This is a genomic window from Cricetibacter osteomyelitidis (assembly GCF_004340985.1).
GTDB classification, from domain to species: domain Bacteria; phylum Pseudomonadota; class Gammaproteobacteria; order Enterobacterales; family Pasteurellaceae; genus Cricetibacter; species Cricetibacter osteomyelitidis.
Genome location: NZ_SLYB01000006.1, coordinates 57,672 through 112,473 on the forward strand (window position 1 = coordinate 57,672; position 54,802 = coordinate 112,473).

The 54,802-nt window shown below is 42.6% G+C and carries 53 protein-coding genes and 8 tRNA genes; 44 read left to right on the forward strand and 17 right to left on the reverse strand.

Features of this window, described 5'->3' with window-relative positions; translation table 11 throughout:
* Positions 1–466: 466 nt before the first annotated feature.
* From EDC44_RS04235 to EDC44_RS04245, 3 genes are all read left to right on the forward strand, one after another.
* Positions 467–1,387, forward strand: a complete 921-nt coding sequence (locus EDC44_RS04235; RefSeq protein WP_131975717.1) for a phospholipase D-like domain-containing protein — start codon at positions 467–469, stop codon at positions 1,385–1,387.
* Between the two features lie 2 nt (positions 1,388–1,389).
* A complete protein-coding gene (locus tag EDC44_RS04240) occupies positions 1,390–1,650 on the forward strand; it encodes a hypothetical protein (protein ID WP_131975719.1) in 261 nt (86 codons plus the stop codon).
* A 121-nt stretch (positions 1,651–1,771) separates the two neighbouring features.
* Positions 1,772–2,602, forward strand: a complete 831-nt coding sequence (locus tag EDC44_RS04245; protein WP_341538951.1) for an AlwI family type II restriction endonuclease — start codon at positions 1,772–1,774, stop codon at positions 2,600–2,602.
* Positions 2,603–2,688: 86 nt separating this feature from the next.
* On the opposite strand, the gene EDC44_RS13190 is transcribed toward EDC44_RS04245, so the two are convergent.
* Positions 2,689–3,180, reverse strand: a complete 492-nt coding sequence (locus EDC44_RS13190) for a helix-turn-helix domain-containing protein (RefSeq protein WP_341538952.1) — start codon at positions 3,178–3,180, stop codon at positions 2,689–2,691.
* Complete coding sequence (locus tag EDC44_RS13195; RefSeq protein ID WP_243647901.1) at positions 3,084–3,554, reverse strand: AraC family transcriptional regulator; 471 nt, start codon at positions 3,552–3,554, stop codon at positions 3,084–3,086. The genes EDC44_RS13190 and EDC44_RS13195 overlap by 97 nt, the downstream gene beginning before the upstream one ends.
* A gap of 197 nt (positions 3,555–3,751) precedes the next feature.
* Between EDC44_RS13195 and EDC44_RS04255 the strand changes: the two genes are divergently transcribed.
* The 10 genes from EDC44_RS04255 to EDC44_RS04300 all read left to right on the forward strand — a co-directional run bounded on the left by EDC44_RS04255 (position 3,752) and on the right by EDC44_RS04300 (position 10,199).
* A complete protein-coding gene (locus EDC44_RS04255) occupies positions 3,752–4,183 on the forward strand; it encodes an organic hydroperoxide resistance protein (protein ID WP_131975723.1) in 432 nt (143 codons plus the stop codon).
* A gap of 71 nt (positions 4,184–4,254) precedes the next feature.
* Complete coding sequence (locus EDC44_RS04260; RefSeq protein WP_131975725.1) at positions 4,255–4,929, forward strand: nitroreductase; 675 nt, start codon at positions 4,255–4,257, stop codon at positions 4,927–4,929.
* Positions 4,930–4,978: 49 nt separating this feature from the next.
* A complete protein-coding gene (locus tag EDC44_RS04265; RefSeq protein WP_131975727.1) occupies positions 4,979–5,437 on the forward strand; it encodes a ferritin-like domain-containing protein in 459 nt (152 codons plus the stop codon).
* 10 nt (positions 5,438–5,447) lie between these two features.
* Positions 5,448–6,236: an HpcH/HpaI aldolase family protein gene (locus tag EDC44_RS04270; protein WP_131975729.1), complete on the forward strand. Its 789-nt coding sequence runs from the start codon at positions 5,448–5,450 to the stop codon at positions 6,234–6,236.
* A gap of 75 nt (positions 6,237–6,311) precedes the next feature.
* A complete protein-coding gene (locus EDC44_RS04275; protein ID WP_131975731.1) occupies positions 6,312–7,427 on the forward strand; it encodes an NADH-dependent flavin oxidoreductase in 1,116 nt (371 codons plus the stop codon).
* A gap of 33 nt (positions 7,428–7,460) precedes the next feature.
* On the forward strand, positions 7,461–8,084 hold the full coding sequence (locus EDC44_RS04280) for a glutathione S-transferase family protein (protein ID WP_131975733.1): 624 nt from the start codon (positions 7,461–7,463) through the stop codon (positions 8,082–8,084).
* A gap of 202 nt (positions 8,085–8,286) precedes the next feature.
* Positions 8,287–9,444: a cupin domain-containing carboxymuconolactone decarboxylase family protein gene (locus tag EDC44_RS04285; RefSeq protein ID WP_131975735.1), complete on the forward strand. Its 1,158-nt coding sequence runs from the start codon at positions 8,287–8,289 to the stop codon at positions 9,442–9,444.
* A gap of 108 nt (positions 9,445–9,552) precedes the next feature.
* A complete protein-coding gene (locus EDC44_RS04290; protein ID WP_131975737.1) occupies positions 9,553–9,756 on the forward strand; it encodes a DUF3990 domain-containing protein in 204 nt (67 codons plus the stop codon).
* The gene (locus EDC44_RS04295; RefSeq protein WP_131975739.1) at positions 9,753–9,989 is read left to right on the forward strand and encodes a hypothetical protein; all 237 of its coding nucleotides are present in this window, start codon (positions 9,753–9,755) and stop codon (positions 9,987–9,989) included. The genes EDC44_RS04290 and EDC44_RS04295 overlap by 4 nt, the downstream gene beginning before the upstream one ends.
* A 6-nt stretch (positions 9,990–9,995) precedes the next feature.
* Complete coding sequence (locus EDC44_RS04300; protein ID WP_207896712.1) at positions 9,996–10,199, forward strand: DUF3791 domain-containing protein; 204 nt, start codon at positions 9,996–9,998, stop codon at positions 10,197–10,199.
* Between the two features lie 133 nt (positions 10,200–10,332).
* Here EDC44_RS04300 and EDC44_RS04305 read toward each other — a convergent pair whose 3' ends face one another.
* A complete protein-coding gene (locus EDC44_RS04305; RefSeq protein ID WP_131975741.1) occupies positions 10,333–11,181 on the reverse strand; it encodes an MBL fold metallo-hydrolase in 849 nt (282 codons plus the stop codon).
* Between the two features lie 116 nt (positions 11,182–11,297).
* Here EDC44_RS04305 and EDC44_RS04310 point away from each other — a divergent pair, with 116 nt between their 5' ends.
* The 4 genes from EDC44_RS04310 to EDC44_RS04320 all read left to right on the forward strand — a co-directional run bounded on the left by EDC44_RS04310 (position 11,298) and on the right by EDC44_RS04320 (position 14,380).
* Positions 11,298–12,236, forward strand: a complete 939-nt coding sequence (locus EDC44_RS04310; protein ID WP_131975743.1) for a GlxA family transcriptional regulator — start codon at positions 11,298–11,300, stop codon at positions 12,234–12,236.
* Between the two features lie 127 nt (positions 12,237–12,363).
* Complete coding sequence (locus EDC44_RS04315; RefSeq protein ID WP_243647902.1) at positions 12,364–13,206, forward strand: aldo/keto reductase; 843 nt, start codon at positions 12,364–12,366, stop codon at positions 13,204–13,206.
* Positions 13,207–13,234: 28 nt separating this feature from the next.
* Entirely contained in the window at positions 13,235–13,381 is a 147-nt protein-coding gene (locus EDC44_RS13200; protein WP_243647903.1) for a twin-arginine translocation signal domain-containing protein, read from the forward strand.
* A gap of 21 nt (positions 13,382–13,402) precedes the next feature.
* Positions 13,403–14,380, forward strand: coding sequence for an aldo/keto reductase (locus EDC44_RS04320; protein WP_279388365.1), 978 nt, complete (start codon positions 13,403–13,405; stop codon positions 14,378–14,380).
* A gap of 79 nt (positions 14,381–14,459) precedes the next feature.
* On the opposite strand, the gene EDC44_RS04325 is transcribed toward EDC44_RS04320, so the two are convergent.
* Positions 14,460–16,064, reverse strand: a complete 1,605-nt coding sequence (locus EDC44_RS04325; RefSeq protein WP_131975745.1) for a DUF262 domain-containing protein — start codon at positions 16,062–16,064, stop codon at positions 14,460–14,462.
* A 360-nt stretch (positions 16,065–16,424) separates the two neighbouring features.
* Here EDC44_RS04325 and EDC44_RS04330 point away from each other — a divergent pair, with 360 nt between their 5' ends.
* The 3 genes from EDC44_RS04330 (at position 16,425) to EDC44_RS04340 (ending at position 19,061) form a co-directional block, all read left to right on the forward strand.
* Positions 16,425–17,348 (forward strand): AEC family transporter, encoded by a 924-nt coding sequence (locus EDC44_RS04330; protein WP_131975747.1) that lies wholly within the window; start codon positions 16,425–16,427, stop codon positions 17,346–17,348.
* A 110-nt stretch (positions 17,349–17,458) separates the two neighbouring features.
* Positions 17,459–17,896 (forward strand): nuclear transport factor 2 family protein, encoded by a 438-nt coding sequence (locus tag EDC44_RS04335; protein ID WP_131975749.1) that lies wholly within the window; start codon positions 17,459–17,461, stop codon positions 17,894–17,896.
* A 70-nt stretch (positions 17,897–17,966) separates the two neighbouring features.
* Positions 17,967–19,061 (forward strand): alpha/beta hydrolase, encoded by a 1,095-nt coding sequence (locus tag EDC44_RS04340; RefSeq protein ID WP_131975751.1) that lies wholly within the window; start codon positions 17,967–17,969, stop codon positions 19,059–19,061.
* 371 nt (positions 19,062–19,432) lie between these two features.
* Here EDC44_RS04340 and EDC44_RS04345 read toward each other — a convergent pair.
* The 3 genes from EDC44_RS04345 to EDC44_RS04355 form a co-directional block, all read right to left on the reverse strand.
* A tRNA-Cys gene (locus EDC44_RS04345) sits at positions 19,433–19,506 on the reverse strand.
* Between the two features lie 26 nt (positions 19,507–19,532).
* Positions 19,533–19,619, reverse strand: a tRNA-Leu gene (locus tag EDC44_RS04350).
* 6 nt (positions 19,620–19,625) lie between these two features.
* Positions 19,626–19,701: transfer RNA gene (locus EDC44_RS04355), tRNA-Gly, on the reverse strand.
* Positions 19,702–19,908: 207 nt separating this feature from the next.
* Here EDC44_RS04355 and EDC44_RS04360 point away from each other — a divergent pair.
* From EDC44_RS04360 to coaD, 17 genes are all read left to right on the forward strand, one after another.
* Positions 19,909–21,018 (forward strand): methionine biosynthesis PLP-dependent protein, encoded by a 1,110-nt coding sequence (locus EDC44_RS04360; RefSeq protein WP_131975753.1) that lies wholly within the window; start codon positions 19,909–19,911, stop codon positions 21,016–21,018.
* 62 nt (positions 21,019–21,080) lie between these two features.
* Complete coding sequence (locus EDC44_RS04365) at positions 21,081–21,803, forward strand: phosphodiester glycosidase family protein (protein ID WP_131975755.1); 723 nt, start codon at positions 21,081–21,083, stop codon at positions 21,801–21,803.
* Between the two features lie 129 nt (positions 21,804–21,932).
* Positions 21,933–22,009 (forward strand) — tRNA-Met (locus EDC44_RS04370).
* Between the two features lie 4 nt (positions 22,010–22,013).
* Positions 22,014–22,098 (forward strand) — tRNA-Leu (locus EDC44_RS04375).
* A gap of 30 nt (positions 22,099–22,128) precedes the next feature.
* Positions 22,129–22,203: transfer RNA gene (locus EDC44_RS04380), tRNA-Gln, on the forward strand.
* Positions 22,204–22,248: 45 nt separating this feature from the next.
* Positions 22,249–22,323 (forward strand) — tRNA-Gln (locus EDC44_RS04385).
* Positions 22,324–22,332: 9 nt separating this feature from the next.
* A tRNA-Ser gene (locus EDC44_RS04390) sits at positions 22,333–22,422 on the forward strand.
* 174 nt (positions 22,423–22,596) lie between these two features.
* Positions 22,597–23,121, forward strand: coding sequence for a 23S rRNA accumulation protein YceD (gene yceD / locus EDC44_RS04395; protein ID WP_131975757.1), 525 nt, complete (start codon positions 22,597–22,599; stop codon positions 23,119–23,121).
* Positions 23,122–23,143: 22 nt separating this feature from the next.
* Complete coding sequence (gene rpmF / locus EDC44_RS04400; protein ID WP_005544470.1) at positions 23,144–23,314, forward strand: 50S ribosomal protein L32; 171 nt, start codon at positions 23,144–23,146, stop codon at positions 23,312–23,314.
* A 22-nt stretch (positions 23,315–23,336) separates the two neighbouring features.
* Positions 23,337–24,365, forward strand: a complete 1,029-nt coding sequence (plsX, locus tag EDC44_RS04405) for a phosphate acyltransferase PlsX (RefSeq protein WP_131975759.1) — start codon at positions 23,337–23,339, stop codon at positions 24,363–24,365.
* Between the two features lie 25 nt (positions 24,366–24,390).
* On the forward strand, positions 24,391–25,341 hold the full coding sequence (locus EDC44_RS04410) for a beta-ketoacyl-ACP synthase III (RefSeq protein WP_131975761.1): 951 nt from the start codon (positions 24,391–24,393) through the stop codon (positions 25,339–25,341).
* Between the two features lie 25 nt (positions 25,342–25,366).
* Positions 25,367–26,305: an ACP S-malonyltransferase gene (fabD, locus tag EDC44_RS04415; RefSeq protein ID WP_131975763.1), complete on the forward strand. Its 939-nt coding sequence runs from the start codon at positions 25,367–25,369 to the stop codon at positions 26,303–26,305.
* A gap of 27 nt (positions 26,306–26,332) precedes the next feature.
* A complete protein-coding gene (fabG, locus tag EDC44_RS04420; protein ID WP_131975765.1) occupies positions 26,333–27,061 on the forward strand; it encodes a 3-oxoacyl-ACP reductase FabG in 729 nt (242 codons plus the stop codon).
* Positions 27,062–27,262: 201 nt separating this feature from the next.
* Positions 27,263–27,493: an acyl carrier protein gene (gene acpP / locus EDC44_RS04425; RefSeq protein WP_131975767.1), complete on the forward strand. Its 231-nt coding sequence runs from the start codon at positions 27,263–27,265 to the stop codon at positions 27,491–27,493.
* 204 nt (positions 27,494–27,697) lie between these two features.
* The gene (locus EDC44_RS04430) at positions 27,698–29,047 is read left to right on the forward strand and encodes an anaerobic C4-dicarboxylate transporter (protein WP_131975769.1); all 1,350 of its coding nucleotides are present in this window, start codon (positions 27,698–27,700) and stop codon (positions 29,045–29,047) included.
* A 125-nt stretch (positions 29,048–29,172) separates the two neighbouring features.
* Positions 29,173–30,450 carry a lipid IV(A) 3-deoxy-D-manno-octulosonic acid transferase gene (gene waaA, locus EDC44_RS04435; protein ID WP_131975770.1) on the forward strand — a complete coding sequence of 426 codons (1,278 nt, stop codon included), beginning with the start codon at positions 29,173–29,175 and terminating at the stop codon, positions 30,448–30,450.
* Between the two features lie 8 nt (positions 30,451–30,458).
* The gene (gene coaD / locus EDC44_RS04440; RefSeq protein WP_131975772.1) at positions 30,459–30,932 is read left to right on the forward strand and encodes a pantetheine-phosphate adenylyltransferase; all 474 of its coding nucleotides are present in this window, start codon (positions 30,459–30,461) and stop codon (positions 30,930–30,932) included.
* A 48-nt stretch (positions 30,933–30,980) separates the two neighbouring features.
* Here the strand turns inward: coaD and lnt are convergent, their stop codons facing one another.
* The 5 genes from lnt to clpB all read right to left on the reverse strand — a co-directional run bounded on the left by lnt (position 30,981) and on the right by clpB (position 40,199).
* The gene (gene lnt, locus EDC44_RS04445) at positions 30,981–32,519 is read right to left on the reverse strand and encodes an apolipoprotein N-acyltransferase (RefSeq protein WP_131975774.1); all 1,539 of its coding nucleotides are present in this window, start codon (positions 32,517–32,519) and stop codon (positions 30,981–30,983) included.
* Positions 32,520–32,522: 3 nt separating this feature from the next.
* Positions 32,523–33,422 (reverse strand): CNNM family magnesium/cobalt transport protein CorC, encoded by a 900-nt coding sequence (gene corC / locus EDC44_RS04450; protein WP_131975776.1) that lies wholly within the window; start codon positions 33,420–33,422, stop codon positions 32,523–32,525.
* A gap of 119 nt (positions 33,423–33,541) precedes the next feature.
* Positions 33,542–34,348, reverse strand: coding sequence for an inositol-1-monophosphatase (suhB, locus tag EDC44_RS04455; protein WP_131975778.1), 807 nt, complete (start codon positions 34,346–34,348; stop codon positions 33,542–33,544).
* Positions 34,349–34,568: 220 nt separating this feature from the next.
* Positions 34,569–37,451: a valine--tRNA ligase gene (locus EDC44_RS04460; protein WP_131975780.1), complete on the reverse strand. Its 2,883-nt coding sequence runs from the start codon at positions 37,449–37,451 to the stop codon at positions 34,569–34,571.
* A 177-nt stretch (positions 37,452–37,628) separates the two neighbouring features.
* Positions 37,629–40,199 (reverse strand): ATP-dependent chaperone ClpB, encoded by a 2,571-nt coding sequence (gene clpB / locus EDC44_RS04465; protein WP_131975782.1) that lies wholly within the window; start codon positions 40,197–40,199, stop codon positions 37,629–37,631.
* A 174-nt stretch (positions 40,200–40,373) separates the two neighbouring features.
* Between clpB and EDC44_RS04470 the strand changes: the two genes are divergently transcribed.
* A complete protein-coding gene (locus EDC44_RS04470) occupies positions 40,374–41,465 on the forward strand; it encodes a metallophosphoesterase (protein ID WP_131975784.1) in 1,092 nt (363 codons plus the stop codon).
* 27 nt (positions 41,466–41,492) lie between these two features.
* Here the strand turns inward: EDC44_RS04470 and lpxH are convergent, their stop codons facing one another.
* Positions 41,493–42,197 (reverse strand): UDP-2,3-diacylglucosamine diphosphatase, encoded by a 705-nt coding sequence (lpxH, locus tag EDC44_RS04475; protein ID WP_131975786.1) that lies wholly within the window; start codon positions 42,195–42,197, stop codon positions 41,493–41,495.
* Positions 42,198–42,308: 111 nt separating this feature from the next.
* Here lpxH and EDC44_RS04480 point away from each other — a divergent pair, with 111 nt between their 5' ends.
* The 6 genes from EDC44_RS04480 to EDC44_RS04505 all read left to right on the forward strand — a co-directional run bounded on the left by EDC44_RS04480 (position 42,309) and on the right by EDC44_RS04505 (position 50,857).
* Positions 42,309–43,034 (forward strand): 1-acylglycerol-3-phosphate O-acyltransferase, encoded by a 726-nt coding sequence (locus EDC44_RS04480; RefSeq protein ID WP_131975788.1) that lies wholly within the window; start codon positions 42,309–42,311, stop codon positions 43,032–43,034.
* Between the two features lie 8 nt (positions 43,035–43,042).
* A complete protein-coding gene (locus EDC44_RS04485; protein WP_131975790.1) occupies positions 43,043–44,446 on the forward strand; it encodes a multicopper oxidase domain-containing protein in 1,404 nt (467 codons plus the stop codon).
* Positions 44,447–44,836: 390 nt separating this feature from the next.
* Positions 44,837–46,534: a D-lactate dehydrogenase gene (gene dld / locus EDC44_RS04490; RefSeq protein WP_424276098.1), complete on the forward strand. Its 1,698-nt coding sequence runs from the start codon at positions 44,837–44,839 to the stop codon at positions 46,532–46,534.
* Positions 46,535–46,715: 181 nt separating this feature from the next.
* A complete protein-coding gene (locus tag EDC44_RS04495) occupies positions 46,716–47,726 on the forward strand; it encodes a Fe(3+) ABC transporter substrate-binding protein (RefSeq protein WP_131975792.1) in 1,011 nt (336 codons plus the stop codon).
* 408 nt (positions 47,727–48,134) lie between these two features.
* Entirely contained in the window at positions 48,135–49,802 is a 1,668-nt protein-coding gene (locus EDC44_RS04500) for an ABC transporter permease (protein WP_131975794.1), read from the forward strand.
* Positions 49,802–50,857 (forward strand): ABC transporter ATP-binding protein, encoded by a 1,056-nt coding sequence (locus EDC44_RS04505; protein ID WP_131975796.1) that lies wholly within the window; start codon positions 49,802–49,804, stop codon positions 50,855–50,857. Before EDC44_RS04500 ends, EDC44_RS04505 begins: the two co-directional genes overlap by 1 nt.
* Positions 50,858–51,260: 403 nt before the next feature.
* On the opposite strand, the gene EDC44_RS12950 is transcribed toward EDC44_RS04505, so the two are convergent.
* The 4 genes from EDC44_RS12950 to EDC44_RS04520 form a co-directional block, all read right to left on the reverse strand.
* Positions 51,261–51,413 carry a hypothetical protein gene (locus EDC44_RS12950; protein WP_165870223.1) on the reverse strand — a complete coding sequence of 51 codons (153 nt, stop codon included), beginning with the start codon at positions 51,411–51,413 and terminating at the stop codon, positions 51,261–51,263.
* A gap of 87 nt (positions 51,414–51,500) precedes the next feature.
* Positions 51,501–52,661, reverse strand: coding sequence for a DUF6396 domain-containing protein (locus EDC44_RS04510; protein ID WP_131975798.1), 1,161 nt, complete (start codon positions 52,659–52,661; stop codon positions 51,501–51,503).
* Positions 52,661–54,046, reverse strand: coding sequence for a phospholipase D-like domain-containing protein (locus EDC44_RS04515; RefSeq protein ID WP_243647906.1), 1,386 nt, complete (start codon positions 54,044–54,046; stop codon positions 52,661–52,663). The genes EDC44_RS04510 and EDC44_RS04515 overlap by 1 nt, the downstream gene beginning before the upstream one ends.
* A gap of 72 nt (positions 54,047–54,118) precedes the next feature.
* Positions 54,119–54,802: DUF6396 domain-containing protein (locus EDC44_RS04520; protein ID WP_131975800.1), on the reverse strand; the 684-nt coding region annotated here is incomplete at its 5' end.

The window sequence follows — 54,802 nt, forward strand, 5'->3', positions numbered from 1 at the left end:
AATGTTGTTTGAAAAGGTTTTCAAACAACATTACTGATGCAATTAGCATCCTAAAATGTCAAAAAATATGATGAAATAAGCCGTTTTTCAGCGTAAAATGTCCACAAATTTTGCATTTTGTGAGAAATATAATGAGCAGTCTAAGCGTGCAGCAATTTGGGTATTTCAAAATCTTGCCTGTATAAAATGGTCAATGAGTATAATATTCCCCTGTCTAAAAGTAAGACGGGGCGTTTTTTTTATGGGATGAAAAGGCAGTTAGTCAGGTACAACTTGCGTTAAACTCGGTCGAGCCAGCCAACGAAACCGAATGGGGAAAAATCGTTAAAGAAAAAAGATTGAAATTAGCAGCAATCAATAACTGCCGTTATTTTGGAAACAAATATAAATTATCCGATTTTATTCGTGGCGTGATTGTAGCAAAATCAGGCTTATTCAAATTTGAAAATTACAAGTAGAGTAAATAATGCAATCTGTTCAAATATTATCAAATTTAAACTATCCTATCGGCAAAGTCATCAATCAAGAATTACAATCATCTAAGCATACTCAAATTGCTGTTGCTTTTTTAAAAAATTCAGGAATAAAAGTCATCGAACAATCATTAGAAAAATCACTATCTAATGGTGGAATATTTGAAATTATTGTTGGATTAGATTTTAAAACAACCGATCCTAAAGCAATGAAATTCTTTATTGATCTGCAACAGAAAAATAGGAATGTAAGTTTTTTTTGTTACGGGGATAGAAAAGAAAATAAAAATAATACAGTCTTTCATCCCAAAATTTATTTATTCAAAAATAAACAGCAAAATACATCAATCGTTGGTAGCACCAATTTAACTGCCGGTGGACTATTATCCAATTTTGAAGTAAATACTATTTTTAGTGAGAAAAATCCCATTTACTATTCACAATTGCAAGCCATTTACAATTCTATTAAATATACAGATAGTCTATTTATTCCTGATGATGAATATTTATATCAATATTCTGATGTATTTCGCTCTTTTGAAGAAAATGAAAAAAAAGCTAATAAGGATAAAGAGATTCAAAAAGTAATTAGAGAAATTGAAAACAGAGAAAAAATATTACCAAATGCTGTGCCATCTTTAAATAAGATGATAACTGAATTTATGCAGAAAAAACTTAAAGATGGAATTATAGATGTAAATATTTCGGAAATTTATCAACATTTAGAAACAAAAATTAAAGATCCAATATTTATCGGTAGATTTAAATTAGATACTTTTAGAAATACGGTACGTGGCGAAATCAATCATAATGAAGCAAGTGTTGAAAGTAAACGTAGCATGAAATTATTTGAACGAGTTGGACGTGGTATTTATCGTTTAACAGAGAACGGTAAAAATTATAAAGGCAGATAACAATGGCTCAACATTATCCGATTTTGTACTCAGAGCTTCAAGAAGATAAAGAGATAGTATTATTTATTAAGCAACAATTTAGTAAAGGTTTAGCTGGTTTGGATAGAAGTATATTTAAAGAACTTGGCAATGAGTATAGTTTTGTTATACCAAATGCTAGAGTTTTTAAATATATAAAATGGGAAGATAACATATTAAATCTATATGAAATCCATTTTGACTCGGAAAAAAGATCAATTATTGATATTTTTCTTGTATTATAGAAATCCATAATTTTTCCGATAAAAAGTTACCTTCGATCTTATTCCTCGTTACTTTTTTAAAAACAATCATCAAGAATTATTTAAATCCGCTTTCACTCCCTGTGATAACGTAGATAAAGATATTCAACTATCTGAAATTCACACCGCACTTACTTTTGATAATCAGGCTATTTATTCTCAAATTTATAAAGAGCACAACGTAGTAGTAGAAAATAGTGAACAAGCAGCTAAAGTGGTTGATGATTTACGCTTGCAGCGTTTTAATACATTAATTAATCAAAAATTCAATAAACCTACATTGCTTAATCTATTAAACCTTTTTGAAGCAAGAGATGATGAAATTGCTAAATTAGTTACAGATGAAGCGGATATTCCAACAATTTTTGAATATATCCTTGCAGTAATTTGGTATGAAATCAGCGAGCGACAAGGTAATATTTTAGATTATATGAAATTATCGCTTTCAGCCGATTTATTGCCCAAAACCCACGCTGGTGGCGGTTATGCGGATATTATCTACGAATACGATAAAACAGCATATTATCCACAACATTCGCTATTGATTGAAGCCACACTTGCCGAAAGTACCAATCAACGTAGAATGGAAATGGAACCCGTATCGCGGCATTTAGGAGAATATCGATTAAAATATCAAAATCAGTTTGATTATAGTTTATTTATCACAACATTCTTAAATCTCAATGTTATTTCAGATTTTCGTGGGCGTAAAAATAAGGATAATCCTTATTATGGGCGTAATGGCGAATATGTTGAGGGGTTAAAAATTATCCCGATAGATACGAAAGCCTTAGCCAATTTGTTGAAAAATAATGCGAAATATCGTGATTTATATTCTTTTTTTGAAGGGCAATATCAATCCGAATTAAAACCTAAAGAATGGTACGACAATATGCTTAGAGAGCAACCTGCGGTTTATCAGGTCAAACGTTAAATAAGGTTATGCAGTCTGAAAGATTTTTCAGACGGCATTTTGATTTTCTCTATTTTGCAAAAACCGGAAACCGATTTCCAAAAAACTCACCCCAAACCCACCGCACTTTTCGGAGCAACGCCGAAATAGCGTTTGTATTCGCGGCTGAATTGGCTCGGGCTTTCGTAGCCTACTTGGAAGGCGGCTTGGGTCACGCTGCATTGTTTGCTTTGAATCAGGCGTTTGGCTTCTGTGAGGCGGAAGGCTTTTTGGTATTGCAGCGGCGACATTGAGGTGATGTTTTTAAAATGGTGGTGGAAGCCCGACACCGACATTCCCGCCATATCCGCCAGCGTGTCGATGCTGAGGCTTTCGGCAAAATGCTGCTCGATCCATTGCGTGCTTTTGGCAATCCGTCGGGTGTGGCTGCCTTCGCTGACCAATTCCCGCAGCCGCCCGCCCTGTTCGTTTTTGAGCAGGTAGTAATAGATTTCCTGCACAATCAGCGGGGCGAGAAATTCGATGTCTTCAGGACTATTAAGCAAGTCAAGCAGGCGTTTGAAATGGCTGTCGAGTTGGGTTTCCAGCTCCCATTGCAGAAAAGCGCGGAATGTTCCCGCTTGTTTTCCGCTTTTATCAAGGCGGTTGGCGGCATTTTCGCCATCACTTCCGCCACCGTCAGCACATCAATTTTCAAGGTCATCATCAGATAAGGCTCATCAGGACTGGCTTTGGTGATGTTCACGCTCAGCGGTACATTCACGGGACAAAACATAAATTTGGAATGGTCGAAAGCGTAGCATTGGCTGCCCACGCTGATCTGCCGCTCACCCTGCAATACGATACAGATACGCGGCTCGAGCATTTGGTTGCCCATCTGCATCGGGTGGTCGGCGTGTTGCAAAGTCAGGTTGGCAATCGGGGTATGCCAAATTTGGTTTTTCGGTATAATCGTCAGTAATTTTTTCAGCATTTTAGAGAATCAGGCAAGTATTTTGCAGGAATGATATACCCTGTTGTGAAAATTTTCCACTACAATTATTCGCAATCACTGGAGTGATTGCTCACCCCTTCGGGGCCGTCGGCAAATCCGACGTTCAAAAACTAAAGTTTTTGTATCTCCAGTTTCAAACAAAACCCTTTACTAACTGATTATCAAGGAGCAATACAATGAAAATTTTTTACAGCACTTCAGCAACAGCAACAGGCGGCCGCGACGGTCATACTCAAGTTGACGACGGCTCTATCGGCTTTGATTTGGTCTCGTTCCAAAACGAAAGCGGCAAAGCCGGCACCAATCCCGAGCAACTGTTTGCAATGGGCTATGCCGCCTGTTTCGACAGCGCGATGAACCACGTCGCCCCGACTTTGGGCTTGAAACCGACTAAATCTTCTACTACCGTCAGCGTGGGCATCGGTCAAAAAGCAGACGGTACATTCGCCCTCGATTTGGACATTACCATCACCGTGGAGGGCTTGAGCGAAGCGGAGGCGAAAACCCTCATCACCCGCGCCCACGAAGTCTGCCCGTATTCCAACGCCACCCGTGGCAATATGGATGTGCGTTTGCACGTAAAAGTGGTTAATTCATTTGATTTATAAGTGATAAATGATAAAAATGCTGAGTCGGGTCAGTCTGATTCTATATTTTGCTAAAAAATAAGGAGAGAACAATGTTAGATTTTGCTGCCACCGTACGTAACCGCCAATCCATCCGCAAATTTTTACCTACCCCGATGACGGAAGCGGAAATCCGTCAAGTATTGGAAGATGCGCAGCACGCCCCTTCTGCCTGCAATACCCAGCCTTGGCTGGTGCATATCGCTTCAGGCGAGACCTTGCAGCGTTTGTTGGCACGTTTTAGAAAGACTTTTTCAGATGGCATCAACCAAGCGGATTTCGAGTTTGATCAAAGCAAATATAAAGGCATCTACGAACCGCGCTGGCGTAACCAATATTCCCACGTATTCACCACCAGCTACGGCATTCCCCGTGAAGACAAAGCCGGCCGCCAAGTGGTGTACGACGACAATATCAACGGCTACGGCGCGCCGCATATGGCATTTTTGTTTATGCCGAGCATCGAAAATCACGATGTAAATATCGCCTCCGATGTCAGTATGTATTCGCAAACCTTCCTGCTTTCCTTAACCGCACGCGGTTTCGGCGGCATTCCGCAGCTGGCGTTGGCAATGTTTGCCGATGACGTGCGCGCAGAATTGGGCATTCCGAGCGACTATAAACTGCTGCACGCCATTTCATTCGGTCATCCCGATTGGGAAGCAATGCAAAACAAACACCACTTAGGCCGCGTGCCGGTGGAAAAAAGTGCGGTCTTGCATTGGTAGTTTTTCAGACGGCATCAAACAAAACATATTTGATTATTAGGAGTAAATCATGAAATATGTACAAAAAACCATTGAATTTTTACAACTCGTTGCCACCAACTTAACCGCCAACGCGTTAAACCACAAAACAATGTCAAAAATCTTTGCCACCCAAGGTTTCGGCAAACTTGCCGACAAATATGCGGAACACGCAACCGAAGAATTCGGTTTTGTCGAGCGGTTTCAGGATCGTATTTTGGATTTAGACGGCGAAATCCGCCAAGAAGCCATTCCCGCCCGTGTAGTATGCAGCGATATTGAAGATTATCTTGCCTATGATTTGCAGCAATCGGTGGAAGGCTTGCCGATCATTGAAGAGGTGATCAATGCAGGTTATTTAGATTTGACTTCTTACGATTTAATGAAAGAGTATTACAAAGACGAAGAAGAAGATTTAAACTGGACAAAATCGCAAATTGATTTAATCAAAGCAATCGGCAAACCAAACTACTTAACTACTGTGTTATAAGGAAAAAATTATGCCAATGGTCAAAGATTATTTATACAACAGCTTCAAACACAATATCGAAGCAGGCAAAATGCAGTTCGGCGTAGGGCTGGAAACTACGTCGGCGGATGTGGCGGAAGCCTTGGCAACCACGGATTTCGACTGGCTGTTTATCGACGGCGAACACGGCCCGCATACGGTACAAACCATTTTAGCTGCGGCACGAGCCATCGCCCCTTACGATATGACACCGGTGGTGCGTATCGGCGAGGCTGGTACGGGTATTATCAAGCAACTGATGGATGCGGGCATTCAGAACATCATCGTGCCGAAACTGGAAAGCGGCGAAGAAGCGGAGCAGATTCTCTACTGGGCAAGCTATCCCTCCCGCGGCAACAGAGGTATGGGCGCTTCGGCATTCCGTGCCGCACGTTTCGGGCGTTATCCTGATTATCAAGAGCGCATTGAAAACGAAACAATGATTATGCTGCAAATCGAAAGCAAAAAAGGAATGGAAAACCTTGACGATATCGTGAAAACCAAAGGTTTAGGAGCGATTTTCCTCGGTCCGGTGGATTTGGCGATAGATATGGGACACGGTATGAACATTTTCCACCCCGAAGTGGTCGAAGCAATGGAATATGCCATCAAACGCATTCAAGAGCTGGGCGTACCCGTCGGCACCATCGCCGCCACGCCCGAACAAGCCAAGCATTACGCCGAAATGGGCGTAACTTTTCTCGGCATCGGTGCGGATACAATGTTTTTAACCGCAATGGCGGACAATACGTTGGCGAGTTATCAGGCTGCGTTGAAATAACAGCATTACAGGCTGTCTGAAAACATATCGGATTGATTTCCAGACAGTTTTAAACATTTTAAGGACACAGAAAATATGAACCCGAAATTCCAACCCCTGTTCCAGCCGTTTACACTCAATAACGGCGTAGAAATTAAAAATCGCCTTGTGGTTGCACCGATGACCCATCTCGGTTCAAACGATGACGGTACGTTAGGCGAACAAGAACGCCGCTTTATTGGCAACCGTGCCAACGATTTCGGCATCTTTATTACTGCCGCAACCTTAGTGCAAGAAGACGGCAAAGCCTTTTACGGTCAGCCTGAAGCCATTCACGCCTCACAGCTGGCAAGCCTGAAAGAAACCGCCGACATCATCAAAGCGCAAGGTGCGAAAGCAGTGTTGCAAATTCATCACGGCGGTAAATTGGCGGTCAGCGAGCTGATTCACGGCAAGGATAAAATTTCTGCCGGTGATGATCCAAACATTAACACCCGAGCCGCCACCGATGCGGAAGTACGGTCATTAATTGCGGCATTTGGCAATGCAACTGATCTCGCCATTCAAGCAGGTTTTGACGGTGTGGAGATTCACGGTGCGAACAATTATCTGATTCAGCAATTCTATTCCGGTCATTCCAACCGCCGCACCGACGAATGGGGTGGCTCGCGTGAAAAGCGGATGCGTTTTCCGCTGGCGGTGATTGAGGCGGTGCTTGCCGCCAAAGCCAAACACGACAAAGAAAACTTTATCGTCGGCTACCGTTTTTCTCCCGAAGAGCCTGAAGAATTAGGCTTGACGATGGAAGATACTTTTGCCCTGATTGATGTGTTGAAAGCGCAGCCGTTGCAGTATCTGCATATTTCGCTGCACGACTTTTATAACAAAGCCCGTCGTGGTGCGGATACTTCAATTACCCGTATGCAGTTGGTACACGAACGCATCGGCGGCAAACTGCCGTTAATCGGCGTGGGCAGTTTGTATGCTGCCGATGACATCGCAAACGCCTACAACACTGGCTGGGCAGAATTTATCGCACTCGGCAGAAGCGTGATGATTAACCCCGACATCGCCACCCGTTTGTTAAATGGCAGTGAAGACGGCATTGAGCTTGCCATCGATCCTGCGCGTGCCGACCATTACGGCTTTTCGGATAAAATGTGGGCATTTACCCTGATGGGGCAAGACTGGTTGCCACCGCTGAAAAAATAAGTATTTGACATCATTAACATTAAGGAAAAAACAATGATTACCCTACACTATCTCGAACGCTCCTGTTCCCACCGTATCGTCTGGCTTTTAGAAGCCCTCGGTTTGGAATACGAGCTGAAAATGTACCAACGCCTGCCTGAAACCCAACTTGCCCCGCCCGAACTGAAAGCGCAGCATCCGTTGGGCAAAGCACCTGTGTTGCAAGACGGTGATTTGGTGTTGGCGGAAGGCAATGCGATTATCCAGCATCTGCTGGACCGCTACGGTAATGGGCGTTTTGTGCCGCCGAGCCAAACCGACGATTACTCCCGTTATATCTATTGGCTGGCGGTATCGGCTTCGATGTTCTCCGCCAACCTGCTGGCATTAATGGCAAAACAGGGCGATTTCGGCGCGTATAACGATTACGCCAACGCCCAAGTGGGCATTTATTTCGACCACGTGGAACAAACCCTCAACGGCAAAACGTGGATTGTCGGCAGCGAACTGACAGGTGCAGATTTCGGCCTGAGCTTCCCGCTGCAATGGGGCGTTAATTACGTCGAAGCGACGAAATATCCGAATATCGCTCGCTATTTGAAGCAAATCGCTACCCATCCGGATTATGTAAAAGCCAATGAAAGAACCGCTGGAGCATTGAATTTGAGTAAGTTTTAACGGGAAAAGTGCGGTCGGTTTTTAGAAATTTTATAGATTTTGAAAAAATCCCGACTGCTCGTAAAAGCAATGCCGTCTGAAAGATTCAAACCTTTCAGACGGCATTTTATTGAGATTTTCTCACAAAGCCATTGTCTTTTTGGCAGATTATCAACGGCAAACGCAGGCTTTATACTGCTGAAAATCAATCAAGGAGAAAACAATGAAAAGATTATACGCAACCGCTGGCACGCTTGCTATGGCTTCGCCACCGTCGACAAGCCGACGTTCAAAAACTAAAGTTTTTGTGTCCGCACTTTGCCTTACTTTGGCAAGCACGCTAGCTTTTGCCGACAGCGTTACCCCGCAATCCGCCCAAACCTTACAGGCTGCCGACAGCCGCCATTTTACAGGCAATGCCGAATTTGCCCGCCTGCCGCTGCTGCCGAGCAACGGCGATGTTACCCCTGCCATCGTGCATTTCAAGCCGAATGCGTTTACCGATTGGCATACCCACAGCCAAGGGCAGTATCTGATTGTTACCGACGGCACGGGGCGTTATCAGGAATGGGGCAAGCCGGTGCAGACCATCGCTAAAGGCGATGTGGTGTGGGTTGCGCCGAATGTGAAGCATTGGCACGGTGCGGGCGAGTTTACCGCGATGAGCCATATCGCCATCAGCCCCGTGAAAGACAATGCGGTGCAGTGGCTGGAAAAAGCCGTGCCCGAGCAGGCGCAAAGTGCGGTGCAAATTCAGAACGTTTCAGACGGCATCTTGACCGCCAAACAGCTTGCCATTCTGCCGCTTGCCCTTGTCGCCAGCACAGGCGATCAGGCTGCGGTAAAAGCCAATGCGGTTAAAGGCTTGCAGGCAGGCTTGACGTGGAGCGAGCTGAAAGAAGCAGTGTCGCACCAGTTTGCCTATATCGGTGCGCCGAAAACCTTAAACGCGATGAACAGCCTCAAAGCCCTGTATGATGAACGCCGCAACCAAGGCATTACCGATCCCGAAGGCAAGGCGGCAACGGATGTGGGCAAGGCGGATTTTTACACCCTGGGCACGCAAAAAATGGCGATACTGACCAAGCGACCGAGCGAAAACCCGATTTTCGCCTTCGCCCCCGCCTTGGATTACGCCCTCAAAGCGCAACTGTTCGGCTACCAGTTCGCCCGCGATAACTTAGGCGATGTGGAACGCGAACTCGCCACCGTCGGCTCGCTGGTAAGCTTGGGTGAAAGCGTCAACGCCCAACTGCGTTCGCATTTGACCGTGCTGAAAAACTTAGGCTTGACCGAACAAAGTTTCAAACAGATTACAGAGAATGTGGACGGCACACAGGCGGCGAATTTACGCAAAGTGTGGGCGGAGGTGCAGAAATAATGTCCCGCAAGAGGTGGGATTTTCACTGAAAATTGCAAGCTTTATTTTGATTCTGCCCGAAGTTAAGTTACACTAAGCCGCAACAGTAGATTTCTTCAAGGCGGTTTTATGCGACTGTATCACGGTAGCAATGAAAAAATCATCCGACCCGATTTAAACAAGGGGCGCAACCCCTTGGATTTCGGGGCTGAATTTTATCTGACTTCCGACCGACAGCAGGCGGTGCAATGGGCGGTGCGGAAAACCGAACGGTTGAGTAGCGGCATTCCGATTGTCAATATGTATGAATTTGCCGAAGCGGAGGCGGTATGACCGAATTGGAATACTACATCACTGAAAAAATGATTGAAAACATCGTCGAAACCATCGCTGAGCAGCAACACATCGAACCGCTTGCCGCCTTGGGCAAATTTTATCAAAGTGAAACTTATGCGATGCTCAAACGGGACGAACTCAAGCTGTGGCAGCTCAGTGATAAGGGCTTGTTTGACCTGTGGCAAAACGAAATCCAACACGGCAATCCCCGTTTGTCGCGCTATTTGTAGGAGCAGATGATGCCCCCCGAAATGCGTTTTTTCATCTATTTAGTGGAATATTATGCCAAAGCCAAAAACATCAGCGGCAAACAGGTGTTGGAATTGTTTAATCGCCTCGACATTACCCGACTGGTGTACGATATGTACGACATCTACCACGTTGAACGCTTGGAAAATGCCTTTGCAGACATTGATAAGCTGATTTTGGAACGGGCGTAATCACAACAATGCCGTCTGAATTTCATTTTATTCGCAAGCTCACTCGTTCGCTTGCTCACCCTTCGGGCCGTCGGCAGAGCCGACGTTCAAAAGCCTGCGGCTTTTGTCAGACGGCATTCCCTTTTAATATTTCTTAATATTTCAACACTTCGCCTTCTTTCGGTACGGCAACCTGTTTGCCCAAGCCTTTTTCTTTGACGTAGCGGCGCATATCGTTACTTGATACAGTGGCATGGTTGACGGCATCCATATGTACGGTGATGATGTCGGCATTCGGGGCGGTTTGTGCCATTTTGCCGACATCGTCCAAGCCCATAATGATGCTGCCGTCCATATTTTGCAGTTTGGCGTAGCCGGTGTTCATCACCACGATTTCGGGTTTGAAGCTGGCGAGTGCGTCATCAACCGAAGCATTCCATACCGTATCGCCTACGATATACAGCGTTTTTTCCTTATCGCTTTGCAGCACCACGCCCATCTCATCGCCCAACATTTCCGCCAGTTGCGGCAGGGCGTACATTTGGTCTGTGCCGTGCTGACCGCCTTTGATGCGGCTCAGTTTCACTTTGTTAAACTCGGTGTGGTTGCCGATGACGCGGACATCTTTAAAGCCTTGGGCGCGGATAATCTTGGCATCGTCGGCGTTTTGCACAAAAATCGGCAGCGTTTTCGGCAGGGCTTTTTGCGCCGCTTCGTCCCAGTGGTCGGCGTGGGTGTGGGTTACAATCACCGCCTGCACGCCTTTGAGCAGCTCTTTCACATTCGGCTGCATTGCAATCATCGGGTTACGCTGGCTGCTGTTGACCGTGCCCTCAAAACCGGCGTAGCTGCCTTGTGGGACAAGATAAGGGTCGATCAGAAATACGCTGTCGCCGTATTGCACTTTGGCGGTAGCGTTACGCACGTGTTGGTATTGCACTTCCGCACTGGCGGCGGTGGCAGTCAATAAGGCGGCTGCGGCAAATAAGGTTTTGATATTCATTTTAAATCTCCTGTTTTGAATCACTGTTTATGGCGCGTATTTTAAGGAAAAACCGCCCGTTCGATAATTGACTTTTTAATCAAAAAACGTAAGAATCGGGTCAAAAAGGAGGCTATATGCACAAGCTCGCCCTGCTGGTTTATCCCGACATCAACCCGTTTCACTTTTCCGTGCCTTATATGGCGTTTGGCGATGCGGTCAATCACGCCCTGTTTGAGGTCAATATCATTACGCCCAGCGGCAAACCGCTTAAAAATCAAATCGTCCAGCCGCCGATTGACGGCGGTTTGGCTTTGCTTGACAGCTGCGACATCATCGTGATCGCAGGTTGGAAAGATGCCGACACCCGCCCCGATGCCGCCACCATCAAGGCATTGCAGGCGGCGAATCAACGCGGTGCGTATTTGGTAGGCTTGTGCTACGGCAGCTATGCCTTGGCTTATGCGGGCGTGTTGGACGGCAAACGGGCGGCAACCCATTGGTTTGGCGAGGCGGATTTCAGCCGGCGTTTTCCGCAAGTGCGGCTCGATGTCAACGCTCTGTATGTGGAAGACGGCAACATCATCACTTCCGCAGGCGCAGCCGCCGCGCTCGACTGCTGCCTGCACATTATCCGCAAGTTTTACGGGGTCAAAGCCGCCAACGCCGCCGCCCGTCTGCTGGTCGTGCCGCCCCGCCGCGAAGGCGGACAGGGGCAGTTTATCCAACATCCGCTGCCGCAATCCACCCGCGACAGCCACATCAACAACCTGCTCGCTTACCTGCGCCAACACCTGCACCTGCCGCACAGCATCGACTCCGCCGCCGCACACACGGCAATGAGCCGCAGCACCTTTACTCGCCATTTCAAACAGGCTACGGGAATGACCTTTCTCGACTGGCTGCACAAAGAACGTCTGCAACAAAGTCTGAATCTGCTGGAAAATTCATCGCTTAATATAGATCAGATCGCCGAACGGTGCGGCTTTCAAAATGCGGTTTCCTTCCGCCAGCAGTTTTACCGCCGCTACCAAATCCAACCGAGCGCGTGGCGTAAGCAGTTTTGCGGGGAGTAAAAGTGCGGTGGTTTTTTAGTGAATTTTTCTCACAAAGCCATTGCATTTACTCCATATTATCATTTCAATCACGTCCGCCTATAATACGCTCATCAACTCAATTCAATCCAACAAAAGGACAAACAAAATGACTCAAACAGTAACCTTAAACAATGGTGTAACAATGCCAATGGTCGGCTTCGGCGTATTCCAAGTCGATGACAGCACCACCGAGCAAGCGGTGTTGCAAGCCCTGCAAGCGGGCTACCGTTTGCTGGATACCGCAGCGATTTACGGCAACGAAGCAGGCGTAGGTCGTGCGATTAAGGCGAGCGGCATTGCCCGTGAAGAGATTTTCGTGGTCACAAAATTATGGATTCAGCCACACGATGCGTATCAAAACACCAAGCAAGCCTTGGCGGATTCGCTGGCGCGTTTGGGCTTGGATTATGTGGATTTGTATCTAATGCACCAGCCCGTCGGCGACGTGTATGCCCAGTGGCGTGCGATGCAGGATTTATACCGCGAGGGCAAGGCACGTGCCATCGGCGTGAGCAATTTCCACAGCGACCGCCTTTTGGATTTAATCGCCCACAATGAGATTGTGCCTGCGGTCAACCAAATTGAAACCCACCCGTTTTACCAGCGTGAAGCGGAGCTGGCGTTCCATCAGGAACACGGCATTGTGCAGCAGGCTTGGGGACCGCTGACGGAAGGCAAATTCGAGATTTTCAGCACCCCTGTGTTAACGGCAATTGCTGCCAAACACCAAAAATCCGTGGCGCAAGTGGTGTTGCGTTGGCTCAATCAACGCGGCATTGCCATCATCCCGAAATCGGTCAAAGCTGAACGTATAATTGAAAACCGCGATATTTTCGACTTCACCCTTGACGGGCAAGACCTCGCCCAAATCGCCACGCTCAACCGCGATGAGATTATTTTCAACCATCGCGATGTGAATGCGATTAAATATTTGACCCAACGCCAGTAACCGTTTCAGCTATTGAGGAGAACAGACGATGAACAATCCATCACGACGCAGTTTATTGAAAGCAGGCGGCTTGAGCGCCTTGGCTATGGGCTTGGGCATAGGCTCGGTGTTGACGAAAACTTCACCGAAACGCACCGCACTTGCCACCGGTTCAAACGACAAAATCCCGTCGTAACGCACACTCGGCAGCCCGGTTGTGTCCGCTCAGGGCTTGGGTTGTCAGGGCTTCGGGCAGAATATGTACGGCGTACCCGAGCCTACGAAAGAGCAATCTGTCAAAATCATCCGCCAAGCCTTCGACCACGGCATTACCTTTTTCGACACCGCCGAAGCCTACGGGCCGTTTAAAAGCGAATTGGTGGTGGGCGAAGCGATCAAGCCGTTCCGCAATGAAATCGTGCTGGCAACCAAATACGGCTGGGACATCGACCAACAGACAGGGCAACGCACAGGTAAGGTCAACAGCAAGCCCGAGCATATCAAACGGGTGGTCGATAATATGCTCAAACGCCTGCAAACCGACCGTATCGACCTGCTTTACCAACACCTTGCCGACCCCGAAGTGCCGATTGAGGAAGTCGTCAGTGCAGTGCAGGATTTGATGAAAGCAGGCAAAGTGCTGCACTACGGCTTGTGCGAAGTCAGCCCTGAGACCATCCGCAAAGCGCATAAAATCCAAGCGCTTGCCGCCATTCAAAGCGAATACTCTCTGCTGTTTCGCGGGCGTGAACACGACGTACTGCCCGTGTGCCAAGAACTCGGCATCGGCTTCGTGCCGTGGTCGCCGTTGGGAATGGGCACGTTGGCGGGCTATGTGGACGAACGCACCGATTTCGGCAAAGACCCGAGCCGTGATTTACGCGCCATTTTGCCGCGATTTGAAGCAAATGCGATGCGAAACAACGTGAAACTGCTGCAACTGGTGCAAAAATGGGCAAAAGCCAAACTCTGTACCCCGGCCCAATTGTCGCTTTCGTGGCTGCAAGCGCAATACCCGTTTATCGTCCCTATCCCCGGAACAACCAAAAGCTATCACCTGATGGACAACATCGGCGCCGACGGCGTGCAGTGGACAAATGCGGAACTGAACCAATTCCGCCAAGAACTCGAGCAGATTACCATCGTCGGCGACCGCTTGCCTGAAGCGATTTTGAAGTTTTCGGAAGTGCGGTAGTTTGCAGATCTTTGATGGAAATTGACCGCTTGTAAGAGAAATGCCGTCTGAAAGGTTTTCAGACGGCATTTAAATAAATTTATTTAAGCAATTTTTTATTCATTTCCTTGCTAAGTAGCTTTGAACGTTCGGTAAAAAATGTATCATAATCATCGTTCCAAATTCCAAATTTTTCAAGATCACCAATTAAATGTGTTTTCATTGTCTTAGCCAAGTTATCATTTTGTTCTTGAAATATTTTCATATATTTAGAAGGTGCTTTTGCACCGATTTCTCTCTTGTTTAAAAAGTCATCTACAATAGTAATATTTAGGATGTGATTGATGTAAAACTCATCTTCTCCTTTCCCCTTCAAAAATGCTTTAGGAAAAAAATGATGGTAATTTTTGCTATTGGCTTGTTTTAACCAGCTATTATCAATATTGATTTTAGAATCATCATTAAATGACTTTGGCTCTTTATAAGCATAAAGACAAAGTATGGCTTTAATATAACTTCTACCAGCGCTAAACCAGCCATTGTTTTGAATAAACTCTGGTGATGTATCAATAGACCAATCATATTTGGGTTGTTTATTATCTAAAATTGAATCAATTCTCTTAATATCTTGAGCTAATTTCGATTCTACAGCAGAAGAATATCTGCCGCCTAAAGAACATCGCCAGAAAAAATCTTCTAAATATTTTGCTTGCTCACCTTTTGGCTTGTCTTTTTGATAATAAAAAAAGTAAGCAAACGGTACGATTAAAGTGTTATACGGAAGTAATTGTGAAACAGGAATTCGATAAGTCGCCCTAAAGAAATCAACTGCTCGCTCAATCGCATTAACAGCATTATCCCAAGTATCTATAAACTTATCTTTTTCTAATTTTAGAATGACTTGTCGTTTACACTCTTTTGTTTTTGTTAAAATAAGAGAAATTAACTGCAAAATAGATGATTCTGAAATTGTTTCATAAGATACCTTAGAAAGTCTTTCAATAAGGTTGTCATATTTTTCTGAAAGATCAAATTCTTTTTTATCATCAAAGGTTTTTGCAACCATAATTTCAAATACACTAAGTGATTTTCCACCTACGTTAATTCTTGTAAAAACCTCAGTTGCAATATCAATAGGAGTGTCTTTTAATTGAATTATTGGAAATTGATAACTTTGGATCAAAGATTTATATTTATCTATATTATCTTCAAAATCTAAATAAGGTTTTAAATCTTTAATTTTCCCATTCATTAGCGTAAGCATATTGATGAAAGTTCCCTCTTTCAAATCAGTTGTATCTGTTACAACAATATTTTCATTTTCATCATCAACGTCTAACTTGACATAAATTTGAGAAAAATCATCTATACTGCCATTACTTCTTTCAATTTTTGCCCCTTTTAGGCAAGCAAATAAACTGGTTAATCGTTGTTGCCCATCAAGAACATAATCAGCATATTCTCCATCTTTAGAAGGTGGTAATTTTAAATCACCAAAATTTCTAATTGAGCGTAGCTTTTCATTGGTTCTCCAAAAAATGAATGTTCCAATTGGATAGCCCTTCAAAAGGCTATCAATAAGTTTTGCCGCACTTTCTAATTCCCAAACATATTCTCGTTGAAATTGTGGAATCTTGATTTGACCGTTTTCTATTTCTGAAATTAAATTAGTATAGTTTTTTGTAAATGATTGAGGAATATTCATTTTTGATTCTCCATTCAAAACCTAATAGAAATAATTCATTTTACTTGAAAGAGAAGATTATACATCACTTTTGCCTCAAAACTGACCAAAACAGCCCCCAATATTTATCAAACCTACTAATGCGTAGCTTGAGCGATTTTAGTGGTATCAAACAAAGCGGAACGGTTGCAGTAACGTTTAAATTATCCGAATTTTTCAGATAACTCAAGTGATAAGCATATGGTATTTTTCAGACGGCATTTCTCTTACAATTAATGAAAAAACCTCATAAGCCTATGCAAATTTAACGGGGTTATCATCATAATCCGAACCGCTATAATAAACGCCGTTGAAGCATACGTAATCCGAGGGGGGGATAAAATGGCGGTTTTACAGCAGATGCTGATTTTCTTTATTTTTATTGTGGTCGGCATTTATGCGCAGAAAAAGAGCATTATCACACCGCAAAACCAAGCCCAGCTGTCGTCGCTGGTGGTGCGGATTGCTTATCCTGCCATTATTTTGTCGGGAGCAATGGTGGATGGCGAGCGGATTTCGGGCGGGCAGCTGAGAGAATCGCTGCTGGCGATGGCGGTGTTATTGCTGTTGCTGCTGATAGGCGGTTGGCTGATGCCGAAAATCCTGCATTTTACCCAAAATCAGCATGGGGCGGTAAACGGAATGACGGTGTTCAGTGCCATCGGCTTTATTGGTGTGCCGATGATTCAGGCGATTTACGGCACGGGGGCGTTGATTTATATGACGATTTTCCTGATTCCTTTCAATCTGCTGTTTTTCTCTTACGGCTTGAAGCTGATTCACAGCGAAAACAGTGCGAGCCGTTTCAGCTGGCGGAGTGTGGTTAACGAGGGGATGATTGCCTGCCTGCTGGCGGAGGTGATTTATTTCGGCAAGATTCCAATGCCGACGGTGGTGAAGTCCTCCGTTGCGATGTTGGGGGCGATGACTGCGCCGCTGGCGATGATGCTGATGGGCACGTTTTTATCGGATATTCGCTGGAAAGCAATGCTGACTGACGGGCGGATTTGGGGTTTTACCCTGCTGAAAATGGTGGTTTTGCCGCTGGCTATCGTGTTATTTTTACAGCATTTTGTTACCGCCAATCACATCTTATTGGCAGTCTGTCTGGCAGCACTCGCTTCGCCGACGGGCAATGTCATCAGCCTGCTTGCCGCTGTGCATAATAAAGCCGCCTACCAAACCACGGTAGACGGTGTGGCTCTGACCACTCTGGTGGCAGTCATCACAATGCCGTTGGTGTTCGCTTTGACGGGATTGGGTTGATTCAGAAACAAATTTTCTACGTGTTAGAAAAAATACCCTATTTATCCGCATAAGCGAAACATCTAAAATACGCTTCATCAATTGAACAACAAACTGAGAAGGAAACAACAATGAATATCCAACAAATCCAAGACCATTTTGAAATCAAACATTTGGTCGATCATTTCTCCAACCTTGCCGATGAAAAACGGGTGGAAGAACAAAAACCGCTGTTTACCGAAGATGCGGTGGTCAATACCTACATCAACGGCGAACTGGTGTTTGAAATGCAGGGGCGCGAGCAAATCGGGCAGGTGTTTACCGATTACTTGGCGGGCTTTGATAAGGTGTATCACTTAAACGGTCAGCAAACCGTAGAACTCAACGGCGATGAGGCGGAGGGCATTACCTATTGCCAAGTGGCATTGACCCACGAACAAGACGGCAAGCAGATGATGCTTTCCCATTATGTACGCTATGAAGACAGCTACCGCAAAGTGGACGGCAAATGGCTGATTGCCAAACGCATTGCCAAATTCTTAATCAGCGAAGACCGTGTGATGGGCTAAACGAAAGTAAGTGCGGTCGGAATCGGCAGAATTTTGACCGCACTTTGTATCAAACCAAAGAGGAATAATAATGAAAAACCTATTTAAAATCAGTTTATTAAGTATCGCACTAGCGGCTTCCGCCGTTGCTGCCGAACCGTTGCAAATTGAAGCTCAGGGCAGTTTTACCGTGGGCGGCAGCTTTGTGACCCACAGCGGCACGTTCAGCCAAGACAATTTCACCAGCCCCGACGGGCAGCGTGCTTACGGCGATTTTGCTTATGTGAAATATCAAACACCGGTGAATGCGAAAAAATATCCGCTGATTTTTCAACACGGGGGCGCACAATCTTCCCGCACGTGGGAAAGCACGGTGGACGGGCGTGAAGGGTTTGATACGCTGTTTGTGCGTAAAGGCTTCAGCGTATATTTGCTCGACCAACCACGCAGCGGCAAAGCCAATTTTTCAACGAAGGCAATCACACCGGATACGCCTTGGGTTGCTAATCCGATGTATAGCGACAAAACCTTTTATATTTTGTCCCGTATCGGACATTATGATGCCAACGACAAACCGGTACCAAACGCCCAATTTCCAAGCGGCGATGCGGCATATCAAGCCTTTCAACAAAGCTGGACGATGGGATCCGGCCCGTTGGATAACAATCTGAATGCGGACGTGTTAGCCGAATTGGTTAATCAGCAAAAAGACGGCGGCATTTTGGTGACTCATTCAATGGGCGGCACAATCGGCTGGCGTGCGGCAATACGTTCCGACAAAGTGAAAGCTATTGTGGCGTGGGAGCCGGGCGGCACGGAATTTGTGTTCCCCGAAAGCGAAATGCCGACCATTACCAAAGCAAAATTTGAACATTTGAGTGCCGCTGCAATGGGCGTGCCGATGAGCGAATTTAAAAAACTCACCCAAATCCCGATTGTGCTGTACTACGGCGATTACATCAAACTCGGTTCGAATAATGTGGGCGAAGATAAATGGGGTACGGAACTGGCAATGGCAAAACAGTTTGTGGAAGCTATCAACCGCCACGGCGGTGACGCCACCCTAATCCATTTGCCGGAAATCGGCATCACCGGCAATTCTCACTTTTTAATGGGCGAAAAAAATAACGCGCAACTCGCCGATTTAATGGCGGATTGGTTGAAAGAGAAAGGGGTGGCGGAGTAAGCTTGAAAAATATTTTGACGCGGTTGAAATATTTCATACTGGTATATCTGTTGTTGCTCGAATTTCGCTTTGACTAGGTGAAACTCTGACGATAACTCAAAAAATAAACAAATATTAACAACCGCTAATGAACGCATAAAAAATTTCTCCAAGGAAAGAAATTTTTTGACTGCACTTTTGTGGTATAAATTGCAAAAGTGCGGTCAATTTTTATGGTATTTTCACTGGTGTTTGAGATGTCAATGATCAATATAGCAAGCTTCTGGCATTTGATGGTGATATCCAAACCTAATGAAAACCAGTGGTCTCTTTCAATAAACCGCTCTTAATTGCTTTACATCACGTAGTAAGTGCGATGAAACTATACTTAATGGAGGCGTGTCCCGGAGTCGAACCGAGCTACATGGATTTGCAATCCAGTGCATAACCGCTTTGCTAACACGCCGTAGCCGAAATTCTGTGGAACTAAAATGGTGCCCGAGGGCGGACTTGAACCGCCACAGCTCGAAAGCCGAGGGATTTTAAATCCCTTGTGTCTACCGATTTCACCACTCGGGCTGAGAGTGGAGCGGGAAACGAGGCTCGAACTCGCGACCCCGACCTTGGCAAGGTCGTGCTCTACCAACTGAGCTATTCCCGCTTTGATTTTGATAACTTGTTATCGTCAATCAGTGCGGTGCATTTTACTTATTTCTGAAAATCTGTCAACGATTGATTTTAAATATTTTGTTTAACTGCTTAAAAAAAGTTCATTTTAATTAAATCGGGCTTTAATCGCCCCAAGCTTTATGACAGAATGAACGAATTCGTTTTTTATTGATAACTTTAAACTCGAGGCATTAGCATTATGACACAACAATATTCTATCGAAACTTTATTGGCTCAAGCCGGTAATCGTACGGATCCTAGAACCGGTTCAGTAGCAACTCCGATAATCCTTTCTACGGCGTATGGTCATCACGGTATCGGCGAATCAACCGGTTATGATTATACTCGCACCAAAAACCCGACCCGTACCGTATTGGAAGAAACGATCGCACAATTGGAGGGCGGGGATCGCGGTTTTGCTTGTGCTTCGGGGATGGCGGCAATTCAAATTTTAATGTCTTTATTTACCGCACCGGATGAATGGATTGTGTCTAGCGATGTGTACGGTGGCACTTATCGTTTATTGGATTTTGCTTATAAAAACCTGAACAGCGTGAAGCCGGTTTATGTGAATACCGCTTCAGTGGAAGAGATTGAAAAAGCTATCACACCAAATACTAAAGTCATTTTCGTAGAAACGCCATCGAATCCGTTAATGGAAGAGTGTGATGTGGCGGCGATTTCTGCTGTTGCGAAAAAATATAATTTGTTGTTAATTGTGGATAATACCTTCTTAACACCGGTATTGTTCCGCCCAATGGAACATGGTGCGGATATTGTGCTTCACAGCGGTACAAAATATTTAGCCGGTCATAATGATGTGTTGGTGGGATTGATTGTAGCGAAAGGGCAAGAATTATGCGATCGTCTGTTCTATATTCAAAACGGTGCCGGGGCAGTGTTATCACCCTTTGATTCTTACTTGACTATTCGGGGTATGAAAACTTTGGCATTACGTATGGAACGCCATGAGCAAAATGCAAAAGAAATTGTTAAATTCTTAAAAACACAGCCACAAGTTAAAGATGTGCTTTATGCGAATAAAGGTGGTATGGTGTCTTTCCGTTTACAAGATGAAAAATGGGTAAATCCGTTTTTAAAAGCTATGAAATTGATTACTTTTGCGGAAAGTCTAGGCGGACCGGAGAGCTTTATTACTTATCCGGCAACCCAAACTCATATGGATATTCCGGAAGTAGAGCGTATTGCTCGCGGAGTGGATAATACTTTATTGCGTTTCTCTGTGGGTTTGGAAAACGTGGAAGATATTAAAGCGGATCTACTACAGGCATTTATACAATTAGTTTAATGTGAGTTTTCAGTGACTCAGTGCCTGCCTTAAAACAGGCACTTAATTTTTACAGAATAGTTATGCTCAAAAATATTGTTCATTTTTTCGTTTTGTTATTCATCAGCCAAAACTGCTTTGGAAATTACCGCACTTTTACCGAAAACCAAGTGAAATATGGTGTATTTCAGGCGGAAGCCGATAAGGTGAGTTTTCATTGGAAAGATCCGCAAGGCAAAAATTACCGTTCGTTGACTGCGTTAAAAAATGCCTTATCGGAAACGCACCATATTCAAATGCTAATGAACGGGGGAATTTATGATAAAAATAATGAACCAGCAGGTTTATGGATTGAACAGGGCAAAACGCTGAAAAAGCTCAATACTAAACGGGGAACGGGAAATTTTCATATTCAACCGAACGGTGTATTTGCCATAACCAAAGGCAAAGCACAAATTCTGACAACGCAAAATTATCAAAAGGCCAAACTTAAGCCGGATTGGGCAATGCAATCCGGGCCAATGTTGATTATTAACGGCAAGCCAAACCGACAATTTAAACCCGGTTTGCAAAGTGTTTATAAACGCAATGCAGTATGTGTGACGAAGGAAAATAAATTATATTTCTTTATGACTTTATCCGGCGAACCGAATATGTATCATTTAACGCAAGCCTTGTTGAAGCAAGATTGTTATAATGCTTTGTATTTAGACGGTTCGATTTCTAATTGGTATATTACGGGCAAATTCAATTCTTTTCACTGGCAAGATTTCGTCGGAATCATTGCGGTTGGCGTTAAAAAATAAGCCTTTTGTTTATAATATAGTCTAATAAACCGCAAAAAAGATTTTTTTATAAAAAAAGGTTGACGAGTGACAGCATTATCCGCATAATACGCTCCGCAAAGCCGATATGGTGAACGTAAAATTTTTTATGGCTATGTAGCTCAGTTGGTTAGAGCACAACACTCATAATGTTGGGGTCACAGGTTCGAATCCCGTCATAGCCACCATTTTGCGGGACTGGCGAAATTGGTAGACGCACCGGATTTAGGTTCCGGCGCCGCGAGGTGTGTGGGTTCAAGTCCCTCGTCCCGCACCATTTAATCGAGTTTGCAAATCTTTTAGTAGGTGGGGTATCGCCAAGCGGTAAGGCACTGGGTTTTGATCTCAGCATTCCTAGGTTCGAATCCTAGTACCCCAGCCATACTATCAAATCTCTTTCTTTCTATAAAAATTCATAGAATTTTATTGGGGTATCGCCAAGCGGTAAGGCACTGGGTTTTGATCTCAGCATTCCTAGGTTCGAATCCTAGTACCCCAGCCATATAACCACGGAGGAATGGTCGAGTGGTTGAAGGCACCGGTCTTGAAAACCGGCGAGGGTTTACGCCCTCCGTGAGTTCGAATCTCACTTCCTCCGCCATTAACTTAATTGACCATAAGTTATTTAATTTTCTCTGTATTTCTTAATTTTAGTTATTATCTGCAAAATTTATTTATTTTTCACCGCCTTTCTTGTTGCTATTTGTAGGAAATTCGCAAAAAAATCACAATTCCCTTTGACTATTTGACCGGATAAGGGTAATATTCGCACCCTATGCAAAAGGTAAAACTACCCTTAACCGTGGATCCGGTTAAAGACGCTCAACGAAGATTGGATTATGTAGGTTATTATTCACCTAGCCAGCTTCAACGTCTTACGGAATCCGTCGGTCAAGTGCTCAGTGATGCTGAGGTTACATTATCATTTTTTATTGATCCGCAAAAATTAGTGGTGATGAAAGGTTATGTCAGAGCGGATGTAGAATTAATCTGCCAACGTTGTGACAAACCGTTCGCACAAGTAATTGAAAGCGAGTTTTGCTACAGCCCGATAGCAAATTCGGATCAAATTGATGTATTGCCCGAAATTTATGAACCGATTGAGTTTAACGAATTTGGTGAAATAGATTTAATCGGAACGATTGAAGACGAATTAATTCTTAGTCTGCCGCTCGTGCCGATGCATACACCTGAACACTGTGAAGTGTCCGTGGCTGAACAGGTTTTTGGCGAATTGCCCGAAGATTTGGCAAAAAAACCGAACCCGTTCGCTGTATTAGCTAGTTTAAAGCAAAAGTAACTTAAATTTAGGAGTATGGCCAATGGCTGTTCAACAAAATAAAAAATCTCGTTCACGTCGCGATATGCGTCGTTCTCACGATGCGTTGACTACTGCAGCAGTATCTGTAGATAAAGCAAGCGGTGAAACGCATTTACGTCACCATGTAACTGCTGACGGTTACTATCGTGGTCGTAAAGTGATCAATAAGTAATTTCCTCATATAAGGTAATCACTTGAGTCGTCTAACCCTTGCGTTAGATGTAATGGGCGGGGACATAGGTCCCCGTATTACTATCCCCGCATCTATCAAAGCGTTGGAATCCGATCCAATGCTCAGTTTCTTATTGTTTGGCGATAGCCGGCAGATTCTTCCGCTACTCGAAAATATTCCCGCTCAACTGAAAGATCGTCTTACCGTTTGCCATTGTTCCCGTGTGATTGAGAATGAGCAAAGTCTTACTTATGCTTTGCGTCACAGCAAGGGCACATCAATGCGTTTGGCAATTGAGGCGGTGCAAAAAGGTGAAGCTCAAGGTTGTGTGAGTGCGGGAAATACCGGTGCTTTAATGGGATTGGCAAAAGTCATTTTACAACCGTTGAAAGGTATTGCTCGTCCCGCATTGTTATCGATCATCCCTACTATCAACGGTAAAAAATCCGTGATGTTGGATTTGGGAGCGAATATTGAGTGTTCGGCAGAACATTTGTACCAGTTTGCATTAATGGGGGCGATTTTTACCGAGCACACCCTCGGATTGATTTATCCTCGGGTTGCCTTGTTAAATATCGGTATAGAAGAAATTAAAGGCTATAAATCCATTCGAGAGGCGGCAGAAATTATCAAAAAAGATACCGCACTTAATTACACGGGATTCATTGAAGGAAATATGCTGCTTAACGGACAGGCTGATGTAATCGTGAGTGATGGTTTCATTGGGAATATTGCCTTAAAAACAATGGAGGGTACGGCTAAAAATTTAGTCGCATTATTATCCGGCGGATCACATAGCCATGTGCGTCGATATTTTAAATCTATCATGCAGTTTTTGTTTAAGCGATTCTTTAAACAATCTTATGAGCGTATCAGCCGAATGAATCCCGAACAATATAATGGTGCATCTTTAATCGGCTTAACAGCTGTCGTCGTGAAGAGTCATGGTTCAGCAACGGAAAATGCCTTTTATTATGCGATTAAAGATGCTGCATTACAGGCTCGCCAACAAATTCCGGCAAAAATTTTGGCCGGATTAGAAAGAAATTAATTAAACTCTGAATTGAGAAATTGATATGTATAGTAAAATCTTAGCAACCGGCAGTTATGCCCCGAAAAATATTAGAACTAATGCAGACCTGGAAAAAATGGTGGATACTTCTGATGAATGGATTACACAACGCAGTGGTATCAAAGAACGCCGTATTGCTGATGATCATGAAACTGCCGCAACAATGGCAACAGAGGCTGCAAAGCAATGCTTGCAAGCTGCCCGTATTGATGCTAATGAGATCGATTTAATTTTAGTCGCAACTACTACAAACAGCCATGCTTACCCGAGTGCAGCTTGTCAAGTACAAGGATTACTTGGGATTCAAGATGCTATTGCCTTTGATTTGGCTGCGGCCTGTACCGGTTTTATTTATGCGTTAAGCGTCGCGGATCAATTTATTCGTACCGGTAAAGTGAAAAAAGCCTTGGTTATCGGTTCTGATTTAAATTCTCGTCATTTGGATCCGGAAGATCGCGGCACTATCGTATTATTCGGTGACGGTGCCGGTGCGGTAATCTTGGAAGCCAGCGAACAAAGCGGTATTATCTCAACTCATTTACACGCTTCCCTGGAAAAAGCGGAAATGTTGATGTTGCCGCAAGAATCCCGCAACAGTGAGAAATCCGGTTATATTGTTATGCAAGGTAATGAAACCTTTAAATTGGCGGTGCGTGAGCTGTCGAATGTGGTGGAAGAAACATTAACGGAAAATAATTTGGATAAATCCGCTTTAGATTGGTTGGTGCCGCATCAAGCGAATTTACGTATTATTTCGGCTACGGCAAAAAAATTAGAAATGGATATGTCTAAAGTAGTAGTAACATTGGATCGCTACGGCAATACCAGTGCGGCAAGTATTCCGATGGCATTGGATGATGCCATACGCGATGGACGTATTCAACGTGGCGAATTACTTTTACTCGAAGGTTTTGGCGGTGGTTGGACTTGGGGTTCAGCTTTAGTACGTTTCTAATTAATTGAAATAACAGGAAAAAAGAATGAAAAAATTTGCAATGGTATTCCCGGGACAGGGTTCCCAAGCCGTGGGTATGTTGGCAGAATTGGCAACAGAATACCCAGTCATCGAAGTTACATTCAAACAAGCCTCAGAGGCTTTAGGCTATGATTTATGGGCATTAGTACAAAAAGGCCCGGCAGAAGAATTAAATAAAACTTGGCAAACTCAACCTGCACTTTTGGCGGCTTCCGTAGCGATTTATCGTGTATGGCAAGAAAAATACCCAAGTTTACAACCACAAGTGATGGCAGGTCATAGCTTAGGTGAATATTCAGCTTTAGTATGTGCCGGTGTGATGGATTTCCAAGATGCGATCAAATTAGTGGAGCTGCGCGGTAAAGTGATGCAGCAAGCCGTGCCGGAAGGTACCGGTGCAATGTATGCAATCATCGGTTTGGATAATGAAGCGATTATCAATGCGTGTAAACAGGCGGAGCAGGGCGAAGTGGTTTCAGCGGTGAACTTTAACTCACCGGGTCAAGTAGTGATTGCAGGTAGCAAAGCGGCGGTTGAACGTGCTGCAGCATTATGCAAAGAGGCCGGTGCAAAACGTGCATTACCGTTAGCGGTAAGCGTACCTTCGCATTGTGCATTAATGAAACCGGCTGCAGATCAATTGGCAATTTCTCTTGAAAGTATCTCAGTGAAAACCCCAACGACACCGGTATTGAATAATGTGGATGTGAAAGCTCAAACAGAAAGTGATAAAATTCGCACCGCACTTGTGCGTCAGCTTTACAGCCCGGTTCGTTGGACCGAAACCGTTGAAAAAATGGCGGCAAACGGCGTTGAAGTATTGGTAGAAATCGGACCGAATAAAGTCTTAACCGGCTTGACAAAACGTATTGTGGCAGATTTACAGGCAGCGGCAGTGAATGATTTGGCATCATTGACTGCGGTTGAAGAGTTGTTAGCGTAGCCCATTTATTAACATAGAGGATAAAATATGCAAGGTAAAATCGCTTTGGTGACCGGTGCGACGCGCGGTATCGGTCGTGCAATCGCAGAAGAATTGGCGGCAAAAGGTGCAACTGTAATAGGTACTGCGACATCTGAAAAGGGGGCTGAAAGTATTTCGGCTTATTTGGGAGCAAGTGGCAAAGGGTTGGTTTTAAATGTGTCTGATTTCGCTTCTATTGACTCGACATTAGCAGAAATTAAAGCGGAATTCGGCGATATCGATATTTTAGTCAATAATGCCGGTATCACCCGTGATAATTTATTAATGCGAATGAAAGACGACGAATGGTTTGATATTTTACAAACCAATTTAACATCGGTTTATTATTTATCTAAAGCCATGTTACGTTCTATGATGAAAAAACGTGCCGGTCGTATTATTACTATCGGTTCCGTAGTCGGTTCAAGCGGTAATCCGGGCCAAGCTAATTATTGTGCGGCAAAAGCAGGTTTAGTTGGTTTTAGCAAAGCATTGGCAAAAGAAGTGGCTTCTCGTGGTATTACGGTAAATGTCGTGGCTCCGGGCTTTATTGCAACGGATATGACGGAAATTTTAACGGACGAACAAAAAGCCGGTATTTTATCTCAAGTGCCTGCGGGTAAATTGGGTGAACCGAAGGATATTGCTAAAGCGGTGGCGTTCTTAGCTTCCGAGGATGCCGGATATATTAACGGAATTACGCTGCATGTGAACGGCGGAATGTATATGAGCTAAGATTTTTAAGATAAAAGCTGACAAAAGTATTATCTTAATGCTAAAATCTAGCAAGCTATGTAACTTTGGTTATGTATGCTGAAATTGAAGTAACAATTTTGGGTGGTTTAACCACTCCTTAGAAAGTTGAAACCTCAATGAATAATACATAAACTATTCATCTCATCGCTTTAAAGCGAAAACTACAATAGGAAAAAACAAATGAGCATTGAAGAACGCGTAAAAAAAATCATTGTTGAACAATTAGGCGTTAAAGAAGAAGAAGTTAAGCCGGAAGCATCTTTCGTTGAAGATTTAGGCGCAGACTCTTTAGATACAGTTGAATTAGTAATGGCTTTAGAAGAAGAATTCGATATTGAAATTCCTGATGAAGATGCTGAGAAAATTACAACTGTTCAATCAGCTATTGATTATGTTCAAAACAATCAATAAGATGTATTTAGGCGGTTTTTCTAACCGCCTAAAATTTTTTTATTTCCTACCGCACTTTTCTTTATCTTTTTTGTTTATTTCTCCATCCCGTGAAATTTGATCTAAATTAATAAATCGTATAAATCTTAAAATTTTCATTGTGAAATACCACAAATTAAGTATGATCTTGAACAGTTTTTATTCTTAATTTTTAAAGGTGAATTTATGCTCTATTTAGAATTTTTATTTCTATTATTGATGCTTTATACCGGTAGCCGTTTTGGTGGTATCGGTTTAGGGGTGATTTCCGGAATTGGTTTGATTATCGAAGTATTTGTATTACGTATGCCGATGGGTAAAGCGCCGATCGATGTAATGTTGATTATTCTTGCGGTGGTGACCTGTGCTTCTATTCTTGAAGCTGCCGGCGGCTTAAAATATATGTTACAAATCGCAGAGCGTATTTTGCGTAGCAATCCGAAACGTGTCACCTTACTTGGTCCATTGGTAACTTATATTATGACCTTTATGTTAGGTACCGGTCACTCAGTATATTCTATTATGCCAATTATTGGTGATGTTGCGTTAAAAAATAAAATTCGTCCGGAACGTCCAATGGCAGTGTCATCCGTGGCATCACAGCTTGCCATTACATCAAGCCCATTATCCGCAGCAATTGCTTATTATTTAACACAAATTACTAAAATTCCGGGTTATGACCACATTTCATTGTTAAACATCATTTCTGTGACAATTCCGGCGACTTTCTTAGGTACATTGGCAATGGCATTATATAGCCTACGTCGCGGTAAAGAATTAGAGGATGATCCGGAATATCAACGTCGTTTGCAAGATCCTGTATGGCGTGAGCGTATTTTAAGTACGACTTCTACTTCTTTAAACGACGAGCTACCGAAATCAGCAAAATTGTCCGTTTATTTATTCCTATTGTCTTTAATTGTAGTTGTTATTATCGCCATGTGGCCTGAAGTGCGTACTATCGGTGAAGTGGTCGATGGTAAAGCCGTGAAACCGATTTCAATGTCTTACGTGATTCAAATGATGATGTTGGCATTCGGCGGTATCATCTTAGTATTAACCAAAACCAATCCGCAAACCGTCCCGAATGGTGTGGTATTTAAATCCGGTATGGTGGCTTGTATCGCAATCTTCGGTATTGCATGGATGAGTGATACGTATTTCCAATATGCAATGCCTGAATTCAGAGCGGCTGTCACATCGATGGTTGAACATTATCCTTGGACATTCGCATTTGCCCTATTTGCGGTATCCGTAGTAATCAACAGCCAAGCGGCTACGGCGGTAATGATGTTGCCGGTTGGTATCCAATTAGGTTTGCCGCCAGCGGTGTTAGTGGGATTAATTCCAGCGACTTATGCTTACTTCTTTATTCCTAACTATCCGTCAGATATCGCAACAGTGAACTTTGACGTGACAGGTACAACTAAAATCGGTAAATACTACTTTAACCACAGTTTTATGGTACCGGGGTTAATTGGTGTAATAACAGCCTGTTTAGTGGGCTATACTTTAGCACATATGATTATTAAATAATTTATTAATATGCTGAAGTGCGGTTAAATTTTTAAAAGTTTGACCGCACTTTTTTATGGGAGAATACATAAATTTCTGTTGATATCAGCTATACTAAGCGTAATTTAATTTTCTGACTAAATTTTATGTTTCGTTTTTTATATACAATGGCAATGTATTTTGCCCAACCGCTGTTAATTTTATTCATGTTACTACGTAGCATCAAATCACCTAATTATCGTAAGCGATTGGCGGAACGTTACGGTTTTTATGGCATACTCACACCGCCCAAACCAAACGGCATTATTATTCATGCAGCTTCTGTCGGAGAAGTGATCGCTGCAACGCTGTTGGTTCATAAGATCCGAGAGAATTATCCTGATTTACCTATTACTATGACAACGGTAACGCCTACGGGCTCAGATCGTGTCAAAGCCGCGTTTGGTGATTCTGTAACGCATGTTTATTTACCCTATGATTTGCCTTATTCTTTACAACGCTTTATTCGTTTTGTGCAACCAAAAGCCTGTATTGTGATTGAAACGGAAATTTGGCCGAATTTGATTCGTCAACTGCACAATCGTCATATTCCTTTTATTGTAGCAAATGCACGGCTCTCTGCCCGTTCGACAAAACGCTATGCTTTGGTAAAAAGTAAATTTAAGAATATTTTAAACGATATCGCATTGATCGCACCGCAAGATGATATCAGCGGACAGCGTTATTTATCCCTAGGATATGATCCGACGCGTCTTCAGCTGACAGGAAATATTAAATATGATTTAGTGCTGAGCGACGGCTTGCTGAAAAACATTCGCACATTGTATGATCAATGGTCTGCCGGACGACCGGTGTGGATTGCCGCCAGCACGCATGAAGGCGAAGAAAGTATTGTGTTGGAAGCACATCGTATGTTATTGGAAAAATATCCCAATTTATTATTAATTTTAGTGCCTCGCCATCCCGAACGTTTTAATGCAGTGGCAGAACTTATTAATAAAACAGGGCTCAGTTATATTCGTCGCAGTCAACAAATCCCTCCAAGTCCCCAAACTCAAGTTGCTCTGGGTGATACTATGGGGGAATTAATGAAATTATACGGTATTGCCAATATCGCGTTTGTCGGCGGTAGTTTGGTAAAACACGGCGGGCATAATCCCTTAGAACCACTGGCATTTAAATTACCGGTGATTTCCGGAAAATATACTTTTAACTTTCCGGAAGTATTTACCAAATTAGTTGAAGTACAAGGAGTGGTGATTGTGAATGAAACCGCACAAGATTTGGCACATTCGGTGGATAATTTACTCAGCCATTATAATACCCGCATAGCCTATGGTGAAGCCGGCTATGAAGTGTTGGTGGAAAATCGCGGTGCATTAGATCGCTTACTTAATTTATTAAAACCATATTTAGAAAAATAGGATCGTTTATGCAAACAACAGTGATTTACCCCGGAACCTTTGATCCCATTACCAACGGACATTTAGATATTATTTGCCGAGCCGCTAAATTATTCCCGAGAGTGTTAGTGGCAGTGGCCTCCAATCCCACCAAAAAGACCTTGTTTTCTTTAGAAGAACGCGTGGAATTAGTGAAAAAATCTACCGCACTTTTAAATAACGTGGAAATTATCGGTTTCTCCGATCTTATTTCTAATGTGGTTGAGCAATACAATGTACAAGCAATTGTTCGTGGGGTTCGCACGGTAGCGGATTTTGAATACGAACTACAGCTTTCTCATTTATATCGTCATTTAAGTAAAAATGTTGAATGTCTTTTTCTGCCACCTTCCGAACATCATTCCTATATTTCTTCTACTATGATTCGAGAAATTACATTACACGGTGGGGATGTGTCGGGTCTGGTACCACAAGCGGTATTGGATAAGTTAAGCAATAGATAATAATTGATGTAATGGATAAAAATGTGGGATTTTTGTCCATTACACCTTCTATTTCGCGTTATTCTTAATTCTCCGCAGAATCACTGCGCCCAAAATCCGTATTAACACAAACATTAACGACATCACATATAACGGCATATTACCTAATATTGCATAAGGTGTTTTGCCTTCTGTCGGTGCGATTTTTCGGGTTAAATTCAATGATTCAAACTGACGGGCTTGTTCAACGATCTTGCCTTGTGCATCAATAAATGCGGTAATCCCCGTATTCGTCGCACGAATTACCGGTTTGCCTAATTCCAAGGCACGCATTCTTGCCATTTGCAGATGTTGCCACGGACCGATGGAATCGCCGAACCAGGCATCGTTGGAAATAGTCAGAATAAAATCCGTTTGCTTGCCGATATTGCGTTGCAACTGTGAACCAAAAATAATTTCATAGCAAATAGCAGATGTAAAATTTCGTCCTTGAACCATTAATGGTTCCTGCACTTCTGCTCCGCTTTGGAATGCAGACATCGGCAGATTAAACACCGAACCCAGCGGACGTAACAAAGATTCCAGCGGCACATATTCGCCAAATGGTACAAGATGATGTTTATTGTAACGGTTTGTAGTCGCCAGATTATAAGGTTGTTGACTGTTGCCCAACACAATAATGGAATTAAATAATTTCCCCATAGCGTTGTCTTCAAATACCGTGCCAAGAATAATTTCCGTGCCTGCTTTTTCTGCGGATTTTTGCCACGAGTCCAGCATTGGTGTTAGTTGGTTTTCCAACATGGGAATGGCGGATTCAGGCAGAATAATCACGTCGGACTTGCCTAAATTTTCCCGAATCAGTTCTTCATAAATACCGATCGTTCGGTATAAATAATCCGGATCCCATTTTAGATTTTGCTCAATATTGCCCTGTGCCAATGTGACGGTTAAGGCTTTTTCCGGTACTTCTTTCACAAACTGTTTTGATCCTGCGAAAGCACTTAATCCACCAACCACGGCTAACATCAATACACTGGCAACGGCAACATTGATTTTGCGATATTGACCGAACAAGGCAGAAATTAAGTTGAAAATGACCGCACTTACCCACATCACAAAGAAGGTTATGCCCGTTACACCGAAAATCGGTGCCAAACCGAAAAACGGGCTGTCAATTTGCGTATAACCGAATTGCAACCAAGGGAAACCGGTAAATAACCAACTCCGTAAAAATTCCGTTGCCGTCCAAATTACCGCAAAAAGCACCGCACTTTTAACTTGAAAGCGCTGCACGATGTACACAAAAAGCGTTGGAAATAAAGCTAAATACGCCGATAACAACACCACTAACAGATAGCTTACCACCAATGGCGAACCGCCAAATTGGTGAATACTTACGTGTAGCCAGCTTACACCAATGCTGAAAAAGCTCAGCCCCCATAAAAAACCGCTCCAAAGTGCGGTCTTTTTTGACGGATTTTTTGCGACGACAATTAAACCTAATAACGACACATAAGCTACACCCCAGTAATCAAAGGGGGAGAAGGCTAAAAAACCAATGGCACCAGAAACCAGTGCCATAATATAATAAACTATATTTTTCATAAATTATTCTTCAGCATTTCCGTCTTTTTCAATTTCTTCTAATTGCTCGTCCGATACGGTTACACGCAACTGAATAATCCGCCGACTATCCGCAGAAGTGATCTTGAAGTTGATATTTTCCAAGGTGATGTCTTCTCCGCGATTCGGCAAATAACCGAACGCCTGCATGATCACGCCGCCAATAGTATCCACTTCTTCATCGGCAAAATGCGTACCGAATTTTTCATTAAAATCATCAATATCCGTTAACGCACGCACCGCATAAGTATGGCGGGAAAGCTGGCGGATATCGGCAATATCTTCTTCATCAAATTCATCTTCAATATCGCCTACGATTTGCTCTAAAATATCTTCAATAGTCACCAAACCGGACACTGCACCAAATTCATCCACCACAATTGCCATATGAAAACGCTCGGAACGAAATTCTTTAAGCATTCTGTCAACACGTTTGCTTTCCGGCACTATCACCGCCGGGCGTAACAAATCCAATAAATTAAATTCTTCTGAATCAGAACGCAGGAATTTCAATAAATCTTTTGCTAATAATAAGCCGGCGATATTATCTCGATCATCACTCACCACCGGAAAACGCGAGTGTGCCGATTCAATAATGATCTCTAAACAGGAATCCAGATCTTGTTCTGTCTGAATAAAGACGATTTGGGAACGGGGAATCATAATATCCCGTACTCGTAACTCGGCGATTTCCATGACCCCTTCGATCATTTCACGGGTATTCTGATCGATCAGTTCGTTTTGCTCGGAATCACGGATCATTTCAACCAGTTCTTCGCGATTTTTAACATCGCTCTGGAAAAAACGACCAAATAAAGATTGGAAAAAAGATTTTTTTTGAGTAGATTCGGTTTGATTTAAGTTACTCGACTGTTCTTCGTTCATAAAATTTTCGTTAGTTTCTGTCGGATTGACGGAATAAAATTATCATATTTACCGTTCATATACAACGAAAAAGGCATAACCCAACAGATTATGCCTTAAAAAGTGCGGTATGTTTTTGATTATTTTTTCAATTCATCAATCAAATGCGGTTGTACCGTATTTAAGATATCTTTCACAATCTTAGCAGAACCGGCAATCACATGACCGGATTTTAAATAGCTGTGTCCGGCAACAAAATCGCACACCAAACCGCCTGCTTCGCGTACAATCAAATCACCTGCGGCAATATCCCACGCTTGCACGCCCATCTCAAAGAAACCATCCACACGATTTGCCGCGACATAACACAAATCCAATGCCGCCGATCCGCTACGACGGAAATCCGCCACTTCGTTTTCCACTAAACTTTGCATAATCACAAATTGTGTCGGCATTAAACGACGTTGTTTGAACGGAAAGCCGGTAGCAAGCACAGTACCTTTTAATTCACGTTTATTTTCAATACGTAAACGAACATCATTTAATTTCACGCCTTTACCACGCACTGCGGTAAATAGTTCATTACGAATTGGATCATAAACCACGCCTACTTCCGTGCGACCTTTTACACGAATGGCGATAGAAACAGAAAAATGCGGGAAACCGTTGATGAAATTAGTGGTGCCATCCAGTGGATCAATCACCCATTGTACATCATTATTAGCCCCTTCAAGTGTGCCCATTTCTTCGCCGATAATCGTGTGATCAGGATAAGATTTTTGCACCACTTCTACAATCGCCGCTTCCGACGCTTTGTCGATATTGGTCACAAAATCGTTTTGATTTTTAGATACGGATTGAACATCATCAAGACGCTCATAGCCTTTCATAATAACATTACCCGCTTTTCGTGCTGCTCGAATAGCGATATTTAACATTGGATTCATATTTCCACCGGATTTTCAAAAGAACAATTACTGGTTGCGGATTATAGCGAAAAATATTGGGAATTGCGAGTGGTTTTCATGCCCCCAATTCTAACATTGTTAACCGTATCCTTAAATTCATGATTTAGCACATAGTAGACAACATTGACTGCTTTTTAGTTGTTTTTCTCTCGCCCGCAAGCAGGCGAGAAGAAGATAAATGCGTAATAGGTAGATCTTCTTACAACGCCTCAATCGCCTGATACTGCACTTTGAGTTTCTCAAGGCCTTCTTGGTAGCCTTGCATTTTTTCACGTTCTTTGGCAATTACCGCTTCCGGTGCTTTGGCTACGAAGGCTTCATTGCCCAGTTTGCTTTCAATGCGTTTGACTTCGCCGTTTAATTTTTCAATTTCTTTATTTAAACGGGCAAGTTCGGCAGCTTTGTCGATAAACCCTGCCATTGGGATAAATAATTCGGCTTTATCTACCAACTTGGTAACGGAAAGCGGTGCTTCTTCACCTTGCACAAGCATGGCAACAGAATCCAGTTTTGCCATTGCTTTGAGCAACGATTCATTGGAATTTAGCACCGCACTTTCTTTCTCGTTTAGATTACGCAGCAATAAATCCAAGCCTTTGCTCGGTGGAATATTGCTTTCTGCACGAATATTACGCACCGCCGTAATCACGTCTTTCAGCCAGTTTACTTCTGCTTCCGCCTGTTCGTCCAGCCAAGTGCGGTCAAATTTCGGAAAGTTTTGTAGCATGATGGTATCCGCTTCAATATTGGCAAAGCCTTTCACTTTTTGCCAAATTTCTTCGGTGATAAACGGCATAATTGGGTGAATTAAACGCAATAATTGCTCTAACACGCTGATAAGCGTGCGGCTTGCACCACGTTTTTGGGCTTGCGTGCCGTTAGCAAATACAGGCTTGGTTAATTCTAAGTACCAGTCGCAGAATTGGTTCCACGTAAATTCGTACACCGTGTTTGCCACTAAGTCAAAACGGTATTGGCTTAAAGCATTGCGATATTCTTGCACCGTGCGAGTAAAGGCACTTTTGATCCAACGATCTGCCAGTGAATATTCCACTTCACCTTCACTTAAATCCAATTTATCGTTGGTCAGCACAAATCGGCTTGCATTCCATAATTTATTGCAGAAATTGCGATAGCCCTCTAAACGTTTCATATCCCAGTTGATGTCACGGCCATTGCTTGCAAGAGCCGCCAAAGTGAAACGTAACGCATCCGTGCCGTGTGCGGCAATGCCATTTTCAAACTCTTTGCGGGTCGCTTTTGCGATTTTTTCCGCTAATTGCGGTTGCATCATATTGCCCGTGCGTTTTTCAAGCAGATCTTCTAACGAAATACCGTCGATCATATCAATCGGATCTAACACGTTCCCTTTGGATTTCGACATTTTTTGACCTTGTTCATCACGGATCAAACCTGTCACATACACGGTTTTAAATGGCACTTGCGGTTTATCGTTTTCATCTTTGATGAAGTGCATGGTAAACATAATCATCCGTGCAACCCAGAAGAAAATGATGTCGAAACCTGTAATCAACACATCAGTCGGGTGGAACATTCGGAGCATTTTGTTTTCAGCATCTTTTGCTTTATCCCCAGTCCAGCCTAAGGTTGAGAATGTCCATAAACCTGATGAAAACCAGGTATCCAATACGTCTTCATCTTGTTTAAGTTCAATATCAGAATTTAAGCTGTATTTTGATCGCACTTCTGCTTCATTACGCGCAACATACACATTTCCTTCTGCGTCATACCAAGCCGGAATGCGGTGTCCCCACCATAATTGGCGGGAAATACACCAATCTTGAATATCCCGCATCCAAGAGAAATACAGATTTTCGTACTGTTTCGGTACGAATTGGATTTCGCCGTCTTCCACCGCTTTGGTCGCTACTTCGGCAAGCGGTTTTACTGACACATACCATTGGTCTGTTAGCATTGGCTCAATCGGCACGCCGCCACGGTCGCCGTAAGGCACTTTTAAATCGTGCGGCTTAATCTCTTCTAATAAACCTAATGCATCGAAATCGGCAACGATTTTTTTACGCGCGGCAAAACGCTCTAAACCACGGAAATCGGCAGGAATTTCAGCCGTATAATCGCTTAAGGGTTTACCATCTGTGCCGATAATTTCTGCTTCATCGCGAATATCCGCATTTAAGGTTAGCACGTTTACCATTGGTAAACTATGGCGTTTGCCCACTTCATAGTCATTAAAGTCGTGTGCAGGGGTGATTTTTACCACGCCCGTTCCGAACTCACGATCCACATAGTCATCAGCAATAATCGGAATTTCACGATTCACCAACGGCAACACGACGGTTTTGCCAATCAGCGATTGGTAACGTTCATCTTCAGGGTGCACTGCTACGGCAGTATCGCCGAGCATTGTTTCCGGACGCGTGGTGGCAACCACTAAATAATCTTTACCGTCGGCAGTTTTTAAGTCGTTCGCCAATGGATAACGGAAATGCCACAACGAACCTTTGCTCTCTTTATTTTCCACTTCAAGGTCGGAAATCGCAGTATGTAATTTCGGATCCCAGTTCACCAAGCGTTTACCGCGATAGATCAAGCCTTCTTCGTGCAAACGCACAAACACTTCTTTTACCGCATTGGACAAGCCGTCATCCATGGTAAAACGTTCGCGATCCCAGTCGATTGAGTTACCTAAACGACGCATTTGTTGGCTGATAGTGCCACCTGAATAGTTTTTCCAATCCCAAATTTTGTCAATAAAGGCTTCACGACCATAATCGTGACGGGTTTTGCCTTCTTCCGCGGCAATTTTACGCTCCACCACCATTTGAGTGGCAATTCCCGCATGGTCAGTACCCGCCTGCCATAAAGTGTTATTGCCTTCCATGCGGTTAAAACGGATTAAAGTATCCATCAAGGTTTGTTGGAATGCGTGTCCCATATGCAGTGAACCGGTCACATTTGGTGGTGGAATCGCAATGCAGTAACTCGGCACATTTTCATTTTCAGACGGTTTAAAATAACCGCTCTCTTCCCAATGTTTATATAGGGCTTGTTCTACTGCTGAAGCGTCAAAGCGGTCAGCCATTTCAAATTTTTGTGTCATTGTTTTTCTCGTTAAATGTTCTTTATATTGTTTTCTTATTTATAAATAAAAATCCTGCAGATTCTACCGAAAATACCCTTTAAATGCAAAAAGGATTCGGTTTGAAAAGATGTCAAACCGAATCCTTTGAATTTTTAGTATCGTTTCACTGAAAATGCGGTCGATTTTCAAAAAGCTTTATTGATTCGCCACAATTCGGCCGTCGATACAATCCACCGTAATCAATTTTTCCGGTAATAATCTGCCGGATAAAATTTGTTGGGCAAGTGGGTTTTCCACTTCGTTTTGGATTGCCCGTTTAAGCGGTCTTGCTCCGTAGATTGGGTCATAACCGATTTCTGCGATAAAATCTAACGCACTATCACTGAACTTAATGTGATAGCCGTGAGTTTCCATACGTTTTACCAAACGTTGTAATTGAATATTTGCAATAGCTTTAATGTTTTCGCGACCTAACGGGTGGAACACCACAGTTTCGTCAATACGGTTGATAAATTCCGGACGGAAATGTTGGCTAACCACGCTCATAACCAAGGTTTTCATTTCATCGTAGGTTTCGTTGGTGCCGCCTTGAATGAGATCCGAACCTAGGTTGGATGTCATAATCACCACCGTATTGCGAAAATCTACGGTGCGTCCCTGACCGTCGGTTAAACGGCCGTCATCTAACACTTGCAATAAGATATTGAACACATCACTGTGTGCTTTTTCCACTTCGTCCAATAAAATCACAGAATACGGGCGGCGGCGTACCGCTTCGGTTAAATAACCGCCCTCTTCATAACCCACATATCCCGGTGGTGCACCCACTAAACGGGACACGCTGTGTTTTTCCATAAACTCAGACATATCGATCCGCACCATTGCGTTTTCATCGTCAAACATAAAATTTGCCAAAGTTTTACACAACTCGGTTTTACCCACACCGGTCGGACCTAAGAACAGGAACGAACCAATCGGACGATTTGGATCAGATAATCCTGCACGGCTACGACGAATGGCGTTCGCCACGGCTTCCACCGCCTCGCTTTGACCGATGACACGTTTATGCAATTCCTCTTCCATCCGCAGCAATTTTTCTTTCTCGCCTTCCATCATTTTGGCAACCGGAATACCGGTAGCACGAGAAAGCACTTCGGCAATTTCTTCGTCTGTTACGCGATAACGCAATAAAGTCATTTCTTTACCTTCGGCCGCATCAGCTTGTGCCAGCTGTTTTTCTAATGACGGAATTACGCCGTATTGCAATTCGGACATTCGATTTAAATCACCGGCACGACGGGCTTGTTCCATTTGGGTGCGAGCGTTTTCCAATTCAGCTTTAATATGTTGAGTACCGGAAAGTGCGGCTTTTTCGCTTTTCCACACCTCTTCCAGCTCGGCATATTCCCGTTCTTTTTCCGCTAATTCGCTTTCTAACATTTCCAAACGTTTACGGCTGGCATCATCTTCTTCTTTTTTCAATGCCTGTTGTTCCAATTTCAATTGGATAATACGGCGATCAAGACGATCCAATGGTTGCGGTTTGGAATCGATTTCCATACGGATCGAGCTTGCCGCTTCGTCGATCAAGTCAATGGCTTTATCCGGCAACTGACGGTCGCTGATATAGCGGTGCGATAACGTCGCTGCCGCCACAATCGCCGGGTCAGTGATTTGCACGTGATGGTGCAGTTCGTAACGTTCTTTCAAACCACGCAAAATGGCAATGGTATCTTCCACACTCGGCTCGCCCACAAACACTTTTTGGAAACGGCGTTCCAATGCCGCGTCTTTTTCAATGTATTGGCGATATTCGTCCAACGTAGTCGCCCCCACACAGTGCAATTCGCCGCGTGCCAGACTTGGTTTTAACAAGTTGCCCGCATCCATTGCTCCATCGGTTTTGCCCGCTCCCACCATGGTGTGAATTTCATCAATAAACAAAATCACACGGCCTTCTTCTTTGGCAAGCTCGTTAAGTACCGCTTTTAAACGTTCTTCAAATTCACCGCGATATTTCGCCCCGGCAATTAACGCCCCCATATCCAAGGAAAGCACCCGTTTGTTTTTCAAACCTTCCGGCACTTCACCGTTGACGATCCGTTGTGCCAAACCTTCCACAATGGCGGTTTTACCCACACCCGGTTCACCGATTAACACCGGATTGTTTTTGGTACGACGTTGCAATACCTGAATAGCACGACGGATTTCTTCATCGCGACCAATTACCGGATCCAATTTTCCGCTTTCAGCCCGAGCGGTTAAATCAATAGTATATTTTTCTAATGCCTGACGGTTTTCTTCCGCATTTTGCTCGTTCACTTGTTGTCCTCCGCGTACTTGTTCGATGGCATTAATTAAATTTTGTTTCTTTACACCGCACTTTTCGAGCAATTTGCCCAATACACCCTGCTCTTCTAAAACGGCAAGCAAAAATAATTCTGATGAAATAAATTTATCTTGTCGTTGTTGAGCGATTTTGTCGCATAAATTCAATAAATTCACAGTCTGACGGGATAATTGTACATCGCCGCCGGTGCCGGAAATTTGCGGTAATTTATTGAGTTCGTTATTTAATTCTTGACGTAACACCGCCAAATTTGCACCGGTTGCAGTCAGGATCGGTGCAATAGAACCGCCTTCTTGTTTTAACAATGCGTTCAAAACGTGGACAGGTTCGATAAATTGATTGTCTTTTCCTAAAGCAAAGGATTGAGCTTCCGCCAAGGCCTGCTGGAATTTTGTAGTAAATTTTTCAATGTTCATAATCGTATCCTTTTTAACATAATATGTTCACGATAATTAAATAGCATCCGTTTTGGGAATTTCAAGGGGGACATTGTTTTTTTATAGCTAATATGTGTGCCGTAGGTTTCACCATAGGCATTTTTGCAATCTTAATGTAAAATATCCACTCAAATTTCTAACAAAGGACTTCCCGTGGGTACGCATTATTACGTTATATTTGGGGCGGCATTTGTCGCCTTACAACTATTTATTTATATTTTTACTCGCACAATGTACTGGATTTTCAGCGGAAAACTAAGCCACCGTGGTCGTCGTGTGTTAGCGTTGCTGATTTTCATTATTCCCAATGCTTTAATGGTACTGCATTTCACTCAAGTGATCACGATTTATCGCGAAATGGCGTGGATGCTGGTGTTTCTACTCTATTCGTCTTTTGTCACCATTGCGATGGCGGCGTGTTTCCGCTTATTACGCAGTGTGATTTCTCACAACGCATTAAATCTTGGTTTGAAAGTATTTTATCCGATTGGCCTGATTTTTTTATTCGCTCTCAGCCTGTATAACGCTTACACGCCAAGAGTGATTCATTATTCCATTACCATTGATAAACCATTGAAACCACTACGTATTGCTATGGCAAGCGATTTTCATTTAGGCGTGTTATTCGGTTCAAAACAGTTAGATAAACTGGCAAATATCATCCAACAGGAAAAGCCGGATTTAGTGCTGTTGCCCGGTGATATTATGGATGATAACACCAACGCTTATGTGGCGGAAAATATGCAACCGCATTTAGCCAAACTGAAAGCACCCCTCGGTGTGTATGCCACCTTGGGCAATCACGACTTTTTCGGTCATCAAAATGCTATTCGCAGAGAAATCGAAAAAGCAGGTATTAAAGTGTTGTGGGATGAAAGTGCGGTCATAAATAATGAATTTGTGCTAGTGGGTCGCAACGACGATTTAGTTCGCAACCGCCCAAGCACTGCGGAATTGCTTAAACCACTGAATACCAAACTGCCGATTTTTGTGTTGGATCACCGCCCGAGCGAAATCGTTGAAAATTCGCAACAGCCTATTGATATTCAAGTATCCGGCCACGCTCACAAAGGGCAGATTTTCCCGGCAAATTTAATCACAAAAATGCTTTATCGTTTAGATTACGGCTATGAAAAAATCAATGGAAGCCACTTTTTTGTCACTTCCGGCTTCGGATTTTGGGGCATTCCATTGCGTTTAGGTTCGCAATCCGAAGTATTTATTATTGATGTAAAAGGGAACTAGCCAATTTTCATTATAATGAAAATTGAACTATAAAAACCGTTCTCCGTTTTCACTCACTTCTAACACTGAGGCCGTATCACCCCAATCCCCTAGCACAATACGGGTAAAGTGCGGTGGAATTTGGTGGATATCTTGTCGATGAGTGTGACCGTGAATGATTTTTTGCACGTTGAATTTATCGAAAGTTTGTAGCACAAAATTCGGATTTACATCCATAATTTCAGCGGATTTGTATTGTTTGTCCCACTTACTTTTACTGCGGATTTTCTCGGCGATTTTTAACCGCACTTTAAGCGGCAGACATAAAAATAATTTTTGTCGCCATTTTTGATGGACTTTGCGGCGAAATTGCTGATATTTCACATCATCCGTACACAATGTATCACCGTGACAAATTAAAATATTTTCGCCATATAAATTTACCACTTGATATTCCGGTAACAAAATTAAACCGCATTGTTCGGCAAATGTTTTTCCGATCAGAAAATCCCGATTGCCGTGAATAAAATAACAGGGAATCCGTTTGTCCGTAAGTTGTTTAATCTGCTGTTGCACGATGTCGATTAATTCTGAGGATTCATCATCGCCAATCCAAAAATCAAATAAATCGCCCAGAATATACACCGCCTCCGCCTTCACCGCTAAATTCTGCATAAAATCCGTAAATAATGCGGTTAAGTGCGGTCGATTTTCACTTAAATGTAAATCTGCAATAAAATAAGTTTTATTCATATCATCTCGAAATAGAAAATTTATTCTTATTATTATACTTTTTTTCTCGGATTTATACCCTTATTCCCTTATTTTCGTTATACTTGCACAAAAAATAAGAAGGAGTAAAAGATGTTAAAATTATTAAGAATTATTATTGTGGTTTTTTGTTGTATTTTAATTTGTATATTTGGCACGATTTACTCTCTGATCCGCTTCCGTCACCCAAGTAATGTCGGCGTATTTGCCCGTTGGTTCGGACGGCTGCATCCCCTATTCGGTTTGGAAGTGGAACATCGTTTTCCAAAAGATGCGGATAAATTCAGTCGCAGCGTTTATATCGGCAATCACCAAAATAACTATGATATGATCACCATTTCTTACATGGTCTTACCCCGTACCGTAACCGTAGGCAAAAAAAGTCTGATCTGGATACCGTTTTTCGGCATTTTGTATTGGGTGACGGGCAATATTCTGATTGACCGTGAAAACCGCTCTAAAGCACACGGCACCATGGGAGAATTAGCACAACGGATTAATGATGAAAACCTGTCCATTTGGATGTTCCCGGAAGGCACTCGCAGCCGCGGCCGCGGTTTATTGCCGTTTAAAACCGGTGCATTTCATGCGGCTATTTTAGCAGGCGTACCGATCATTCCGGTAGTTTGTTCCACCACCCATAACAAAATCGATTTGAATCGTTGGAATAACGGCAAAGTAATTTGTGAAATTTTACAACCGATTGATACTTCCGCTTATAATCGCGAAAACGTGCGTGAATTAGCAGAATATTGCCATCAAGTGATGGAAAAGCGTATTGCCGAATTAGATGCGGAAATCGCACAGGCTTCACATTAGGGCGAAATATGAAAAGTTGCACCAGACGAGATTTGTTAAAAACTTCTTTAATTGCAACCGCACTTGCATCTTTACCTCAGGCGGCGTTGGCAGCAAGTCGCCCGCCATTAGTTATTCCGCCGTTAATGGAAAGCCGCCGCGGCCGCCCGATTCTGCTGACAATGCAAGAAACGCAGACCGCATTATTAGAAAAAAAAACAGTTGAAGTTTGGGGATTCAACGGTCATTACTTGGGCCCGACCGTTAAAGTAAAGCAAGGTGATTATGTCAAATTGATGTATCACAATAACCTGCCCCATGCAGTATCCGTGACTATTCAGGGTTTGCAAACTTCCGGTGAGTCGCTCGGCGGCGTAATGCAGGCACTCAACCCCAAACAATCCTGGGCTCCGGTCGTTCAAGTCACTCAAACCACCTCGACTTGTTGGTATCGCAGCGATACCTTAATGCACTCCGCTTATCAAACTTACCGCGGATTAGTGGGAATGTGGATCGTTGAAGATAATGAAACCCGCAAATCAAATTTACCTAGCAAATACGGTGTGGATGATATTCCGTTGATTTTGCAGGATATGACTTTAAACAGTAGCGGTACGCAATTATTTCAGGCAAATCAACCGCAATTTCTCGGCGAACGCTTATTTGTCAACGGACAAGAATCCCCTTATCTTACCGTGCCACGCGGCTGGGTGCGATTACGTATTTTGAATGCCTCCTTAAGCCGAACTTATCCGTTACATTTCGATGATGATCGCGAATTTTTATTAATCGGTCGCGGTACGGGATTTTTGCCGCAAAGCAAATCGGTCAAATCAATTTTCTTATCGCCCGGCGAACGTGCGGAAATCGTCGTTAATCTCAATGAAGGTGATAATATTTCACTGATTAGCGGGGCAAAACGCAGTTTCTTCGATAAAGTCGGTGCTTTTTTCAGTGCCGATAATGAATTGCATGATAATACCGTATTGGAATTACGCCCCGAAGGTTTACCATCCGCTTTTGACAGTCAAAAAAATTACCGGTTTGTCGCTGCGGAAAGACCGACACAACCAATTGTACAGGAACGCAAATTTCATCTTGATACAAAAAGTTTTATGATCAACCAACGCCGTTTTGATCCTCGCCGTATTGATGTCAGCGCCAAGCTCGACAGCTTGGAACGTTGGACGTTAACGGCAAATGAAGCCACCGGATTTTATATGCAGGGGGCAAAATTTATCGTCGAAAGCGTCGATGGTCAACCGGTGGATGATTCAGATATCAGCTGGCAAGACACGGTTTGGATCAGTGGTGAAACCAAAATTCTGGTGAAATTTGAACATACCTCATCCAATAATTACCCTTTTAGCTTCGGTGCTGCCAATCTCTTATTGGCCGATAAAGGTTGTCAGGGATTAATTATCGTACAGTAATCCGTTATTGCTCATTTTATTGTTGAAGTGGGCTGTCCCCTAAATATTGGATACCAAACCAACTAATTAAGGTGCAGCCCACTTTTAGTTTTCACTCAAAAGTGCGGTCATTTTTCATGGAATTTTGATTCACGACTATTTTTCCTTCAAGTCAACATCTTCTGCCTTTATCCATATATTAATGTCTTTCGATCATTACACCGTTGACGGAAAGTGCGGTATCATTTTAGACACGTTTGCGACCGCGGGAAACCTCAACGACAACCAGCCTTACATTGCCCGTTTAGAGGCAACCATCAACCACCTGTTTTTCGCCTCATAATTCCAATTTACAGCCAATCAGTGTTTGTTATAATGTTGTTAATTTATCCAACAAAAAGGTAACAACTTATGGCTATAACAACACAACAACTGATTGATCAATTAACTGATATTATTGGTAATAAATTCATTATTACCGATCCTGCAAAAACAGAACATTACCGTAGTGGTTACCGTTTCGGTACGGGAAGTGCTATCGCTGTTGTCAGACCTGCTAATTTAGTTGAATATTGGCAGGTATTAAAAGTTTGCGTAGCGGCAGATACAATTATTATCAGCCAGGCAGCAAATACCGGTTTAACGGGAGGCTCAACGCCAAGCGGAGACGATTATGATCGTGATATTGTTATCATCAATACTATGCGCATGAACGGTATCCAATTGATCAATAATGCGGAACAAGCCGTCTGTCTACCAGGTTCAACGTTAAATGAATTGGAAATAACCCTAAAAGCCCATAGTCGTGAACCTCATTCCGTTATTGGTTCATCCTGTATCGGCGCATCAGTGATTGGCGGCGTATGTAATAACTCCGGTGGTGCTCTAGTACAACGTGGTCCGGCATATACCGAAATGGCAATTTATGCCCAACTTAATGAACAAGGTGAACTTGAATTAAAAAATCATTTGGGTATTGAATTAGGTGATGAGCCGGAAGAAATTTTAGAAAATCTCCAGAACCAGCGTTATCAACGTAAAGATATTCAACATGACTGCGGTAAAGGTCATGATCATTCTTATTGTCATCATGTGCGTCAAGTAGATGAAAACTCTCCAGCCCGCTTCAATGCGGATCCCGCCCGTCATTATGAAACATCAGGTAGTGCGGGTAGACTTGCCGTTTTCGCTGTACGTTTAGATACCTTTCCAATGGAAAAAGAAACTGCTGTTTTTTATATTGGAACCAATGATACGAATGTATTAAACGATATCCGCCGGCATATACTTGCCAATTTTCAACAATTGCCTATTTCAGGTGAGTATATTCACCGTGATGCGTTTGATATTGCAGCCAAATACGGTAAAGACACTTTCTGGGTGATCAAAAAATTCGGTACACACTGGCTACCAAAACTGTTTGCCTTAAAAGCAAAAGTAGATCGTATTGCTAAAAAAGTCAGCTTTTTACCTAATGATCCAAGCGACAAAATTATGCAACTGATTGCTAAAATTTTACCGCAGCACTTGCCAAAAATCCTATGGCAATACCGTGATCAATATGAACACCATTTAATTGTAAAATTTGGTGGAACCGGTGTTAAAGAAGCACAAGATTATTTAAAATCCTACTTTGCGGATAAATCCAAAGGGAATTATTTCCAATGTAATGCGGAAGAAACCCAAGCCGCAATGTTACACCGTTTTGCGGTAGCTTCAGCGGCAATCCGCTATCGCGCAATTCACGAAAAAGAAGTTGAAGATATTGTTGCATTGGATGTTGCATTACGTCGTAACGATAAAGCGTGGTTTGAAAAATTACCAACAGAAATCGAAAATAAAATTATCCATAAACTATATTACGGACATTTTATGTGTCACGTATTCCATCAAGACTACATTATTAAAAAAGGTAATGATTGCATGGAATTAGAGCATCAAATGTTAGCCTTATTAAATCAACGTGGTGCAGAATATCCTGCCGAACATAATGTCGGGCATCTATATCAGGCTAAACCTGAATTACGTCAATTCTATAAAGCCTTGGATCCGACCAATAGCTTTAACCCTGGTATTGGGCAAACCTCCAAGAAAAAATATTGGCAATAATATGACCGCACTTTTACATTGATTTTAACGCCAAGGGGAAGTTTATCTGATTTCCCCGTTTTCTTGTTAATTGTGCTACGCCACACAGACATCAAATAAGAATAATTCTTATTGACATTTTATCAATTAACTTATCTAATATTTAGCGCAATTTTGCCTAATCATACTTAAGGAGAGTTTTATGAAAAAATCATTTACAGCTTTAGCCTTAGCAAGCTTAATTTCAAGTGGTGCCTTGGCTAGCGGTGAAGTGAATGTTTATTCTTATCGCCAGGTTTATCTTATCGAACCGATTTTAAAAGAATTTGAAAAAGATACCGGAATCAAAGTTAATACACTTTTTGACAATAAAGGATTAGTTGAACGGGTAAAACGTGAAGGCGAACTGAGTAAAGCGGATGTATTACTCACTGTTGACATCAAACGTGTTATGGAGATCGTAAATGCAGGACTGGCACAACCGATACACAGCCCAGTATTAGAAAAAAATATTCCTACACAGTATCGTGACGATAAAGGTCAATGGTTTGCATTAACCACTCGTGCACGTGCCATTTATACCTCAAAAGATCGTGTCGGCAGATTACCGCAGGATTTCACTTATTACGATTTAGCAAAACCTGAGTTAAAAGGCAAAGTTTGTGTGCGTTCCGGTAAACACGCTTACAATGTTTCATTAATTGCATCAATGATCGCCCACGACGGTGAAGCGAAAGCCAAAGCCTTTTTAGAGGGTTTAAAAGCCAATTTAGCACAAAAACCGCAAGGTGGTGACCGTGATCAAGTGAAAGCAATAAAAGAAGGTATTTGCGATTATGCGTTAGGTAACAGCTATTACTACGGCAAAATGTTAGAAGATGATAATCAACGAGCCTGGGCGGAATCGGTTTACATCAACTTCCCGAACCAGAATGCACAAGGCACGCATATCAATATCAGTGGCATCGCAATCGCCAAATATGCTCCGAACAAAGAAAATGCCGTTAAACTGGCTGAATATTTAAGTGGCGATAAAGCACAACAATTATATGCAGAATTAAACCACGAATATCCGGTTAAAACAGGTGTAGAACCTTCTGCTCTCGTTAAATCCTGGGGAACGTTTGATAAAGATGCCTTACCAATCAGCAAAATCGCTGAAAATTATGATAAAGCACTCAAATTAATTGATGAAGTAAAGTTTGATTTGTAATTTCAATATGTTATCCGGCAAATCGGCTTGTTTAAGCTAATTCGAGGACGAAATACAGTATTGATGCTGTATTCCGTCCTTTTAGTTTTTAATGAATATACTCATGATTGTAATAAAATATGTATTTGCAAATAGCCTGCTCAAGTTTCTTCTCAGCTTTAATATATCGCCATATTCCCTACTCAAAAAAACGCATCGCCTCATTATCCACACAGTTATCTTTCTCGACATATTTTTGATTATCTTATTATTTTCTAAAAATTTTAATCATCCTATTTCATTTTTAACCATCGTATACTACCTGACAATAAGCTATCATCCTCCTCATATCAGCTATTTTTAACTAAAACCGGTGTAAATTTATGTTATAATCATTCTCATTTAATCACTCGCAAATTTGAATCACTAATGCCTTTCTTTTCCGCTAAATTAAGCAAAATAATGTGGTTTCTGACCGCACTTTTTATTACGCTGTTCTTTATCCAGCCGATTATTTCGATTTTTTATCAATCCTGGACAGTTAATTGGCAAAATATTCAGCATCTTTGGCAAACGGTTTTCACCGATTATGTAGCCAATTCAGTACTTTTGGTAATCGGCACGGTTTTTTTTAGCTTAATTTTTGCTTTACCTTGCGCATGGTTTGTTTCTCAATATCAATTTCGCGGACAACGAATTCTGCAATGGCTGCTCTGCCTTCCTTTGGCTATGCCGGCTTATCTGGTCGGTTATCTTTATACGGATCTGTTAGACTATGCCGGTCCGGTACAAGTTTTTTTACGCCAGACCTTTACCTGGCAAAGCGGTCAGGATTACTGGTTTCCGCCAATCCGCACGTTGGGCGGAGCCTGTATTGTGTTGGCGTTGGTATTGTATCCTTACATTTTTTTACTGGTTCGCTTAGCACTATTGGAACAAAGCGAAAACTTAATTCAGAGTGCCAGATTATTGGGCGCAACACCACGAAAATTATTACAAAAAGTCATTTTTCCCCTCGTCCGACCGGCAATCGCTGTTGGTTGCGCCTTGGTTGCAATGGAAACATTAGGCGATTTCGGTACCGTTTCCTACTTTGCCGTTCCTACTTTGACTACCGCGGTTTATGATACCTGGCTAGGCTTGGGCGATTTAGCAACAGCATCGCAGCTATCTGTTTTTATTCTATTATTGATTTTCAGCTTATTAATTTTGGAAAATTACAGTCGGCGCAAACAAAAAACCTATCAGCGAGGTTATGAAAAGAAAACGGAACTCAAACGATTAAGTGGTATAAAATGCATTTTCGTACAAGGTTATTGCTGGAGTTTAGTGGCATTTGCCTTTTTCATTCCCACCCTGCAATTGAGCTATTGGGCAATCCATTATTTTGAACAGGCACAATTACGTTATTTCACTGAATACGCTTATAACAGTTTATTAATTTCTGTTATTGCCTCAATAATCTGCATTATTTTTGCGCTATTATTGCATTTTTATCAACGTTTAAATCTTCGCTCAAAAGCAATTCAGAAAACGACCCAATATGCCTTACATCTTTCCGGTTTAAGTTATGCTATTCCCGGTACGGTATTAGCCATAGGTATCTTAATTCCCTATACCTTTGCCGATCATCAGCTGAACGCATTACTCAAATGGTTGGATTTATCCCCGGTAGGTTTAATTTTTTCCGGCTCAATTTTTGCCTTAGTATCAGCCTATGTGATCCGCTTTTCTGCGATGGCATTGGGTGGCATTCAAACCTCCCTACAAAAAATTGCGCCAACCTTAGATATGGCAAGCCAAAGTTTAGGTACAAACGGCATAAAAATGTTAAAAAAAGTACATTTTCCGTTACTTTCTAAAGGAATTTTAACCGCACTTTTAATGGTTTTTATTGAATGTATGAAAGAACTTAATGCATCCTTATTACTACGACCTTTCAATTTTGATACCTTAGCTACTTATGTTTTTGCTTTTACATCAGACGAGCAACTGGAAAACGCTGCTTTACCCGCCTTAACCCTGATTCTAGTTGGATTAATGCCGGTTATTTGGCTTACCCGCTCACTTATTTTAACCACGCAAAGGGATCGATAATGTCTCATCTCAAAATTCAATCCATTAATTGTCAATACAACCAACAAATCGTTTTACACAATCTCGATCTTCAGCTGGCACACAATGAAATTTTATGTTTATTGGGTGCAAGTGGCTGTGGTAAAACGACCTTATTAAAAGCCATTGCCGGTTTACAACCAATTAGTCAAGGAAAGATTTTGTTACAGGGACAAGATCTTACCTCGGTTCCGGTAGAACAACGCAACATTGGCTTTATTTTTCAGGATTACGCACTCTTTCCCCATTTAACTGTGGCACAAAATATTCAATTTGGTCTGGACAAAAAAAGTGCGGATGAAAAACAACGAATTTTGTACGATATGCTTAATCTAGTACATTTAAGCGGTCTGGAAAATCGCTATCCCCACCAACTCTCCGGCGGCCAGCAACAACGTGTGGCAATCGCCCGTGCCTTAGCTTGTCAACCGCAACTTTTACTGTTGGACGAGCCGTTTTCCAATATTGATAGCCAGATACGCTATCAAATGATTGACGAAATTAAGCAAATTTTAAAACAACAAGGCATTTCAGCGATTTTTGTCACACACAGCAAAGAAGAAGCCTTTGCTTTTGCGGATAAAATTGCCTTAATGAAAGACGGTAAAATTATTCAAAGCGGAGAAACGGATAAACTCTATTATCAACCCAACTGTAAATTTGTAGCAGAATTTCTTGGCAGTTGTAACTATATTGATTGTTATATTGATGAGAAAAATCGGCTCCATTCGCTTTTTGGTGTACAGCAGCTTAATGATGAAATCAATTTGGCAAATGGTAAAACAGCGAAAAAAAATACCGCACTTCAATGGCTTATCCGCCCCCATCACATTCATATTGTTCCGAATTTACAAGGTAATGGTCTGATTTTACATAAACAATTTTTAGGACAATATTATCAGTATCAGATTCAAATTGTTGGCAGCGCAACCTTAACGGAGATAAAAGTACAATCCAATCAATTCTTATCGATCGGACAAAAAGTGCAGCTATCCTATCAAGATACTCATCCGATCTTATGGCAAACAGATTTGTAAACATATTAATACATTTATAAAAATAATATGTAATTTCCCCTAAAATAACACAACTCCATAGTAGAATATCTCAACAAAACTTGGAGAAAATGATGACAAAACGAATGAGTGAATCTCAAATTATTGCGGTATTGAAAAGAAGCCGAAGCAGGTATGATGGTTAAAGATGTGTACCGTAAACATGGGATATCCAAGTGCGACATATTATAAATGGCGCGCCAGATACGCGGTGGCATGGAGATTTCCGAAATCAGTAGATTGCGCGAGTTGGAAGAAGAAAACCGTCGTCTTAAGCAGATGTATGCAGATTTAAGCCTTAAATCAATGTTACAGGAAGAAATCTGTGGCACAACGCAAAACATGGATGAAATCGCTGCAGGTAAGTTTTTCGGTAAGTATAGCGTTAAGTTGTCTCTTTGTCGGTTAATCCTTGTGAGGTACGGCGGGAGTTCGGCCCGCCCCCCATATCCAGTTGACCGATGATATGATAAAAACCGATAACCGCCGCGATAGCAAGAAATAACAGGGTGACAAACAGGTATTTTAAAAATCTCATAGCACAATGAAAAAATCAAAAATGTTGATACAAAATAACCACCTAACCACCGCGCTTTTAAAATTTAAAAAGTGCGGTGGGGTTAGCCTACTTTTTCTTTTTCACTTCTTTCGGCAAGCCCGTCGCTTCATCAAAGCCTGTGTCAGGATCTAAGCCTGCCTGGCGTGCCAGATGATACATTAACGCTTCGCTTGGTCTTGGCGGGGCTTCGCCCTCATACCAACGTTGAAATGCAATCTTGCCGCCCCATTCGGGCAGCGGGGCGGGCGGAAGTGGTATTATCTCGTCTAAATCGGGGACAGTGGGGTGGAGATAGTCGTTATAAGATAAATAACGCCAAATAATCTCGTAACGTTGAGAACGTTCAGAATCCAATTCTAGTTTTAAATTAGTTAAATAATCTTCTTTACTTTCTTTTTTAAAGATTTCAACTAAAATAGTTGCAGAAATACTACTGCCATTTTTTACCCCTTGGTGAAATGCTCTTAACGCATTTGTATATTCTTTTCTTCCTTCATACCGCAATCCCAAATAATCAGAAGCACTCCCTAGACCTTGTTCAGATGCACAAGCATATAGCTGTTCTGTAATTTTTAGCCTCATTTCTAGAGTCTCTTTATCATCAATATCTCCTAATATTTCTGCGATAGCATATTGTGCCTCTCTACTTCCTAAATCCGCCGCCTTGCGTAAATAGGCATATTTGCCGTCTTTTTCCGTGCGTACACCGTAACCAATATCTAAATAGCTATAGAGTTTATAATAAGCAGTTGCAGGCAGCTGTTGTGCAAAATGTTCATTTAAGCTGTGTACCTCACTTTGCGGAAACTGACTACTGATACGCCCGCTTTTTAAGAGATATTGCAAACGTAAATTGGCTTTATAATCGCCGTTTAATGCCGCAATACGGTAAAAACGGGCTAAGCCGTTCCACACCTCATCGCCTTTTTTGCCCGTCCACATATTGTGCAGGTCGTAATAGAGTGCGTAATCATACAGTTGTTGGACTTCTTGTGAGCGTTCGGGACGTTCTTCGTGTTGACACTGAAAATCTAAATGAGCTTGGAGTTGCGTTAATTTTGTGTTGTTCATCTTTCGTTTCTCTTTGTCGGTTAATCCTTGTGATGTCTGGCGATATTTCGGCCCACCGCCCATATCCAGTTGACCGATAACATGATAAAAACCAATAACCGCTGCAACGGTTAAAATCAGTACTGTGATAAATAAATATTTTAAAACTTTCATCATTAATCCATACGGCTGATATCCGGATCGGTACGTAAAAATTCACGTAAAGCACAATTATAAGAATTTGCTATTTTTTTATTTATATTAATGATTTCTTGCCATGAACTAAATGCTTTTGCTGCCACCTGATAATCGTGCATCTTATCCGGATTCGCCGCCGGATTATTACCGGTATGCAATCCCCATAAACGCTTACGCAATGCCTGCGTGCTTTCATGACATTCGGTTAAAATCCCCAACTCAGTATCCAACTGCATACTGCGCGTATTCAAATTCGCCGAACCGATAAACGTAAACACATCGTCCATTATCGTGACCTTAGAATGCACATAAACTTCAGCCGGTTCGTCTTTCCCCTGTTTCTTATAAGTATGCACATACTTGCCCGTTTTATCTTTCGGCATCAGCGTGCAAATATGCGCCTTAATCCCCGGATTGTCGCTAAGCTCATAGCCGAGTTCTCGGGTGAGATTCGTCTCTTTGGTCTCGTCGTTATCATCTGCGGTATCCGCTGTGTCGGCATTTTCCGTTTTCAACGCCTCTATCCGTGTCATTTCCTGCCTAACCCATTGTCGCTGTTCCTCCACCGTTTTCAGATTTTGATTTAATAACGGTTTGGCAGCGGGAATATAATTCAGCGCATCGTTTCTTACCTTTGTCTCTTGAATATCCAATATCTTGAGCTGCCATTTCAATTCCTCCTCCCGAACCGCTTTCGCCACATTCGGCATAACGTCCTGCCGCCCTAATAACCTTAACATATCATTGGTGGTCTTTGTTCCTTTACCAATCCCCGCATCCGACGAATTAGTTATCGCAAACCAGTGAATCGGGCCTTCCCGTCCTGCACCGCGCATTCTCTCCCAATGTTCGATAAATGCCGAAACCAGCGGCGGAAAACGGAAATATTGGTTTTCCGTATAAATATAGCTGGTCGTTTGTTTGATGTTTTTTAAATAGACTTGCATGATGTCTTCTACATCGGGGTCGTCATATGTGCGGACGATTTGCGCCATTAACAACTTGCCCTCCGCACCCAATTTCGTGTTCGGTTGATAATCCGTTCGCACAAACCGTTTTCTCTGCTCCATCAAGTCGGTTTCAATATTATCTGTCCCCCATTGGGTATTATTTTGCCTGTCCCAAGATTGACAAAAATTATAATTGATATCCCACAGCACCTGTCCGGTTACAATAGAGGAAACATCTTGCATCGGTGTGACACAATTTTTGCCCAAATGCGGTGCACGGGTATTAAGCGAATGCTCGCTGTCATCCCAGTAGTTATCCAACATATTATGCTCCATCACAAAACCGACCGCCCGTTTGGGCTCTTCATAATCAATCAACACCGTTTTTTGATGATGGGAAGGCGCTCTAAACACAATGAAAAAAATCAAAAATGTTGATACAAAATAAATAACCACCGCGCTTTTAAAAAGTGCGGTGGGATTAGCCTACTTTTTCTTTTTCACTTCTTTCGGCAAGCCCGTCGTTTCATCAAAGCCTGTGTCAGGGTCTAAGCCTGCCTGACGTGCCAGATGATACATTAATGCTTCGCTCGGTCTTGGCGGGGCTTCGCCCTCATACCAACGTTGGAAAGCAATCTTGCCGTCCCATTCGGGCAGCGGGGCGGGCGGCAACGGTACAATATCATCTAAATCGGGAACAGTGGGTTGGAGGTAATCATTATAAGATAAGTATGTTTTAATAATCTGATATCGTTTAGAACGCTCTTGATCTTCAGATAAATTCAGAAAGTCCATTTCCCCCTCTTTTGCTTTACCGCTAAATCCGTCAGCTAGCCATAATGCAGATTGAGTGTTACCATTTTTTACACCTTGGTGGAAAGATTCTAAGGCTTTTTCATACCTCTCTGTACTTTTTAAAAGAATCCCCAATCTATCAGAGGCAATTCCAAGCCCTTGTTCTGATGCGCAAAAATACAACTGTTCAACTATTTTTAGTCGCATTTCCAGCGTTTCTGTATCGTCAATGTCTCCTAATATTTCTGCAATAGCATATTGTGCCTCTCTACTTCCTAAGTCCGCCGCCTTGCGTAAATAGGCATATTTGCCGTCTTTTTCCGTGCGTACACCGTAACCAATATCTAAATAGCCATAGAGTTTATAATAAGCAGT

Bases quoted from the DNA above. Each gene is read 5' to 3' on its own strand.
- EDC44_RS04235 (WP_131975717.1), top strand. From the start codon at position 467: ATGCAATCTGTTCAAATATTATCAAATTTAAACTATCCTATCGGCAAA.
- EDC44_RS04240 (WP_131975719.1), top strand. From the start codon at position 1,390: ATGGCTCAACATTATCCGATTTTGTACTCAGAGCTTCAAGAAGATAAA.
- EDC44_RS13195 (WP_243647901.1), bottom strand. From the start codon at position 3,554: ATGCTGAAAAAATTACTGACGATTATACCGAAAAACCAAATTTGGCAT.
- EDC44_RS04255 (WP_131975723.1), top strand. From the start codon at position 3,752: ATGAAAATTTTTTACAGCACTTCAGCAACAGCAACAGGCGGCCGCGAC.
- EDC44_RS04260 (WP_131975725.1), top strand. From the start codon at position 4,255: ATGTTAGATTTTGCTGCCACCGTACGTAACCGCCAATCCATCCGCAAA.
- EDC44_RS04265 (WP_131975727.1), top strand. From the start codon at position 4,979: ATGAAATATGTACAAAAAACCATTGAATTTTTACAACTCGTTGCCACC.
- EDC44_RS04270 (WP_131975729.1), top strand. From the start codon at position 5,448: ATGCCAATGGTCAAAGATTATTTATACAACAGCTTCAAACACAATATC.
- EDC44_RS04275 (WP_131975731.1), top strand. From the start codon at position 6,312: ATGAACCCGAAATTCCAACCCCTGTTCCAGCCGTTTACACTCAATAAC.
- EDC44_RS04280 (WP_131975733.1), top strand. From the start codon at position 7,461: ATGATTACCCTACACTATCTCGAACGCTCCTGTTCCCACCGTATCGTC.
- EDC44_RS04285 (WP_131975735.1), top strand. From the start codon at position 8,287: ATGAAAAGATTATACGCAACCGCTGGCACGCTTGCTATGGCTTCGCCA.
- EDC44_RS04290 (WP_131975737.1), top strand. From the start codon at position 9,553: ATGCGACTGTATCACGGTAGCAATGAAAAAATCATCCGACCCGATTTA.
- EDC44_RS04295 (WP_131975739.1), top strand. From the start codon at position 9,753: ATGACCGAATTGGAATACTACATCACTGAAAAAATGATTGAAAACATC.
- EDC44_RS04300 (WP_207896712.1), top strand. From the start codon at position 9,996: ATGATGCCCCCCGAAATGCGTTTTTTCATCTATTTAGTGGAATATTAT.
- EDC44_RS04305 (WP_131975741.1), bottom strand. From the start codon at position 11,181: ATGAATATCAAAACCTTATTTGCCGCAGCCGCCTTATTGACTGCCACC.
- EDC44_RS04310 (WP_131975743.1), top strand. From the start codon at position 11,298: ATGCACAAGCTCGCCCTGCTGGTTTATCCCGACATCAACCCGTTTCAC.
- EDC44_RS04315 (WP_243647902.1), top strand. From the start codon at position 12,364: ATGACTCAAACAGTAACCTTAAACAATGGTGTAACAATGCCAATGGTC.
- EDC44_RS13200 (WP_243647903.1), top strand. From the start codon at position 13,235: ATGAACAATCCATCACGACGCAGTTTATTGAAAGCAGGCGGCTTGAGC.
- EDC44_RS04325 (WP_131975745.1), bottom strand. From the start codon at position 16,064: ATGAATATTCCTCAATCATTTACAAAAAACTATACTAATTTAATTTCA.
- EDC44_RS04330 (WP_131975747.1), top strand. From the start codon at position 16,425: ATGGCGGTTTTACAGCAGATGCTGATTTTCTTTATTTTTATTGTGGTC.
- EDC44_RS04335 (WP_131975749.1), top strand. From the start codon at position 17,459: ATGAATATCCAACAAATCCAAGACCATTTTGAAATCAAACATTTGGTC.
- EDC44_RS04340 (WP_131975751.1), top strand. From the start codon at position 17,967: ATGAAAAACCTATTTAAAATCAGTTTATTAAGTATCGCACTAGCGGCT.
- EDC44_RS04360 (WP_131975753.1), top strand. From the start codon at position 19,909: ATGACACAACAATATTCTATCGAAACTTTATTGGCTCAAGCCGGTAAT.
- EDC44_RS04365 (WP_131975755.1), top strand. From the start codon at position 21,081: ATGCTCAAAAATATTGTTCATTTTTTCGTTTTGTTATTCATCAGCCAA.
- yceD (WP_131975757.1), top strand. From the start codon at position 22,597: ATGCAAAAGGTAAAACTACCCTTAACCGTGGATCCGGTTAAAGACGCT.
- rpmF (WP_005544470.1), top strand. From the start codon at position 23,144: ATGGCTGTTCAACAAAATAAAAAATCTCGTTCACGTCGCGATATGCGT.
- EDC44_RS04410 (WP_131975761.1), top strand. From the start codon at position 24,391: ATGTATAGTAAAATCTTAGCAACCGGCAGTTATGCCCCGAAAAATATT.
- fabD (WP_131975763.1), top strand. From the start codon at position 25,367: ATGAAAAAATTTGCAATGGTATTCCCGGGACAGGGTTCCCAAGCCGTG.
- fabG (WP_131975765.1), top strand. From the start codon at position 26,333: ATGCAAGGTAAAATCGCTTTGGTGACCGGTGCGACGCGCGGTATCGGT.
- acpP (WP_131975767.1), top strand. From the start codon at position 27,263: ATGAGCATTGAAGAACGCGTAAAAAAAATCATTGTTGAACAATTAGGC.
- EDC44_RS04430 (WP_131975769.1), top strand. From the start codon at position 27,698: ATGCTCTATTTAGAATTTTTATTTCTATTATTGATGCTTTATACCGGT.
- waaA (WP_131975770.1), top strand. From the start codon at position 29,173: ATGTTTCGTTTTTTATATACAATGGCAATGTATTTTGCCCAACCGCTG.
- coaD (WP_131975772.1), top strand. From the start codon at position 30,459: ATGCAAACAACAGTGATTTACCCCGGAACCTTTGATCCCATTACCAAC.
- lnt (WP_131975774.1), bottom strand. From the start codon at position 32,519: ATGAAAAATATAGTTTATTATATTATGGCACTGGTTTCTGGTGCCATT.
- corC (WP_131975776.1), bottom strand. From the start codon at position 33,422: ATGAACGAAGAACAGTCGAGTAACTTAAATCAAACCGAATCTACTCAA.
- suhB (WP_131975778.1), bottom strand. From the start codon at position 34,348: ATGAATCCAATGTTAAATATCGCTATTCGAGCAGCACGAAAAGCGGGT.
- EDC44_RS04460 (WP_131975780.1), bottom strand. From the start codon at position 37,451: ATGACACAAAAATTTGAAATGGCTGACCGCTTTGACGCTTCAGCAGTA.
- clpB (WP_131975782.1), bottom strand. From the start codon at position 40,199: ATGAACATTGAAAAATTTACTACAAAATTCCAGCAGGCCTTGGCGGAA.
- lpxH (WP_131975786.1), bottom strand. From the start codon at position 42,197: ATGAATAAAACTTATTTTATTGCAGATTTACATTTAAGTGAAAATCGA.
- EDC44_RS04480 (WP_131975788.1), top strand. From the start codon at position 42,309: ATGTTAAAATTATTAAGAATTATTATTGTGGTTTTTTGTTGTATTTTA.
- EDC44_RS04485 (WP_131975790.1), top strand. From the start codon at position 43,043: ATGAAAAGTTGCACCAGACGAGATTTGTTAAAAACTTCTTTAATTGCA.
- dld (WP_424276098.1), top strand. From the start codon at position 44,837: ATGGCTATAACAACACAACAACTGATTGATCAATTAACTGATATTATT.
- EDC44_RS04495 (WP_131975792.1), top strand. From the start codon at position 46,716: ATGAAAAAATCATTTACAGCTTTAGCCTTAGCAAGCTTAATTTCAAGT.
- EDC44_RS04500 (WP_131975794.1), top strand. From the start codon at position 48,135: ATGCCTTTCTTTTCCGCTAAATTAAGCAAAATAATGTGGTTTCTGACC.
- EDC44_RS04505 (WP_131975796.1), top strand. From the start codon at position 49,802: ATGTCTCATCTCAAAATTCAATCCATTAATTGTCAATACAACCAACAA.
- EDC44_RS12950 (WP_165870223.1), bottom strand. From the start codon at position 51,413: ATGAGATTTTTAAAATACCTGTTTGTCACCCTGTTATTTCTTGCTATC.
- EDC44_RS04510 (WP_131975798.1), bottom strand. From the start codon at position 52,661: ATGATGAAAGTTTTAAAATATTTATTTATCACAGTACTGATTTTAACC.